The organism is Corynebacterium pollutisoli (assembly GCF_900177745.1).
Classification (GTDB): Bacteria; Actinomycetota; Actinomycetes; order Mycobacteriales; family Mycobacteriaceae; genus Corynebacterium; species Corynebacterium pollutisoli.
In genome coordinates this window covers 1-55,859 of record NZ_FXAR01000010.1, presented here as the reverse complement: position 1 = coordinate 55,859, position 55,859 = coordinate 1, and the positions used below count along the sequence as shown (strand labels likewise).

The window sequence follows — 55,859 nt, the reverse complement described above, 5'->3', positions numbered from 1 at the left end:
TACCCACGATGTCACCGTTGTCGATGAACTGGGCTGCCTCGTCGGCGGACATGACCTTGCCGCGGAGCAGGTCGTTGGCGATGCGATCGGACATGTAAGTTCCTCCTGATTACCGGGCCACACGTTCCGGTGGCGGGCCCGCAGTGTCTGTGAGAGTTGTCGTACGGCACCCGCACCGCACGCACGAGTGTCGTGTCGGTTACACAGGAGCCATTTAGTTACGGTGACCACATTAGCGGAAATGGCGTGACGCCGCCGCAAAGCACGCAACTGTGTTAATCGTACGGCACCTCCTGGGGAAACTGCGGGGAGAACCCCGGAGTTGTTTGGTTCCCGCCACCCCCGCGGGGGAGAATGGCGGTGTGACTGTGAACATCGGCTCCCTGACCCTGAACTCCCCCGTGGTCCTGGCCCCCATGGCCGGCGTGACCAACGTGGCGTTCCGCACGCTGTGCCGGGAGCAGGAGATCGAGAAGACCGGCACCGTCTCCGGCCTCTACGTCTGCGAGATGATCACCGCCCGAGCACTCGTCGAACGCAACGAGAAGACCCTCCACATGACCACCTTCGCCCCGGACGAGAACCCCCGGAGCATGCAGCTGTACACCACCGACCCGGAGTACACGTACCGGGCCGCGAAGATGATAGTCGACGAGAACATGGCCGACCACATCGACATGAACTTCGGCTGCCCCGTCCCGAAGGTCACCCGCAAGGGCGGCGGCTCGGCCATCCCCTACAAGCGGCGCCTCTTCGGCAACATCGTCGCCGCCGCCGTCCGCGCCACCGAAGGTACAGACATTCCGGTGACCGTGAAGTTCCGCGTCGGCATCGACGACGAGCACCACACGCATCTCGACGCCGGCCGCATCGCGGTCGAGGAGGGCGCGGCCGCCGTGGCGCTCCACGCCCGCACCGCCGCCCAGCGCTACTCCGGTGAGGCCGACTGGTCGCAGATCACCGCCCTCGTCGAGCACCTGCGCGGCTCCGGCATCCCCGTCCTGGGCAACGGCGACATCTTCGCCGCAGCCGACGCGCGCCGCATGATGGACGAGACCGGTTGCGACGGCGTGGTCGTCGGCCGCGGCTGCCTCGGCCGCCCGTGGCTGTTCGCCGAGCTCTCCGCCGAGCTGCGCGGGGAGCCGCTGCCGCCCACCCCCACCCTCGGGGAGGTCACACGCATCATCATGCGCCACGCCGAGCTCCTCGCCGAGCACGACGGTGAACAGCACGCCTGCCGTGACCTGCGCAAGCACATGGGCTGGTACCTGCGCGGCTTCCCCGTCGGCGGTGAGGTCCGCTCGAACCTGGCCCGCGTGTCCACACTGGCGGAGCTGCGCGAGCTGCTCGCACCGTGGGCCGACTCGGCGGCGGTCGCCGAGGATTCCGACGGTGCCCGCGGCCGCCAGGGCTCCCCCTCCAAGGTCGCGCTTCCCGACGGGTGGCTCGACGACCCGGAGGACGCGACCGTCCCGGACGGCGCGGAGATCATGCATTCCGGTGGTTGATCCGGTTAGTGATTTCCAATTTCATGTCTTTTAGGTTCGCCTGACCCGGCGGAACCGTTTCGTGCACCTTAAGATGGGTCTTATGCGTATCGCTTACCGGGAACATCTGGACAACTTCGCCCATGACCTCATCGTCATGTGCGACACGGTGCGTTCGATCATGACCAATGCCTCCGCCGCGCTTCTCGACGCCGCCCTCGAGCCCGCCGAGGACGCCATCTCCTGCGCCGAGCCGCTCGAGGAGATCCGCACGCGCTGCGAGGACCGCGCCGTCCAGCTCCTCGCCCTCGAGGGCCCGGTCGCCCGCGACCTCCGCCAGGTCGTCTCCTCCATCTACATCGTCGAGGACTTCGACCGCATGGCCGCCCTGGCCATTCACATCGCCAAGGCCGCCCGCCGCCGCCACCCGGAGCACGCCATCCCGGTGCAGCTCCTCGGCTACTTCAAGGAGATGGCCCGCCTCGTCGAGGAGATGGGCGAGAAGACCCGCGACATCCTCGTCGACCCCAACGCCGACGTCGCCCTCGTCCTCAACGAGGACGACGACGCCATCGACGACCTCAACGAGTACATGCTCACCATGCTCACCATGCGCGAGTGGGAGCACACCACCCGCGAGGCCGTCGACGTCGCCCTGCTCTCCCGCTACTACGAGCGCTACGCCGACCACTGCGTCAACGTCGCCGCCCGCATTGTCTACCTCACCTCCGGCCTCACCCCGGACGAGTACACCGAGAAGCAGGAGCGCGACCGCGCCGACGCCGACATCGCCGCCCGCTTCGCCGAGCTGGAGCGCCAGTTCTCCGACCGCGGCCACCGCCCCCCGCCCGCCGGGTAGTCAGCACCGCTCCAGGTGCACCGGCAGGCTCTCCCAGCCGCCGACCGGGTGCGTCGCCCGTGTTCCGGGGCCGGATCCCGGGCGCACGACCGCCGCCGCCAGCAGTTCGTCGAGGAACGCCCGCATCTCCACCATGGACAGCGCCCGGCCCGGGCACACATGGGGGCCGGTCCCCCACACGAGGTTCGCGGCGGCGTGGGTGTCTGGCCGGAACTCCCCCGGCTCCCCGAACGCCGCCGGATCGAGGTTCGCGGCGGTCCAGTGCAGCCGCACGCGTTGCCCCTCCGGCAGGTCCACCCCACCGATGGTCACGGGGCGGGTGGTGACCCGCCGGTTGGAGACGAACGGGCTGTCCAACCGCAGGATCTCGTCGATGATCGCCTCGAACTCCGCCTGCGGCACGCCGAATCGCAGGTGCTCCTGCAGGGCGGTGTCCGTGGACAGCCGGTGGAGGATCACGCCGATGCACAGGGCCATGGAGCTGAGGTCGCCGCCGGTCCAGTTGCGCAGGACGGAGACGATCTCCTCCCGGTGCAGCGGCCGCCCGAAGTTGGTGTCGGTGATCAGCTGCCGGGTGACGTCCCCCTCGGCGGTGGTGTCGTCCGTGAGCCGCGGTTCTACGACGGCGGTGATGATCCGGTCGAAGTCCGCGGCCACTGCGGCGGTCCGCGCGCGGTCCCCGGACCGCGTCGCGGCGGCGTTGTCCCCCACCCAGGCGACGAGCCGGCCTTCGAGTTCCCGTGGCCAGCCGAGCCAGGTGGTCATCGCGCGTACCGCGTAGCGGGTACCCAGATCAGTGACGGCATCGACCTCACCCCGAGGCCCGGGCAGGCTCTCGGCGATCACGGTGCGCGCCGCCTCCCGGAACTCCGGCCCCCGCTTATCGACGACCCCGCGTTCCAGGTACCGCTCGATGAGCGCCCGCCAGCGGGCGTGCTCCTCCCCGTCGAGTCCGTTGGGCAACTGAAGATGGGAGGACACCCGGGAACTGAACACGGCCGGATCCCCCGCCGCGGCCACGACCTCGGGATGTCCGGTGATCACCACGTCACCCTCGCCGGTGTGCACCACGGGGCAGCGCTTCGCCCCCTGCAGCACGGTGGCCAGGTCCCGGGGCGGGTGCCCTGCCAGCCTGACGGTGTCTGCTCCCTGCCCCATATTTCCTCCTATTTTACCCGGTTCAATACTTCCGGGCCCAGTGTAGGCAGAGGGAAGCCCGCAGGCCCACCGTGCGTGCTGCACGGCGGGCCTGCGGGTTGACTGTGGGTTGCTCGGACCAGGAGCGGGGTGGGGCGTGGGCTGCTTATCCGAAGCGGCCGGCGATGTAGTCCTCGGTCTCCTTCTGGTCCGGGTTCTCGAAGATCTTCTTCGTGTCACCGAACTCGACGAGGCGGCCCGGCTTGCCGGTGGCCTCGAGGGAGTAGAAGGCGGTCTTGTCGGACACACGGGCAGCCTGCTGCATGTTGTGGGTCACGATGACGATGGTGAACTCTTCCTTGAGCTCGTGGATGAGGTCCTCCACGGCGAGGGTCGAGATCGGGTCGAGAGCGGAGCAGGGCTCATCCATGAGGAGCACCTCCGGCTCGACGGCGATGGCGCGGGCGATGCACAGACGCTGCTGCTGACCACCGGAGAGGCCGCCACCCGGCTTGTCGAGGCGGTCCTTGACCTCCTCCCACAGGTTGGCGCCGCGCAGGGACTTCTCCGCGACCTCCTTGAGCTTCTTCTTGTTCTTCTCGCCGGAGAGCTTGAGTCCGGCGACGACGTTGTCCTCGATGGACATGGTCGGGAACGGGTTGGCCTTCTGGAACACCATGCCGATGGTGTTGCGCACGGAGACCGGGTCGACCTTGGAACCGTAGATGTCCTCACCGTCGAGGAGGATCTCACCCTTGACGTAGGCGCCCGGGATGACCTCGTGCATGCGGTTGAGGGTACGGAGAACGGTGGACTTACCGCAGCCGGACGGGCCGATGAATGCGGTGACGGCCTGGGCCGGGATCTGCAGGTTGACGTTCTGCACGGCGTGGAAGTCGCCGTAGTAGATGTTGACGTCGTTGAGTTCGAGCTTGGACATCAGTAACTCCTTGTTTCTTGCTTATCGACGGGCCGAAGCTACTGCTTGACCGAGAACTTGGCGGAGATCAGGCGCGCGCCGATGTTCAGCAGCGCGATGATGAGGACCAGGGTGAGGGCGGCGCCCCACAGCTTGTCGAGGACCGCCGGCGAGGTACCGGCCTTGTACATGTCGAGCATCATCAGCGGCAGGGAGGACTGCGGGCCGGTCATGGCGTCGAGGTTCATCGCCTGGGTGGAACCCACGAGGATGAGGACCGGGGCGGACTCGCCCATGACGCGGGCGATGGACAGCATGATGCCGGTGACGATGCCGGACAGTGCCGTCGGGAGGACGATCTTGGCGATCGTCTTCCACTTGGGCACACCCAGCGCGTAGGAGGCCTCGCGCAGGTCCATCGGGACCACGCGGAGCATCTCCTCGGTGTTACGGACGACGACGGGCACCATGAGCAGCACCAGCGACAGAGCGACGGCCATGCCGGAACGCTGGAACCCGAAGAGGGTGATCCAGGTGGTGAAGATGAACAGTGCGGCGACGATCGACGGGACACCGGTGAGGATGTCGACCATGAAGGTGGTCATGCGGCCGAGGCGGTTGCCGTTGGCGTACTCGACCAGGTAGATCGCGGTGAAGATGCCGATCGGGACGGACAGGGCCGAGGCGATCGCGGTCTGCATGAGCGTACCGACGATGGCGTGGGCCGCACCACCACCGGCGGTGTGGTACAGCACGGAGGCCTGGGACTCGGTCCACCAGGCGGCGTTGAGGATCGGGGAGATACCGCGGGCGATGACGGTCCACAGCACCCACACCAGCGGGACCATGGCCAGGGCCATGGTGGCGTACACCAGGACGGTGGCCACGGTGTTGGTGGTCTTGCGGGACTGGGAGATGTGGGTGAAGGAGCTGCCGGAGCCCAGTGCGGTGGCAGTCGGGGTGACGGTGTTGACGTTGTCGGTCATTGTTTTCCTCCGTCTACTTCTTGGCCACGAGGGCACGGGCGATGGAGTTCACGACGAAGGTCAGGAGGAACAGCACCAGACCGGCGGCGATGTAGGCACCCGCCTGAATGTCGTTGTTGAACTCGGGGGCGGCGTTCGCGATGGCGGTGGCGAAGGTGGTGCCACCGTCGAACAGCGAGAAGCGGAAGGCCGAGGACGGCGAGACGACCATGTACAGAGCCATGGTCTCACCGAGCGCACGACCCAGGCCCAGCATGGAGCCGGAGATGTAACCGGAGAGACCGAACGGCAGCACGGTCATGCGGACGACCTCCCAGCGGGTGGCGCCGAGGGCCAGGGCGGCCTCGATCTGGCCGCGCGGGGTCTGGACGAAGACCTCGCGGGCGGTGGCGGCGATGACCGGGAGGATCATCACGGCCAGGACGATGCCGCCGGTGAGGATGTTGCGGCCGGTGGCGAACGACGGGGAGTTGGCGTAGGTGGCGAACAGGAAGAAGTTGCCGCCCCAGCCGTGGACCCACTCGTAGAAGCCGGACAGTGCCGGGCCGAGCACCTGCCAACCCCACAGACCGTAGACGATCGACGGGACCGCGGCGAGCATGTCGACGAGGTAACCGAGCGGCTTGACGGCGCGCTTCGGGGCGTAGTTCGACAGGAAGATCGCGATACCGAGGGCGACCGGCATGGCGATGAGCAGTGCGACAACGGAGATGAGGACGGTGACCGCGAACAGGTTCGGGATACCGAAAAGCATCGCCTCGGTGTTGGAGGTGTTCCACGGGCCGGTGTAGGTGAAGAAACCCATCCAGCCTTCGGCGTTGCGGTTGAGGGACGGGACCGCACGCCAGATCAGGAAGAGGCCGATCGCCGCGATGAGGACGGTGATCAGGGTCGCGGAGGCGGTGGAGAGGAACTCGAAGATGCGGTCACCGGGACGCTTGACGCCACCGGAGGCCTTGATGTCCGAGTGATCCGGGGCATCAGGCTGCTGCGTGGTGCCGATGGTGCCCACGGAGTTGGTGATCGGCTGGTCGGCCGCGGTCACCTGCTCATCCGTGGTCGGTCGGTTGCTTGCCATAAGGCGTAGATCCTTCGAAAGAAAGGGATATGACGGTTAGTGTGTCGCGCCCCGAAACAAGTGCTCAGGACGTGACAGCGCCCCCGATGGCAGATCGCTCACGGGGGCTGCTTTCATGTTTGACCGCAGCCACATTGGGGCGGTCCGGACGCCCTCCCGGGTGATGAACATCACCCGGTCAGGCCCCAGGGTTGTTACTGGATTGCGTCGACGGCCTCAGCCAGGCGCTCAGCGTGGGCACCGGTAACCGGGATGTAGCCCAGCTCCTGGAGCTGCTCGTCCTGGGAGTCCAGAGCAACCTTGAGGAAGTCCTTGACCATGGCGGAGGTCGACTCGTCGTAGCCGGCCGAGCAGACGATCTCGTAGGTGGTCAGGATGAGCGGGTAGGCGCCCTCGGCGTCGGAGCCGAAGAGAGCCTCGGTGTCGACGACCATGTCGTGGCCCTCGGAAGCGAACTGCAGGTTGTCCAGGGCGACGCCCACGGACTCCTTGTTGAGCTCGACCGGGCCGGCACCGAAGTCCAGGTTGGCGATGCCCAGGCCCTGCTGCTCGGCAAAGCCGGACTCGACGTAGGTGATGCCGCCGTCGATGGCGGTGACCTGGGAGGCGACACCGTTGGAGCCGTTGGCGCCCTCGCCGACCTCGGACGGGAAGACCTGACCCTCGGTCTCCCAGATGTCGGTGGCGGCACCGAGGAACTTCTGGAAGTTGTCGGTGGTGCCGGACTCGTCGGAGCGGTAGACGACCGAGATGTCGGTGTCCGGAAGCTCGACGCCCTCGTTCTCGGCGGCGATGGCCTCGTCGTTCCACTTGGTGATCTCGCCCTTGAAGATCTTGGCGACGGTGTCGACGCTGAGGTTGAGGTCCTCGACACCCTCGAGGTTGTAGGCGATGGCGACCGGGCCGATGACGAACGGCAGGTGCCATGCCTCGTTGCCACCGCAACGCTCTGCGGCCGGCTCGACCTGATCGTCGGACAGCGGGGAGTCGGAACCGGCGAACATGACCTGGCCGCCGATGAAGTTGGTGCGGCCTGCACCGGAACCGGTGGCGTTGTAGGCCAGGGAGGCGCCGGAGACGGCCTCCTGGTACTTCTGGCCGAAGTAGTTCATGGCGTTCTGCTGGGAGGAAGCACCCTCAGCGACCAGCTGACCGGAGGTGCCGGAGAGGCCGTCGGTGGTGCCCTCCGCGCCCTCGCCGCCCTCAGCAGCGGTGGTGGCGGTGGTGTCGGTGTCGGCAGAGCCGTTGTCGGAGTCGCCACAGGCGACGAGAGCGGCGGAGCCGGCGGCGACGACGCCGAGGATGGCAGCGGTGCGCTTGAAGTTACGGATCACGGGAGAACCTTTCCGGTACAGATCAGTCAGTGTGGTGGTCCGAGCAACACATGGAACCAGTCAGGTGTCCCATTAATCCAGCCTGCTCTCAGTGTCTACACACCGGGAGCAGGCAGCGTTGTTGCTCACGTCCACTAAAGCTAGGGCCCCCTGGTTAACCGGAGTGGTCAGGTTTCGTGAACAACGAGTTAACAGTTGTCGAGCATTACGAGAACTTTTCGCTCTGACCGGGTATTTTGTAAGTCCTGTCACCCGAAAGTGGGCTATGGATCACACTTCCCAGGTGATTGTTAACTATCCCAGGCTCCACACGACGTGTTCCTCAGAAACGTGGAATCCGAGATCCTCGTACACCTTCACGGCCGGGGCGTTGTCCGCCTCCACGTAGAGGATCACCTTCCCGGCCCCCTTGGACACCATGTGCTCCAGCCCCAGCTGCAGCAGCGGTCCTCCCAGACCCCGGCCCCGGTAGCCGGACGCCAGGCCCACGACGTAGACCTCACCGAACGCGGGGTCCTCCTCGGTGTGCCACTTCGTCCAGTGGAATCCAGCCAGTTCAGGCTCCCCCTCCGCCCACAGGAAGAGGACGTCCTCCGCCGCGAACCAGTCGACCTCCTGCGCCCGGGTCAGCCGCTCACGGTCCCATCCACCCTGCTCCGGGTGCCAGGAGAAGGCGTCGTTGTTGGCCTCCAGCCACGCCTCCTCGACCACGTCACGGCCGTGGCGTTCCACCGCGGTGGGCAGATCCAGCGCCTCGACGCCCTCCGGTGCCGTGAACCCGGCGGCCGCCCGCAGCGCGTCCCCCTCCACCGCCATGACCAGCAGACGGCGGGTCATCTCCCGGCCCTGCCCCTGCGCCAGCGCCCGGGCGGCCGGCAGATTCCCGTGGGCCCACACATCATCCCCTCCGACGGCCTCCAGCAGGGCGGTGCCGATGCCCCGGCGTCGATGGGCAGGGGCCACGGTCAGCTCCCACGAGGAACCGTCGCCGGCGGCGATGCCCTGCACCTCGTCACCGTCGAGGGCGACGAGATGCCGGTGCCCGCGACGCGCATCGTCAAGACCGAGGAGGAACTGCTCGGAGAAGGGATCGACACCGTCGACGCGGGCGGCGTCGGCAAGCAACGTCCGGACGGCGGCGGCACGTACCGGGTCAGCGGTCAGGTCAATCGGCTGGATCGTCATGGACCCCAGCGTAACGCTGGTACATATATAAAGGTGTACGTTCCTCGTCTGCCGCTGATCATCGTCACCGTCCTCGCCGTCCTGGTCGGCGCCGGATGGCTCGTCGACAGCATCGCGGCCTCCCGGGTGGAACGCGCCATCTCCCGGGACGTCGAGGAGGCGGCCCGCCTGGACGTCAGCCCCCGTGTCAACGTCGACGGCGTCCCGTATCTCGCGGCGCTGGCCACGGGTGAGATCCCCTCGATCAGCGTCCACGCCCTGGACGTCGACGTCGCCGAGCTCGGCATGGTCAACGCGCAGACCCGCCTCACCGAGGTGCAGGTCACCCGCGACCAGGTGCTCACCGGCGACATCTCCGGTGCCCCCGCCCGCTCCTTCACCCGCACCATCCGCCTCGACGGGGTGGCGCTCGGCAGGCTGCTCGACATGACCGACCTCGACATCTCCCACCCCTACGACATCTCCCCCGCCGGCGGTGTCGCCGCCGAGGCCCAGCTCACCGGCACCCCCTTCCACCAGCGTGAACCCTCCACCGTCATCGTCGACCTGCGGCTGGTGGGCGACGAATTCCGCATGACCCCCCGCGAGCTCGTCGACGCCCCCGCCGACCAGACCGATGAGGAGGCACAGGCCGTCCGCGACGCCTTCACGCTCACCCTCGACACCCGTAAGCTCCCGCTCGCCGGCCGCGCCAGCACCGTCAACATGTCCGGCGGCTCCATCTTCTTCGAGGCGCAGCGCTTCAACGTCTCCGTCGCGATGTCCGCGCTCTCCCCCGTCGAGGTGACCGGGGACTAGTGGATCCGGAACACGTCGCGGACCACCTGCCGCCACGTGCGTGAGGCCACCGGGTAGGCCTGCCGCGGGGCATACACCTCGACGACATCCCGGCGGCTGCCCAGGTGCGCGCGGGCGAACTCGCCCTCGTACTCGCCGTCCGCCTGGAAGGGCTGCGGCTCCGGGCACTCGAGGAGCACCTCGGAGGCGTCGTCGAACTGGACGGTACGGCCCCGGATCCAGTCCTCGATGACCGTCCGGTGGCCGAAACCGATGAGGTGGAGCATGCTCGCCGCTCCCCGCAGACCCTGCAGACTGGTGAGACCGAACAGCCCCAGGCCGCGATCGAAGGAGTTGCGCGGGTTGGTCACCACCGGCAGAGGCCCGAGGAAGGTCCACGGGTTGGTGTTCGAGGCGACGAACAGGGGCACACGCTGCAGGGAGAGCGTCCGGCTGTCGGGGGCGGTGGCGGTGACGTCGATCCGCGGGGGACGCAGCTGCGCACGGGTCCACACCAGCAGGCACACGGCCAGGTAGCGCAGGGGTGTGGCCGCAAACCCCAGGGTGCGGGCCTCGTCGACGCGGGCGACCACATCGGCGTCCATCCCGAAGCCGGCGTTGACCGCGAACCACCGCTCGTTCCACGTCCCCAGGCAGATGGTGCGGCGCAGGTCCGCGCGGATGAGGGAGGCGAGCATCGCCGTGGCGGCCACCGGGTCGGGCGGGAAGCCCAGGGCGCGGGTGAACACGTTGGCCGAGCCGGTGGGGATGACCGCCAGGGCCGGCAGGTCGGCGGCCTCCGGGGTGTCCTCCCCCACCGGTCCGAGCATCCCGTTGAGGGCCTCGTTGACGGTGCCGTCCCCGCCGACGACCACGACCAGATCCACATCATCCCTGGTCAGGCCGGTGCAGATCTCCTCCGCGTGACCGGGGTGATGGGTGAAGCGACCGGTGAGGCGCAACCCCTCCACCGAGCGCAGGAGCGGGATGATCCGGCGGAACAGGCCGGCGCTCTGGCTGGTGGAGTTCGGGTTCGCTATCAACAGGACGCGCACGGAAGTTCAGCCTAGCCGGGGCACCGCTGTCTCCGCTGGACGGCGCCCGCGTTGTGGCGTACCCGTTTGTGGAGACGGCCCGGGGAAAAGCCCAGGTCGCCGGAGGGCGCCGGAACACAAAGGGGTACGTGCGCACGCGCCACCGCCCCGTCTAGGCTGTATCCCATGACTGAGCAGCCGAAGAACACCCCGTCCGACACCCCCGGCGACGCCGCCGCGGCCGCCGACTCCCCCGCCCAGCACCCCGAGCAGACCCCCGGCCTGAGCGGCAGCGACGCCGTCAACCTGGCCGCCGAGCAGGCGAAGAACACCGCGCACCGCAACATTCCGCCGCTCGACCTCGGTGAGATCCCGCTGCCCGACGACACCGCCAACCTCCGCCACGGCCCGAACATCCACGACGGACTCCTGGCGCTGCTGCCGCTGGTCGGCGTGTGGCGCGGTGAGGGCCAGGCCGACATGCCGGGCGAGGGCCAGTACACCTTCGGCCAGCAGCTCATCTTCGCCCACGACGGCGAGAACTACCTCACCTACGAGTCCCGCGTGTGGAAGATCGACACCGAGGGCAACCCGGTCGGCCCCGACCACCGCGAGTCCGGTTTCTGGCGCATTTCCCTGCAGGACGAGATCGAGGTCGTATGCACCCACTCGACCGGTGTCGCGGAGATCTTCTACGGCGAGCCGGTCAACGAGCGCGCCTGGCAGATCGAGACCGCCTCGACGATGGTGACGTCGAGCTGCTCCGCCACGCTCGGCCCGGGCAAGCGCCTCTACGGCCTCATGCCGAACAACGATCTCGGCTGGGTCGACGAGCGCCTCGTCGACGGTGAGATGCGCCCGCGCATGTCGGCGCAGCTCACCCGCATCGCAGGCTAGGCCTGCGGATCGTAGCGGCGGATGCTGTGGGAGGCGTGCCCCAGCTGCAGCAGCGCCACGAGCAGCCGCGAATGGCGGTAGGTCCCGACGGCGACGCGCATCGCCAGGCGGTCGAGGTCACCCGGCCCGTCGCCGGCACCCGGCGGGACGGTGGTTCCGAGGTCGAGGGCGCTGAGCTCGTCGATGATCCGGGTGAGGTCCTCCAGGTAGTCGACGGCGGGCAGGTAGCCCTCGGCGGCCATCTCGGTGAGGAGCTTCTCCACACCCCGCCGCGCTGCTGACGCGCGATCCGGCCAGCCCCGGTCGCGCAGCAGATGAGCAACGAGTTCCTGCGCGGGCTGACCCGTTTCATCATCATCGCCGGGGAACACGGCCGCCGCACCCAGCGCCTGGGCGGCGCTCATGATGTCGATGACCGGGGCGGGGGTGTCGATGAGTGTGATCAGTCGGCGGATCTCACCGACCGGCGTGCCGACGATCTGCCGCAGCGCCTGGATGAGATCGAGTCGGGCGCGGTGGGTGTCGTCGTAGACGGCAGTCGTCGCGTTCTTCTTCACCCCGGGGTGCAGCAGGCCCTCGCGCAAGTAGTACTTGATGCTCGGCACCGTGACACCGGTGGTGGCGGACAGCGCCTGCAGTTTCACGCGGCCTTCTCGGATAGTGACCATGACCTGATCCGGTGCTGTTCTGGCTGGTCGTGGGCCTGCTGCTCCTGGTGGCCGCCGCCTGGGTCCAGCTGCAGCGGGTGCTTATTCGGCGCCCAGCGCGGAGTTGATGAGGTCGCGGACCTCGTCCTCGTTGTCGGGGGCGGGCAGCGGTACACCGTCGATCTCGGTGACGCGCACCGCGACGCGGACGGAGGAGACGAGCCAGACGGACTCGGCGTCGAGAAGCCGCTCGACGGTCATGTCCTTGGCCTTGCAGCGCCAACCCTCCTCCTCGGCATACTCGAACAGGGCGGCCTGGGTGGTGCCGGGGAGAATGTCACCGCCGGGGACCGGGGTGCGCAGTTTGCCGCCGGAGCGGACGGTGATGACGGTCGAGGTCGCCCCCTCGAGCACTCGCCCGGTGCCGGGGTCGACGTAGATGACGTCGTCGAAGCCGCGGCTGCGAGCGTAGCGGAGGGCCGCCATGTTCGCCGCGTAGTTGAGGGTCTTGGCGCCGACGGTGAGCCAGGGGGCGGGCTTGGGGTCACCGCCCTCGGTGGCCTCGTCGACGCCGGGGAGCGAGGTGTCGATGCTGAAGCCGCGGGGGCTGGTCATCACCTTGACGCCCTTCTTCCGCTGCTTGAGCACGGAATCCGCGACAGGTGTCAGGGTGAGCCAGGCGCTGGGATGGCCGGTGGTCTCGCGGCCGCGGGTGTAGGTCCAGACGCATTTCGCGTCCTCCTCGGAGCGCTGCGACCACTCGGTGACGGCCTCCCGGGTGGCGGCGATCCAGTCTTCCCCGTTGGGCTCGGGCAGTTCCAAGAGGCGTGCCGACGCCCGGAAACGATCCAGATGACGCTGCAGGTTGGCGGGGTGGCCGTCGCGGATGAGCAGGGTCTCAAAGACACCGTCACCGCGGGTCACGGCGGCGTCGTCCCAGTAGATGAGCGGCAGCGCCGAATTGTGGCGCCGGATCGACCCGCCGTAGGGCTCGACGACGTAGATGATGGGCGAGGAGGAGTCCATATCCTTGCATTATGCCCCGTAACGCGGGCTACCATCGGGTGTGTGACCTCCACTACGTACGCTTCCCCCCTGCTCGATCGACCCGGTGCCGCTGCCCTGCAGGACACCGACACGCTTCTCAACGCCACCGGCGTCGCCTGGCACTACGGGGATCCGCTCGGGGAACAGCGCCATGCGCAGTCCGGCACGATCACCGTCGACCGCTCCCACCGCCGGGTGGCGCAGGTGACGGGCCCGGACGCGGCCGAGTTCCTCAACAATCTGCTGTCCCAGAAGCTTCTCGACGTCCCCGTCGGTTACGCCGCCTCCGCCCTCGACCTCGACATCCAGGGCCATATCCTCCACCACGCCGATGTCCTGCGCACGGAGGAGGGCTTCCTCCTCGACCTGCCGGCCGGGCAGTTCGAGTCCTTCCTGTCGTTCCTGCAGAAGATGATCTTCTGGTCCCAGGTGGAGATCGCGGAGGCGGATCTGGCGGTGCTCACCCTGCTGGGCGCGCCGGTCGAGGTGCCGGAGGGGGTGCTGGTGCGGGAGGGATCGTGGACCACCATGCAGCGCCGTGACCTGCTGGTTCCGCGCGCGGACCTGGTGGCGGTGGTCGAGGCCCTCTTGGCGGAGGGCGTCCGGCTGGCGGGGCTCATGGCCTTCACCGCCGAACGCGTGCGCGCCCTTGAACCGGAGCGGGGCATCGACCTCGACGACAAGTCCATCCCCCACGAGGTGCCCGCCTGGATCGGCCGGGAGGAGCGCCCGGGGGCGGTGCATCTGGATAAGGGTTGTTACCGCGGCCAGGAGACGGTCGCCCGGGTGGAGAACCTGGGCCGCTCTCCGCGCGTGCTCGTCATGCTGCAGCTCGACGGTTCCGCACCGGAGGCCCCCACCCCCGGATCGGACATCGTCGGCCCCGCCGGCGGCCGGGCCCTGGGGCGGTTGGGCACCGTCGTCCACGACTGCGACTTCGGCCCCGTCGCGCTCGCCGTGATCAAGCGTTCGGCCCTGGAGCAGGAGCTGCAGGTCGGGGACGTGTCCGTCATGGTCGATCCGACGTCACTGCCGGAGGAGCGCGGTGAGCAGGCGGGCCGGGCGGCGGTGGAGAGGCTGCGGGGGCGTCGCTAAGCACCCGCTAACGGTCGGCGACCTTTCTTCGCCAACTTCGCAGACGCCACCCCCGGCCACCCCCGGATTCGTCACAGTGATCTTGTGTTTTTCTCTATCTGTCCCTCAATTGCCATGCTCAGCGACCCGGTGAGGCATTTTCCAACCATTCACGCTATTGTGTTCTTCAGGAATACACACAGACGTAAAGCCGATGGGGCATCCGAATTCCCTGGATCGCCCTCACATACCTCAAGGGGGTCAGGCCATGGGACGCGGTCGCGCAAAGGCAAAGCAGACCAAGGTTGCACGCCAGCTCAAGTACAACACGCCCGAAATGGATCTGGACTCACTCCAGCGCGAACTCGCTTCGCAGAGTCCTCGCCGTTCCTACGATGACGCTGGAGTCGATGACGACCAGGACGATCAGTACGCCGAGTACGCGGACTGGTCCGATGAGGATGAGGACGACCCGCAGGGTGCGTCCTACTCCGGCCGCTGACACCGGTCAGACAAAAGGCGCGGTCACCGTCACAGGTGCCGCGCCTTTGTCGTGCCGGGGGCCATGTTCCCCCGGCGAAACGTGCGCCGGTCAGTAGCCGGGGTGCTCGCCCCCGAGGATGGCGCGCTGGGTCTCGCCGACGGTGGCGGCGCGGACGGTGCCGAGCTCCCAGGCGTCGATGTGACGGGCGGTGAGCATGGCCAGGGCGCGGTCGCGGTCCTCCGGGGACACGATGGCGACCATACCGACACCCATGTTGAAGGTCTTCTCCATCTCCTCGCGCGGGACCTTGCCCAGGTCGGCGATGGTGCGGAAGATCTGGCCCGGGGTCCAGGTGGCGCGGTTCATCTCGGCGACCAGGCCCTCGGGGATGATGCGCTCCATGTTGCCGGCCAGGCCACCGCCGGTGACGTGGCAGAAGGTACGGACGTGGCACTCGGCGGCCAGGGCCAGGCAGTCCTTGGCGTAGATGCGGGTCGGCTCGAGCAGCTCCTCACCGAGGGTGCGGCCCAGCTCCTCGACGTAGCCGTCGAGCGGCAGGCCGGCCTTCTCCAGGAGGACGTGGCGGGCGAGGGAGTAGCCGTTGGAGTGCAGGCCGGAGGAGGCCATGCCGATGATGATGTCGCCGGAGCGCACCAGGTGGGGGCCGAGCAGCTCGTCGGCCTCAACGACGCCGACGGCGGTGGCGGAGACGTCGTAGTGGCCCGGCTCCATGACGCCGGGGTGCTCGGCGGTCTCGCCACCGAGGAGGGCGCAACCGGCCTGGACGCAACCCTCGGCGATGCCGGCGACGATCTGCGCGACATGCTCGGGGACGACCTTGCCGATGGCGATGTAGTCCTGCAGGAACAGCGGCTCGGCACCGCAGACGACGAGGTCGTCGACGCACATGGCGACGAGGTCGATGCCGATGGTGTCGTGCTTGTCCATGGCCTGGGCGACGGCGAGCTTGGTGCCCACGCCGTCGGAGCCGGCGGCCAGGAGCGGCTCCTTGTACTTGCCGAGCGCGAAGAGGCCGGCGAAGCCACCGAGTCCGCCGCGGACCTCCGGCCGGGTGGCACGCTTGGCCAGCGGGGCGAAAAGCTCGACGGCGCGGTCGCCGGCCTCGATGTCGACTCCGGCGGCGGCGTAGGAGGCACCCTGGTTGTCGGTCATGGGTTCTTCACGTCTCTTTCTGTCAGGAGGTACTAGTTGGCCTGCATCGTGGCCACGAGCTCGGCGTTCTTGTTGCCCGTGGGCAGGCCGAGCGGGTATTTGCCGTCGAAGCAGGCCACGCACAGTTCGTCGCGGGACTGCTCGGTGGCCTCCACCATCTCGTCGATGGTGACGAAGCCGAGGGAGTCGGCGCCGATGGCGGTGCAGATCGACTCGGTGAGCGCGGCGGTGCCGTTGGCGGCGTCGCCGGCGATCGCGTTGGCGATGAGCTCACCCGGGCTGGCGAAGTCGATGCCGTAGAAGCACGGCCACTTCACCGGCGGGGAGGCGATCCGGACGTGCACCTCGGCGGCGCCGGCCTCACGCAGCATGCGGATGAGCGCGCGCTGGGTGTTGCCGCGGACGATGGAGTCGTCCACCACGATGAGCTTCTTCCCGGCGATGACCTGCTTCAGCGGGTTGAGCTTGAGGCGGATGCCCAGCTGGCGCAGGGTCTGGGACGGCTGGATGAAGGTGCGGCCGACGTAGGCGTTCTTCACCAGGCCCTGGCCGAAGGGGATGCCCGATTCGCGGGCGTAGCCGACGGCGGCCGGGGTGCCGGAGTCGGGCACCGGGATGACGAGGTCACCCTCGGCGGGGTGCTCGCGCGCCAGACGGCGGCCGATCTCGATGCGGGTCGCGTTGACGGAGCGCTTGCGGATCACCGTGTCGGGGCGCGCCAGGTAGACGTACTCGAAGATGCAGCCCTTGTGGGTGGTCTCCGCGAAGCGCTCGCTGCGCACACCGGCGGCGTCGACGGCCACGAGCTCACCGGGCTCGATCTCGCGGACGAAGGCGGCGCCGACGATGTCGAGGGCACACGTCTCGGAGGCGATGACCCAGCCGCGGTCGAGGCGGCCGAGGACGAGCGGGCGCACGCCGTGCGGGTCACGGGCGGCGTAGAGGGTCTTGCCGTCGGTGAAGGTGAGGCAGAAGGCACCCTTGACCTTGGGCAGGAGCTCCTGCGCGGACTCGAAGACGGTCTTGCCGTCGCGGACGGAGTCGGCGAGCAGGGCGGTGATGACGGCGGTGTCGGAGCACGCCTCCTCGGTGTCGCCCGCGAACTCGCCGAGACCGCGGTCGACGGCCTCCCGGCGCAGCTCGATGGGGTTGACCAGGTTGCCGTTGTGTCCGAGAGCGACGTCGGTGCCGTCGGGGGAGGTGCGGAACATCGGCTGGACGTTCTCCCACTTCTTGCCACCGGCGGTGGAGTAGCGGGTGTGTCCGAGGGCGATGTCGCCGTGCAGGGAGCTCAGGATGGATTCGTCGAAGACCTGGGACACCAGTCCCATGTCCTTGAACACGACGATGCGCTCGCCGTCGCCGACTGCGATGCCGGCGGCCTCCTGGCCGCGGTGCTGCAGGGCGAACAGGCCGAAGTAGGTCAGCTTGGCGACTTCCTCGCCAGGGGCCCAGACGCCGAAAACTCCGCACTCCTCGCGCGGTTCGGTCTCGCCGCGGTCATCCAACGGGGCGAGAGGGGCAGAATCGGTCCGGGAACGGTCCTTAATTACCACGCCCACCACTGTAGTCTCTCAAGTCCTCACACACTAATGACCGGCAGGAGCCCCGCCACCTCCCCCACCCGGGGTCCGGAGGCGTCGACGAGGCCGCGGGCGAGGGCGTCGTCGAGAAGCATCTGTCCGGTGGCCAGCTGCAGCCAGGTGAGCGGATCGGTCTCGAAGACGTTGGGCGGGGTGCCGCGCGTGTGCGCGGGGCCGTCGATGCACTGGACGGCGACGAACGGCGGGACGCGCAGTTCGACGGATTTCCCGGGCGCTTTCTTCGCCAGGGTGCGGGCGGTGGTGCGGACGGCGTCGGCGAGTGCGGCACGCGGGGGCTTGTCGACGCCCACCGGGTCCTTCACCCACTCCAGAACTTCGCAAGGCAGCATAGATCGAGTCTAGTAAGGTAACACCGAACACCACCAGAGTTCGTTCAGAGAAAGCCTGTCCGCATGCCGAACAACCACAAGTCCCCGAGGGTCACCCTCCGTTTCCTCGCCGCGCCCACCGACGTACTCATGGCAGGCAACCAGGGTGTCAGCGGCGGACGCGTCCTGGAGTGGATCGACAAGGCCGCCTACGCCTGTGCCGTCCAGTGGTCGGGCACCTACTGTGTCACCGCCTACGTCGGCCACATCCACTTCAACCGCCCCATCCCCTCCGGACACATGGTGGAGGTGCGGTCCCGCATCGCGATGACCGGCCGGTCCTCCATGCACATCGTCAACGAGGTCTTCTCCGCAGACCCGCGCGAGGGCAAGTTCACCCGCGCCTGCGACTGCCTCGTCATCTTCGTCGCCAAGGACACCGCCACGGGCAAGACCCAGGCCGTGCCGGAGTTCGTCCCCGAGACCGACGAGGAGCGCCGCGTCCTCGACGCCGCCCTGTCCCGCATCGACCTGCGCAAGGCCATCGAGACCGAGATGGAGCAGCAGACCTACAACGGCCCGAGTGAGGCCCCGCGGCTCATCCACCGCTTCCTGGCCAAGCCGACCGACATCAACTGGGGCGGCAAGGTCCACGGCGGCACCGCCATGGAGTGGATCGACGAGGCCGGCGCCGCCTGCACCATGGAATGGTCCGGCGAGCACACCGTCGCCGTCTACGCCGGCGGCATCCGCTTCTACCGCCCCATCGCCATCGGTGACCTCATCGAGGTCGACGCCCGCATGATGCGTACCGACGCCCGCTCCATGCAGATGTCCGTCCACGTCCGCTCCGGCAACCCGCGCGGCGGCCGCGAGAACCTGCAGACCGCCATCCACGCCACCGTCACCTACCTGGCGATGGACACCGACGGCAACGCGCTGCCCGCCCGCCAGTTCACCCCCCGCACCACGGAGGACGTCCGACTGGCCGAGCACGCCCAGAAGCTGCGCGAGCTGCGTTCCGAGTACGCCCCGATGCCGCTCGTCCCGCAGAGCACCCCGCTGCACATCGACTAGCCACCTCTGCAGGGGAGTTCCTGCAGCGCTAGAGGAAGTGCTGCACCGCCATCCCGGCGGCGACGCACATCATGGCGACGCCGGCCACCCCGGTGAGGATGCGCGAGGCCCGCTCCGAGCCCGCCAGCACCTTCCCGGCGAAAACGCCCAGCAACGCGTAGACGGCCAATGCCGAGGCGATGAACACCAGGCCGAGGACGAACATCTGCGTCCACACCGGCCAGCCGCCGTCGCCGACGAACTGCGGCAGCAGCGCGATGAAGAGCATGAGACCCTTCGGGTTGAGCCCGCTGACCGCGGCGCCGGTGGCCAGCACCTTCGTGCGTTTCTCGACGCCCGTCTCCGCCCGCACCCGGGTGAGCGTGGCCACTCCCCCGCCGCCCGACGCGGCCTCGGGGTCGGCGGTGTCAACCTCCACGGACACGGGGCCGTCGAGGGCCGCGCGGAGCATCTGCCAGCCGATCCGCAGCAGGACCACGATGCCGGCGAGGGTGACCACGGTGAGCAGGGCCGGGTGGCGGGCCACCAACGCCCCGAGACCACCCGCGACGACGGTGGTCAGGCCCAGGTAGCCGAGCCCGATGCCGAGGAGCGGCCAGAGCAGGGGGCGACGTCGGAAAGCATGGCCGAGGACGAACGCCCAGTCGGGGCCCGGCGTGACGATCAGCAGGAGGCTGACCGCGAAGAAGCTCATGAGGTCCGTGGTGTCCATGCCGGATATCGTGCCTGTCCGGCGGCCTGCGCGATACTTCCGGCCTTTTCATTTACCCGCAGACTCAATCACGGAGTTTATGACAGAATCGGCCACATGGATGAGGTTGACCGCAAGATTCTGTCACTGGTGCAGTCGAATGCGCGGATCACCGCCGCGGAGCTGGCGCACCAGACGGGGGCGTCGTCAAGCACGTGTCTGCGGCGGCTGCGCGGCCTGGAACGGGACAAGGTGATCACGGGATTCCACACCCGGCTCGATCCGGCGGCGGTGGGCTACGGGACGCAGGTGATCGCATTCATCACCCTCGACCGGGAGGACCGGGCGACCGTGGCCGCCCTCGAGGACAGGCTCGCCGCGCTGCCACAGGTGCTCTCGGCGGAGCGGCTGTTCGGCGACCCGGACTTCCTCGTGCGGGTGGTCGCCCGCGATCTGGCCGACTACCAGCGGCTGCGCGATGAACACCTCAGTGAGCTGCCGGGGGTCGCGCGGATCACGTCGACGCTGGTGATGCGGGAGATCGTCAGGGACGGGCCGATCCCGCTCTAGCTAGACCACCACCATCCACACGGCCACCTGGTGAACGGCCGCGGCGATGATGGTCGCGGTGTGGAAGTGCTCGTGATAGCCGTAGATCCGCGCCCGCCGCCCGGGCCAGCGGAAGCCGTAGACCAGGGCGCCGAGGGAGTAGATGACCCCGCCGGCGAACAGCAGCCACACCACTGCCGGCCCCGCGGTCGCCCACAGGGAGGGGATGAGGGGGACGATGAGCCAGCCGAGCACCAGGTAGACGACGACGTCCAGCCAGCGGGGGTGAGTGATCCACACGAGGTTGAGCGCGATACCCAGCGCCGCCCCGGCCCAGGCGACGGCGAGCATCGTCAGCGCCTGGGCCGCCGGAAGGGTGAGCAGGCACAGGGGCGTGTACGTGGCGGCGATGAAGAAGGCGATGGTGGCGTGATCGGCCCGCCGCCACCACGCGACCGTGCGCGCCGAGCGCCAGTGTCCGAGGTGGTAGGCGGCGGAGACACCGAAGAGGATGACGACGCCGACGGCGTAGACCGTGACCCCGAGGGCATTGCCCCAGGCCAGGGTCATCCACGCGTAGGTGGACAGGACGGAACCGCCGATGACGGAGGCCAGCGCCGCGAAGAAGTGGAACCAGCCGCGCGTCACGGGCCGGGGTCCCCGGTTGAACACCTCCCGGGTGAGGGTGATCGTCTCTGACACCATGGACCTTCCCTACCGTAAGTTACGGTTGCGTAGGCCACGTTACTCCCGGACCCCGGAATCGGCAACGCCCTGCCCCGGACCAGGGCCGGGACAGGGCGTCTACAAGCGGGCTACTCGACGACCGAGTTGGCACCCACGGCGTGACCGAAGAGGTCCGGCAGGGTGGCCTTCCAGGCGTCCTTGAGCTCGTCGATGTTGACGGTGGTGCCGCCGAAGGTCAGCTCGCGCCCCTCGGTGGTCTCACCGATGCGGACGGCCGGGACACCGAACTCCGCGGCGCGCTCGAGCACCCCGTCGACGCGGTCGGCGGTGGTGGCCACCAGCACGCGGGACGCGGACTCGGAGAACAGCGCCACGAACTCGTCCTCGTGGACACCGGCGAGGTCGAGGGAGACGCCGCCGTCGTAACGGAACGCCATCTCGGCGACAGCCTGTGCCAGGCCACCCTCGGAGAGGTCGTGCGCGGCGGTGACCAGGTTGTTGCCCACGAAGAAGTCGGCCAGGCGCTCCTCGTCGGCGAGGTCGACCTGCGGGGGCAGGCCGCTGAGGCCGCCGCCGGTGATCTGCTGCCAGATGGAACCGCCGAACTCGTCACGGGTCTCGCCCAGGAGGACGAGCACCTCCGGCTCGGAGACAGAACCGAGGTCGTGGCCGATGGCGTCGTGGACGTCCTCGATGACGCCGAGTACACCGACGACCGGGGTCGGCAGGATCGGGGTGTCACCGGTCTGGTTGTAGAAGGAGACGTTGCCGCCGGAGACCGGGATACCCAGCTCCTTGGCACCGTCGGCCAGGCCGTGGACGGCCTCGCGGAACTGCCACATGACGTCCGAATTCTCCGGGGAACCGAAGTTGAGGCAGTTGGTCACGGCCACCGGGCGGGCGCCGGTGACGGCGACGTTGCGGTAGGCCTCGGCCAGGGCCAGGCGGGCGCCGGTGCGCGGGTCCAGCTTGGTGTAGCGGCCGGAGGCGTCGGCGGAGATGGCGACGCCGCGGTTGTTCTCCTCGTTGATGCGCAGGACACCGGCGTCGGAGTACTTCGCCTTGACGGTGTTGCCGCGGACGTAGCGGTCGTACTGCTCGGTGATGAAGTCACGGGAGCACAGCGCCGGGGAGGACACCATGTCGAACAGGGCCTGCTTCAGGTCCGCCGGCCGCTCGACCGGGGTGTACTCCTGCAGCTCGTCCTGCCACTCGGGGCGGGCGAAGGGGCGCTCGTAGACCGGGCCCTCATCGATGGTGGACGGCGGGGCGTCGATGACGGTCTCGCCGTTGTGGACGACGACGTAGCGGTCCTTCTCGTCGGTGACCTCGCCGATCTCGGCGCAGATGACGTCCCACTTGGCGCAGATGGCCTCGAACTTCTCGACGTTCTCCGGGGTCACCACAGCGCACATGCGCTCCTGGGACTCGGAGGCGAGGATCTCGGCGGCGGTCATGTTCTCGGCGCGCAGCGGCACGGTGTCGAGGTTGACGCGCATGCCACCGTCACCGGCGGCCGCCAGCTCGGAGGTGGCGCAGGCGAGGCCGCCGCCACCCAGGTCCTGGATACCGACGACGACGCCGGCCTGGTACAGCTCGAGGCAGCACTCGATGAGGACCTTCTCGGCGAAGGGGTCACCGACCTGCACGGCCGGGAGCTTGCGCTCCGCACCCTCCTCGAAGGACTCGGAGCCGAGGACGGAGACGCCGCCGATGCCGTCGAGACCCGTGCGGGAACCGAAGAGCATCACCTTGTTGCCGGTACCCGAGGCGAAGGCCAGCTTGAGGTCCTCCACCTTGAGGGTGCCCACGCACAGGGCGTTGACCAGCGGGTTACCGGCGTAGGCCTCGTCGAAGACGGTCTCGCCGCCGATGTTCGGCAGACCGAGGGAGTTGCCGTAGCCGCCGATGCCGTGGACGACACCCGGCAGGACGCGACCGGTGTCCGGGGCGTCGGCCGGGCCGAAGCGCAGCTGGTCCATCACGGCGATCGGGCGGGCGCCCATGGCCATGATGTCGCGGACGATGCCGCCGACGCCGGTGGCCGCACCCTGGTACGGCTCGACGAAGGACGGGTGGTTGTGGGACTCGACGCGGAAGGTGACGGCGTCGCCGCCGCCGATGTCGACCACGCCGGCGTTCTCGCCGATGCCGGCGAGGATCTTGGAGGCCATCTCCTCGGTGGTGGTCTCACCGAAGTAGCGCAGGTGGACCTTGGAGGACTTGTAGGAACAGTGCTCCGACCACATCACGGAGTAGACGGTGAGCTCCGCGTCGGTGGGGCGACGGCCGAGGATGCTCTTGATCTTGGCGTACTCGTCGTCCTTGAGACCCAGCTCGGCGTAGGGCTGCTCGGTGTCGGGGTGGGCCTGTGCGGCCTCGACGGTGTCGTTCTTGACGGTCATGTAATCAAGCCCTCCTAGGCTGCGATCGTGCCGATGGCGGACAGGAACATTCCCAGGCCGTCGACGGACGGACCGGTGAGCACCTCGACGGCGTGCTCCGGGTGCGGCATGAGGCCGACGACGCGGCCGGTCTCGTTGGTGATGCCGGCGATGGCGTTGAGGGAGCCGTTGTAGTTGTCGGTGTAGCGGAAGACGACGCGGCCCTCCCCCTCGAGCATCTCGATGGTGTCCGGGGTGGCCTGGAAGCGGCCCTCACCGTGCTTGGCGGGGATGAGGATCTTCTGGCCGGCCTCGTAGTTCGAGGTCCACGCGGTGTCGGCGTTGACCACCTCGAGGTAGGTGTCGGTGCAGTGGAAGTGCAGACCCTGGTTGCGGGTCAGGGCACCCGGCAGCAGGCGGGCCTCGGTGAGGACCTGGAAGCCGTTGCAGATGCCCAGGACGGGCATGCCCTTGCCGGCGGCCTCGACGACGGAGGTCATGACCGGGGCGATGGCGGAGATGGCGCCGGAGCGCAGGTAGTCGCCGTAGGAGAAGCCGCCGGGGACGACGACGGCGTCGACGCCCTTGAGGTTGGCGTCGGCGTGCCAGAGGTTGACGACCTCGGCGCCGGCGATGCGCACGGCGCGGGCGGCGTCGACGTCGTCGAGCGTGCCGGGGAAGGTGATGACTCCGATCTTCGCGGTCACTGAGCGACCTCCACACCGACGACCTCGAAGTCCTCGATCACGGTGTTGGCGAGCAGAGTTTCGGCGAGCTTCTCGAGGTCAGCGGTGGTGACGGAGTCGTCCACCTCGAGCTCGAAACGCTTGCCCTGACGTACATCGCTCACGCCGGTGACGCCGATGCGTCCCAGCGCGCGGTGGACAGCCTGTCCCTGGGGGTCGAGGATCTCCGCCTTCGGCATGACATTCACAACAACACGGGCCACAGTTTTCCCTTATCTTCGCCGGAATTGGTCGGTCTCAGCATAGCGCGTCCACGCGTTTCCTAATACTCCGCGAACGCTTTTCCGTTGACGTCACAACCACACCGTCAGTGAACCTCGTGTCACCGTCAGATGACCCGGGGATGAATTCTCCGGCAACGTCAGGTCAAACCTCAAGGATCGGACATCAGACAGCTGAAATCCGCGACTTCTCATCCTGCACACAGGTGAGATCGACGGTCAAGTGTTCGCGGGCACGCTTGTGCACCTGCACATCACGTGCAACCACTTTCCGTCGTTTTCATTCCCCCGAAGGTCTGCCCCACATGTTCCGTCGCACCGCCGGGCTGGCCGCTGCTGAGCTGCCCATCACCTGGGAGGACACCCGCGCCGCCGAGATCGGCGCCATGGCGTCCGTCGAGGGCGAGTACTCCATCGCCTCCTTCAACGTGCTCAACTACTTCACCTCCCTCGGCAAGGATGAGGAGGGCTGCCGCGCCTACAACGACATGTACGGCAACCCCGTCGCCACCAACTACTGCGACGTCCGCGGCGCTTACTCCGTGTCTGCGTTCCAGGACCAGCAGAACAAGATCGTCGCCGCCATCAACGAGCTCGACGTCGACGTCCTGGGCCTCGAGGAGATCGAGAACACCTACGCCCTGACCGGCGACATCGAACGTCGCGACGAGGCCCTGTCCAAGCTCGTCGACGCCCTCAACGCCGCCGCCGGCACCGGGCGCTGGGCCTACGCCGCCTCCCCGGCGACCGTCGGCACCGACGAGGACGTCATCCGCGTCGGCTTCATCTACAACCCGGCCACCGTCGAGACCGTCGGTGAGTCCCGCATCTTCGACGACGCCCGCTTCACCGGCACCGCCCGCCAGCCGCTGGCCCAGGAGTTCCGCGCCGTCGGCGGCGAGGAGACCTTCGTCGCGGTGGTCAACCACTTCAAGTCCAAGGGTTCCGTCGCTCAGGGAGACCAGGACACCGGCGACGGCCAGGGCAACAACGCCACCGTCCGCGCCAACCAGTCCCAGGCCCTCATCGAGCACCTCGGCGACCAGAAGGACTGGACCGAGCTGCCGACCTTCATCCTCGGTGACATCAACGCCTACTCCCGCGAGACCGCGGTGACCGTCCTCGAGACCGCCGGCTACACCAACATCGCCGCCGAGTACGACGCCGCCCACACCACCTATCAGTTCGACGGCAAGCTCGGTTCCCTCGACCACGCCCTCGGCAACGACGCCGCCATGGCTCTGGTGCAGGATGCCCGGATCTGGAACATCAACGCCGATGAGCCGATCGTCTACGAGTACTCCCGCCGCAACTACAACGTGGTCGACTTCCACGAGGACAACTACTTCCGCTCCTCGGACCACGACCCGGTCAAGGTCGGTTTCTCCTTCGGTGGCCGCACCACCCCTGATCCGGTGGACCCGGGCCAGGGCGGCAGCCTCCGCAGCAGCTCCCTGGGTGCGCTGAGCTCCCGCTAGGGGCGAATGCCAGCTAAACCCAAGGTGGGACTCCTAGGTTGGTACGCACGTATCGACCTGAAGGAGTCCCACATGTCTTTCCGCACCTCCGCCGCTGTCGCCACCGCCGTCGGTGCCGCCGGCCTCGCGTTCGTGCCGGTCGCGACCGCGACCCCGGACGGCAACCAGATCGTCATCAACGAGGTCTACTCCAACGGTGCCGGGCTGTCCGGCCCGTATCTCAACGACTTCATCGAGCTGTACAACCCGAGCGACGACCCGATCATTCTCGACGGCATGAGAGTCATCGTCCTGGGTGGTGTCGACGACACGAACTACGGCACCGTGGAACTCGAGGGTGAGCTCGCCGCCGGTGATCACCACCTGCTGAAGCTTAAGAACTCCGCAGCACGCCCCGCTGAGGGCGCGGTGGAGCTGGAGGAGTTCGACGCCGAGGATGCCGATGTGCGTGTCCCGGCCCACAACGCCTCGATTCTGCTCACCTTCGGCGAGTCCACCCTCGATCTCGTCGGCTTCGGCGTGACCGAGCGCTTCGAGGGCGAGGCCGCCCGGGCCGCCGCCCTCGACGAGTCCCTGGCGCGGACCGACGGCGTGGACACCGACGACAACGCCGCCGACTTCACCTCCCAGGAGCCGACCCCGCAGCACTCCACCGGGGAGGCGGAGGACCAGGACGACACGGGCGAGCTGTCCTAGCGGCTGTCCTCCGGGGTCTCCCGCTAGCGCCGCCGGAACGGCCTAATCCGCGAAGTCGCGGTAGTCGCCGGGGTCCGCCCCGGCACCCACGGCGGCGACAGCCGCCTTGAGGAAGTCATTCGCCACCTTCTTGTCCTGCAGGTTACGGCCCGACACCGACAGGCGGATGGTGTTGCCCCGTGCCGCGCCACGTTCAGCGGCGCGGATGACGTTACGACGCCACCACTTCGCCGCACCGAAACCCTCACCGACGGAGAGGTTGCGGCACTGGACGAAGGTGCCGTCGACAAGATTGTGCAGGCCGCGGGTACTGGCCGCCAGGGCGAAACCGAACTCCGGGAGCACCTCGAGGGTGCCGGGCGACATCCGCCACCGGGGCGGGGCGAACATGTCGGTCTCGAAGCCGATCTTCCGCATCTGCCGGGTCGCGCCGGCCACCCGTAGGCGGGCTTCATGGGCCTCGAGGGTGGCGAACTCCGAGCGGCGCCCCTGCACCGCCTGATCGAAGCCGTTGAGGATGAGAGGGCGACCGTCCTCCTGCTGCGCGAGCAGCCAGTCGCGCGTCTTGGCGTCCTTGGCCAGGTGCCAGTTGCCGTCGATGTGCGGCGCCACCAGCAGCGACACCGGAATCCCCTCGGCGTCGAGCGACTTGACCATGCCCGCCACTGCTCCCCTGGTGTCAGAGAAGATACTGGAGATGGATACCAGGAGCCGGCCGCGCATAGGGGCGATTATCGCACGTCCGGCTGGCCCTGTCCTGCCGAGTCACCGTCAGCCACGGACACCGCCCCCGACGTCCGCAGGGTCCACGCGTACTCGAACGCGGTCTGACGCCAGCGGGCGTAGCGGCCGGAGACACCGCCGTGACCGGCACTCATCTCGGTCTTGAGCAGGAACTCGCCGCCGGTGGCGGTGGCCCGCAGCTTCGCGATCCACTTGGCGGGCTCGACGTAGAGCACGCGGGTGTCATGCAGCGACGTGATGGCGATGATGTCCGGGTAGTCCTTCGCCTCGACGTTCTCGTAGGGGGCGTAGGAGGCCATGTAGTCGTAGACCTCGGCGTCGGAGTACGGGTTGCCCCACTCGTCCCACTCGGTGACGGTGAGCGGCAGTTCCGGCTTGAGCATCGAGGTCAGCGGGTCGACGAAGGGCACCACAGCCTGGATGCCGGCGAAACGGTCGGGGGCCATGTTGGCGATGGCACCCATGAGCATGCCGCCAGCCGAGCCGCCCTCGGCGACGAGACGGTCGGGCGCGGTGAGCCCCTTGGCGATGAGCGCGTCGGCCACCGCGATGTAGTCGGTGAACGTGTTCTTCTTGCTCAGCTGCTTGCCGTTGTCGTACCAGCCGCGGCCCATCTCACCACCGCCGCGGACATGAGCGACGGCGAAGATCATGCCGCGGTCCATGAGGGACAGGCGGGAGACGGAGAACCCGGGGTCGATGCTCGACTCGTAGGAGCCGTAGGCGTAGAGCAGCGTCGGGCACGGCTGCGAGCGGTCGAGGTCGGCGCGGTGGACGATGGAGACGGGGATCTCCGCCCCATCCTCCGCGGGCACCCACAGGCGGTAGGCGGTGTAGTCCTCCGGGTTGTAGCCGCCGCGCACCTCCTGCTCCTTGAGCAGGGTGAACTCGCCCGTCGCGACCCGGTAGTCGTACAGCCGGGCCGGGGTGGTGAAGGACCCGTAGGAGATGCGGATGACGGGGGCGTCCCACTCCGGGTTACCCAGGGAACCGGCGGTGTAGAGCTCCTCGTCGAACTCCATCTCGGAGAAATGGCCGTAGCCGGTCTCCGGCAGAACCATGATGGACAGGCGGCCGATGGCGCCGCGTCGATAAGCGGCCACGATGAAGTCGCGGAACGTGTCGACGCCCTCGATGCGCCAGTCGTCGCGGTGCGGGATGAGCACGTTGAGGTCCCGCAGGTGCGGGAGCTCGTCGATGCCGCACTCGCCGACCTCGAAGTTCGCGCCCGAGGCGTTGTGGGTGACGATCCAGCGGCTCTGACCGCCGATCACCGCGTGGTCGACGGCATACTCGATGCCCTTCTGACGCGGCCACAGCACGCGGAACTCGCCCTCCGGGTCGTCCAGCTCCAGGACGCGGGTCTCGGAGGTGATCTTCGAGGCGGCCTCGATGACCAGCCACTTCTCGCAGCGGGTGGTGCCCACGCCGGTGAAGAACTGCTCGTCGTCCTCGCGGTAGACGCACACATCCTCGGCCGGGTCGGTGCCGATGCGGTGCCGCCACACGGAATCCGGGCGCCAGGCGGCGTCGACACGCTGGTAGAACAGGTGCTCCTCCCCCGCCCACGTCGCGCCGTAGTAGATGCCCTCGAGGACATCGGGGAGCAGCTCACCGGTCTGCAGGTCCTTGATGCGCAGGGTGAAACGCTCGTCGCCGGTGGTGTCGACGGAGTACGCCAGGAACCGGCCTGACGTGGTCACCGAGGAGGCACCGAGGGAGAAGAACTCGTGCCCCTCCGCCAGCTCGTTGAGGTCGAGGAGGATCTGCTCCCCCTCCGGGCGGCCCTCCTCCGGGATGACCGGGGCCACCCAGGGATCCTGCCCCTCGGAGACCGGGATGCGGCAGCTCAGGCCGTAATCCTTGCCCTCGATGGTGCGACCGTAGTACCACCAGTCGCCGGCGCGCTGCGGGACGGACATGTCCGTCTCCTTGATGCGCGACCTGATCTCGGAGTAGACCTCCTCGGTGAGATCCTCGAGGTCGGCGGTCTGCTGCTTCGTGTACGCGTTCTCCGCCTCGAGGTGGGCGAGGGTCTCCGGGGACTCCTTGTCGCGCATCCACTCGTAGTCGTCGGTGAACGTCCTGCCGTGGAACTCACGGGTGACGGGGTGGCGCGGGGCGGTCGGCGGCATGAGAGTCATGCCCACCGATCCTAGTCAGCCGCGTTCTACACGCACTCTCCGACCCAGGTGCAGAACTTCTCCCCCGAGAGGCGCTCGTAGGCCTCGATGTAGCGCTCGCGGGTGGCCTCCACGACGGAGCCCGGCAGCGCCGGCGGCGGGGTGTCGTCGGACTGGTTCCAACCGGACTTCGGGGAGGTCAGCCAGTTGCGCACGTACTGCTTGTCGAAGCTCGGCTGCACCTTCCCCTCCTCGTAGCTGTCGGCCGGCCAGTAGCGGGAGGAGTCCGGCGTGAGCACCTCGTCGGCCAGCACGAGGGTGCCGTCCTCGTCGAGGCCGAACTCGAACTTCGTGTCCGCCAGGATGATGCCCTTGGACTCCGCCAGCGCGGCGGCCTCGGAGTAGATGCGCAGGGTCGCGTCGCGGAGTTCCTCCGCGCGCTTCTCACCGAGCTTCTCGACGACCGCGTCAAAGCTCACGTTCTCATCGTGGTCACCGAGCTCCGCCTTGGTGGCCGGGGTGAAGATCGGCTCCGGCAGCTTCGAGGCCTCCACGAGGCCCTCCGGCAGCTCGATGCCGCAGACGGCGCCGTCGGCCTGGTACTCCTTGAGGCCCGAACCCGTGAGGTAACCGCGGGCGACGCACTCGAACGGCAGCATCTTCAGCTTCTTGACGATGAGCGCCCGACCCAGCACCTCCTCCGGGATCCGCGGATCGTCGATCGGCCCGGCCAGGTGGTTCGGGAAATCGATCGCGTTGAAGAAGAACACGCTCATCGCGGTGAGCACGCGACCCTTGTCCGGGATCTCGGGATCCAGGATGTGGTCGTAGGCCGAGATGCGGTCGGAGACCACCATCAGCAGGGTGTTGTCATCAACCTCGTAGATCTCGCGGACCTTGCCGGCGGAGATGTGGTTGTAGTCGGACAGCTCAGGACGCATGACTGGGGAGTCTATTACAGAATCTCGCCGGGCTTGTACTGGGCGGCCTCCGGGTGGGCGTCGACAAGCACCTGGACGCGGCGCAGGACGTGATCCACCTGGGACTCCGCGGCGCCGATGAAGGCGTGCTTGTCAGCCAGGGCGGCGTCGAGATCCGCCTGCGACATCGGCAGACGATCGTCCGCGGCGAGACGCTCGATGAGATCCTGCTCGCCGCCGTTCTCCCGCATGTTCAGCGCCACGGCGACGGCGTTCTCCTTGATGACCTCGTGCGCGGTCTCCCGGCCAACGCCCGCGCGGACCGCCGCCATGAGGATGCGGGTGGTCGCCAGGAACGGCAGGTAGCGCTCCAGCTCGCGGTTGATCATCGCCGGGAAGGCACCGAACTCGTCGAGGACGGTGAGGAAGGTCTCGAACATGCCGTCAATGGCGAAGAACGCATCGGGCAGCGCTACGCGCCGGATGACCGAGCAGAACACGTCACCCTCGTTCCACTGCTGGCCCGACAGGTCGGCGAGCATGGTGAGGTAGCCACGGAGGATGACCTGCAGGCCGCCGACGCGCTCGCAGGAGCGGGCGTTCATCTTGTGCGGCATCGCGGAGGAACCGACCTGGCCCTCCTTGAAACCCTCGGTGACGGTCTCGGTGCCGGCCATGAGGCGGATGGTGTGCGACAGGGAGGACGGGCCCGCGCCCAGCTGCACCAGGGCGGAGACGGCGTCGAAGTCGAGGGAACGCGGGTAGACCTGCCCCACGGAGTCGAAGATGCGCGCGAAACCGAGGTGGTCGGCGATGGCGGTCTCCAGGGCGGTGAGCTTGTTCTCGTCGCCGCCCATGAGGTCGAGCATGTCCTGGGAGGTGCCCATCGGGCCCTTGATGCCGCGCAGCGGGTAGCGGCCGAGGAGGTTCTCGGTGCGCTCGATGGCCACGAGCATCTCGTCGGCGGCGGTGGCGAAGCGCTTGCCCAGGGTCGTGGCCTGCGCCGCGACGTTGTGGGAGCGGCCGGCCATGACGAGGGACTTGTACTGGGCGGCGCGGTCCGCGATGCGGGCCACCACGGCGACGGACTTGTCGCGGATGAACTCCAGGGAGCGGAAGATCTGCAGCTGCTCGACGTTCTCCGTCAGGTCGCGGCTGGTCATGCCCTTGTGGATGTGCTCGTGACCCGCGAGGGCGTTGAACTCCTCGATGCGGGCCTTGACGTCGTGGCGGGTGACCCGCTCACGATCGGCGATCGACGCGAGGTCCACCCGGTCGATGACGGCCTCGTAGGCGTCGATCGCCTCGTTCGGGATGTCCACGCCCAGACCCTGCTGCGCCTTCATCACGGCGATCCAGAGCTGACGCTCCAGGATGATCTTGTATTCCGGGCTCCACAGCTCGGTCAGCTCTGCGGAGGCGTAGCGGTTGGACAGGACGTTCGCGATCTTCTTCTTATCAGCCACGCCCCCGATTATCGCATGAGCGGTGCCGGGGGTGGTCACGCCGCCTTCCTCCGCTCAGCACGCAGCGCCTCACGCACCATACCGATGAACTCGGACTCAACCCCCTGCTTCCTCACCAGATGGCGATACCCCGCGTGCAGCATGTGATACCCCTCGTTCTGCAGCACTCGCTCCCGCTCCCGGTCCTTCTTCATCTGCGTCACCGCATCAGTCCCCGTGGTGGCACCGTCATACTTCACATCGCCGTGCAGTTCATTGGCTATCGACCCGTTGAGAACCTGATCAATCCGATGTTTCCCACCCAACACCGGGACCTGCACATCCAAGGAGATCAACTCCGGCAGATCCGCCGTCACAATCTGCGCCCGCCCCCACGACTCCAGCGGGCTCTCCGACCGCGGATCCGCCAACTCCAGCGCCTCCCTCGCCAGCGCGATCCCCGGTACCGGGCCGACATCATCAAAACGCTTGGCCAGCATCTGCTTCGTGGCGCCCTTCAACGAGAGGGCAGCATCACAAGTGACAATCGCCTCCTCCACCCCGTGCCGCCTGGCAATGTCCACCAACGTCCGCGGAATATCCGTCACGCGCAGCCCATTGCGCTCCACCACGTTCTCCTCCCCCAGGTGCGCCGACCAGTACCGCACCCCCGTCGGCCACTGCTTCTTCGGGGGCCGCCTGTTCCGCCCGGGAAGATTGAGTTCGACGTACGCATCCCCGTGCGGCACCGGAAGGCCATGGACCCGTGCCGCGGATCTACCCACCAACACCGCCTTATCCACGCTCATGCCCACGGCCTGGATGCGGACCTCATCCTTCTCCCACGGTTTCAACCCGTTCCATATGTGCGTCGGCACAACGACCTCGGGGCAGAGCCTGAGGTAGCCCCCGGCATCGATCGCCTTTCGGATGGTGCTGTCGCCGAGCCGTACCGCGGGGAGATAGATGAGGTGGGCGGCTGTCTTCCAGTCACGCATCGGCTTGATGAACTCACGGAGTTTCTCACTCATGCCGCCAGTATGAGCGCGCCCGGGCCCGCGCAACAGGGGTAACGGCTACCTGTGGATAGCTCGCGGTCAGGCGGGTGAAAGGTATCCACAGGGGCGCGCCGAAAGGCATATCAGGTGAGGTATATCACGGCAGCTATAGGCCGAGAGCGAGAGCGCCTGGGCGGGCCCAGCTCTCGATCTATCCATGGAGGGCTATAGATGCCGTGATATGCCTCAGCCGGAACGGGCGGTCCCGGCCCCCTGTCAGCGCCGCACGTACTCCGCCAGGCGGCGGCATGCCTCGCGGGTCTCCTCCTCCGGGGCGCACAGCGTGAGGCGCACCCAGTGGTGGCCGTCGATGGGGTCGAAGTCGACGCCCGGCGCGAAGGCCACGCCGATCTCCTCGACGAGCTCGTGGCACCAGGCCTCGGAGTCGTCGGTGACGTGGGCGACGTTCAACCACAGGTACAACCCACCATCGGGGTCCGCCATGGTGGGGAACCCGGCCTTGGGCAGCTCCTCGAGCAGCACGGCACGCGCGGCACGGTAGCGCTCGACATGGGCGTCGAGTTCGGCCCGCGCCTCCGTCGAGAAGGCGGCGCGACCACCGACCTGCGACACCGCCGGGGCGCACAGCGCGAGAGAGGCCTGCAGGTTCTCGATCGGGGTGACCAGCTCGTCGGGCACGATGAGCCAGCCGACGCGCCACCCGGTCATGGAGAAGTACTTCGACAGGGTGCCCACGACGATGGCGCGGTCGGAGAACTGGCGGGCGGTCGCCAGGGGCCGGCCGAAGCTCATGCCGTGGTAGTCCTCGTCGGAGATGAGCACGGCGTCGTTCTCCTCGCACCAGCGCGCGATCCGCTCGAGCTCCTCCGGGTCGATGATCGTGCCGGAAGGGTTACCCGGGGAGGTGACGATGACCGCCCGCGGCCGGTCCTCCGCCGGCAGGGCCTCGAGCATCGCGGCCGTCGGCTGGAAGCGGGTCGACTCGTCGCACACGAGGTTGACCACGCGGGCCCCGAGGGACTCGAGGATGTTGCGGTACGCCGGGTAGCCGGGGCACGACAGGGCGACGTTGTCCCCGTGGTCGAGCACCGCCAGGAAAGAGGCGACGAAGCCTCCGGAGGAGCCGGTGGTGATGATGACGTTGTCGGCGGACGTCGATACGCCGTAGGTCTCGGAGTGCCACGCGGCGATGGTCTCGCGCAGGTCGCGGTCACCGATGACCTCGGTGTAGCCGAGGGCGGAGGCGTGCAGCGACTCCTCCACGGCGCCGAGGACCGGCTCCGGGGCTCCCGTGGTGGGCTGCCCGGCGCACAGCATGATGGTGTGTTTGCCGTCGCGGGCGCGCCGGTGCACGAGGTCGAGCATCTGCATGACGCGGAAAGGCTGGACCTGTCCGCGCCGGCTGATCAGGGGGCTCACAGGGAGATCCGTCCCTCCACGGCCGGCAGGGCGATGTCCCGGCGGTAGAAGGAACCGTCGAGGGTGATCTGCTCGATGGTGGCGTACGCGTCGTCGCGCGCCTCCTCGAGGGTCGCGCCGACGCCGACGATGTTGAGCACGCGGCCACCGGCGGAGACGAGCTCGCCGGCGTCGTTACGCGCGGTACCGGCGTGGAGGACCTTGGACGGGTCGGCGACGACGTCGCCGGAGATGACGCCGCCGGTGACCGGGGACGCCGGGTAGTTCTCGGCGGCGAGCACAACGGTGAGGGCGTAGGCGTCCTCCCACTCCAGCTCCGGATGGGAGGCGAGGGTGCCCGAGGCGACGGCGTCGAGAAGCCCGGCCAGCGGGGTCTTCAGCAGGGCGAGGATCGGCTGGGTCTCCGGGTCACCGAAACGGGCGTTGAACTCGACGACCCACGGGCCGTCCGCGCCCCAGGCCAGGCCGGCGTAGAGCAGGCCGGAGTACGGGGTGCCGCGGCGTACCATCTCCTTGGCCACCGGCACGCACACCTCGTCGACGATGCGCTGGACACCGTCGGCCGGGAGCCACGGCAGCGGGGTGTAGGCACCCATGCCGCCGGTGTTGGGGCCCTCGTCATTGTCGTAGGCGCGCTTGTGGTCCTGGGCGGGGATGAGCGGGACGACGGTCTCGCCGTCGACGAGGCAGAACAGGGAGACCTCGGGGCCGTTGAGGAAGGACTCCAGCAGCACCGGGTTACCCAGCTCGTGGACGGCGCGGACGTGCTCGCGGGCGGCCTCCCGATCGGGGGTGACCACGACGCCCTTGCCGCCGGCCAGGCCGTCGTCCTTGACCACCCAGGTCGGGCCGAAACGGTCGAGGGCGGCGTCGATGTCCGCGTCGGAGGTGCCCGGGGTGAGCTGCTCGGCGCGGGCGGTCTTCACACCGGCGTCGGCCATGACGTCCTTGGCGAACTGCTTGGAGCCCTCGATCTGTGCGGCGGCACCGGAGGGCCCGAAGACGCGGAAGCCGGCCTCGCGCAGCGCGTCGGCCACGCCCGCGACCAGCGGAATCTCCGGGCCGATGACGACGAGCTCGGCGTCGATGTCGCGGGCGAGGGCGACCATGGCGGCCGGATCGTCGACCTTGCCGGCGTCGGCGTGGACGGTGGCGAGGCCCGCCATCCCGGCGTTGCCCGGGGTGACGTGGAGGTCAGTGGTGGCGGGGTCGGCGGCCAGGCCCTGGAGGAGGGCGTGTTCGCGGCCGCCCGAACCGATCACGAGAATGCGCATGTCCACCAATTCTAGGAGACACACCCGCAGGTCGGGGATCCCGGTGGGAGGTCCGCGCTCTGCGAGGGGTCTCCGCCGCGGCCGGCCCGCACGCCAGCCGGTAGCCTGGGCGGCATGAGTAGCGTGTTCACCAAGATCATCAACGGCGAGCTCCCGGGCCGCTTCGTCTACCGCGACGATCTGGTCGTCGCCTTCCTCACCATCGAGCCGCTGCGTTACGGCCACGTGCTCGTCGTCCCCGTCGAGGAGGTTGACCGCTGGACGGACCTCTCCCCCACCGTGTGGGGCCAGCTCAACGAGGTTGCGCAGAATGTGGGCCGCGCCGTCCGTGAGGCCTTCGACGCCGCCCGCGCCGGTTACATCATCGCCGGGTTCGACGTCCCGCACACCCACATCCACGTCTTCCCCACGGACAGGATGTCGGAGTACGACTTCTCGCGGGCCATGGCGATGGACGCGACCGATCCCGAGCTCATGGACGACGCCGCCGAGCGGATCCGCGCCCTGCTGGACACCGACGAGAACGGCCACCCGCGGTAGATGTCCCTGCTGCGCTGGGTGCCGCACCGCGGGACCCTGCCGCCGCTGCCGCCCCTGTCGCAGCGCCCCGGCACCCCGGTGCTGCTCCTCCACGGTCTCATGGGCTCGCCGGGCAATTTCGAGCGCACCGTCACCGCACTCCTGGAGCTCGGCGCGCCGGTGGTCGCCCCGTTGTACGGCGACCGCGGCACGGTCGCCGTGGAGCGCTCGTTCACGGAGCTTGTCGACGCCGCCTCCGACCTCCCCACCCCCTTCGACATCGTCGGCCATTCCCTGGGCGGGTATCTCGGCCTGCGCCTGGCGCACGAGTTCCCCGTCCGGACCCTCGTCGGGGTGGGGGCCTGCTTCCGGGGATTACCCCTGCCGCCGCGGCGCGCCGTCCGGGCCGCGATCCCGCTGGTCATGGGCCGCGGGGCCGGGGATCTCATGACCGCCGAGCCCTTCGCCGCGGAGCTTCCCGCCCGCACCCGCGTCGTCTCGCTCGTCTCCGACGCGGACACCATCGTCCCCGCGGCCTCCTCCGACCTGGGGGAGGTCCGCCATCTCACCGGCGTGCGCCACGAGCATCTGCCCGCGCAGGCCGACGCCATCCTCGACGCCCTGGAGTGGACACCATGAAGCACATCGCCGACATCGACGGCACCGAGTACGCCTTCGACTGGCCGGAGGACAGGACCCTCCTGGAGTCGATGCTCGCCGAGGCGATCCCCGCCTGGTACTCCTGCACCGACGGCGACTGCGGCACGTGCCAGTGCACCCTGACGGGCGGGCCGTCGCACATGCGGCAGAACCAGGTGCTCTCCTCCTACGAGGTGGAGCAGGAGGAACAGACCCTCGCCTGCCAGACCATCCGCGACGGGGAGGGCCCGTACCGGGTTTCCTACGAATAGGGGGTGCCCGCCACCCCGTCCGCCTACAGTTACATTCATGAACCTCACCCCGCGCCTGCATGACAATCCCGAGATCCCCGAGGGCGAAGCCCGCGAGACGATCCTGCCCGCCTACTTCGGCAAGTTCGGTGGCCAGTTCGTGCCGCCGATGCTCTACCCCGTCCTCGACGAGCTGGAGCGCGCCTACGCCGAGGCGCTGGAGGATCCGGAGTTCATCGCGGACCTGGACAAGCTCTACCGCTCCTACCTGGGCCGCCCCACCCCGGTGACCGAGTGCGTCAACCTCCCCCGGGAGGGCAAGGGCAAGGGGCACGCCCGGATCTTCCTCAAGCGGGAGGATCTGGTCCACGGTGGTGCCCACAAGGGCAACCAGGTGATGGCGCAGGCGCTGCTGGCGAAGAAGCTGGGCAAGACCCGCCTCATCGCCGAGACCGGCGCGGGCCAGCACGGCACCGCCACCGCCATGGCCGCCGCGCGTTTCGGCATGTCCTGCACCATCTACATGGGGGCCCGTGACATCGCCCGCCAGCAGGCCAACGTCTACCGCATGCGCCTCATGGGCGCCGAGGTCATTCCCGTCGACGAGGACGGCGGCAACGGACTGCAGAACGCCGTCGACGTCGCCCTGCTCGACTGGGTCGAGTCCTACGAGACCACCCACTACCTGCTCGGCACCGCCGCCGGCCCGCACCCCTTCCCGTCCCTGGTCAAGGAGTACCACCGGATCATCTCCAAGGAGTCCCGCGAGCAGATGATGGAGGAGGTCGGCCGGCTTCCCGACGCCGTCATCGCCGCCGTCGGCGGCGGGTCCAACGCCATCGGGGCCTTCGCCGAGTACTACGACGACACCGACGTGCAGCTCATCGGCGTCGAGCCTGCGGGCGAGGGCCTGGATTCCGGCAGGCACGGTGCCCCGCTGGAGCGCGGCCGCGTGGGTATCCTCCACGGTTCCCGCTCGTACGTCATGCTCGGCGAGGGCGACGAGGACGTGCTCAACTCCCACTCCATCTCCGCCGGCCTGGACTACCCGGGTGTCGGCCCGGAGCACGCCTGGCTCATGGAGACCGGCCGTGCCACCTACGTCGGCGCCACCGACGCCGAGGCGCTGCAGGCCTTCCGCATGCTCACCCGCTACGAGGGCATCATCCCGGCCCTCGAGTCCTCCCACGCCCTGGCCCACGCCCTCAAGCTGGCCGAGCAGGACGAGGCCGCGGGCCGCACCGACCGCGTCTACCTCGTCAACCTCTCCGGCCGCGGCGACAAGGACGTCAACTACGTGCGCCGCCTGCTCGGGGACGCGGCGGACCTGGACCCGGACACCCACGGCGTCGAGAAGCTCGACGTCGCGGGTGCCATCGCCGCCCTGGAGGCGGAGGCCGACTAGAGTCGGCCGAGGTCATCGGCTTCTACGAAACCCTCGGGTACGAGACCGAGGACGTCGTCGTCATGGCCAGACACCACCCCGCGGACTAGCTCTCCTGCTCGTCCTGGCGCGGCAGCCGGACGGTGAACACGGAGCCGGCGCCCTCCTCGGAAGTGACGGTGATCGTGCCGCCGTGCTTCTCGACGAGCGACTTCGTGATCGCCAGCCCCAGCCCCGAGCCGCCCGACGCGCGGGAGCGGGAGGCGTCCTCGCGGTAGAACCGCTCGAAGACCTTCTCGGCGACCTCGGGCGGCATGCCGCGGCCGTCGTCGGAGACGTCGACGACGACGTCGGGGCCGTCGAGATGCAGTTCCACGGTGACGGTCGCTTCGGGCCCGCCGTGGGTGAGGCCGTTGGAGATGAGGTTGAGCAGCACCTGGTGGAGGCGGGAGGCGTCGCCCCGGACCACGGGGACGGAGGAGGTCTCGTTCTTCACGCTCACCTCGCGGCCGGGGAACGCGGCCCGCGCCGAGGACGCCACCGACAGCGACAGCTCCAGCAGGTCGACGATCTTGAGCTCCAGGCGCGAGCCCTCCGCCCGGGTGAGGGCGAGGAGGTCCTCGACGAGGAGGGACATGCGGCGGGACTCGTCGTCGATACGCGTGAGCACCAGCTCGACGTCGTCGGTGGCCCCGGAACGGTAGAGCTCGGTGTAACCGCGGACGGAGGTGAGCGGGGTGCGCAGCTCGTGGGAGGCGTCGCCGACGAAGCGGCGCATCTGCTCCTCCTTGCTCTGCGCGGACTCGACGGAGGTCTGCAGCTGGCCGATCATCGTGTTGAGCGCGTGCGCCAGCTGACCGACCTCGGTGGTGCGCGGCCAGGCCGGGACACGGCGGTCGAGGTCACCCGCGGCGATGGCGCCGGCGGTGCGCTCGACGTCACGCAGCGGGGCCATCGCCTGCCGCACCACGTAGTAGCTGAGCAGGGCCAGGACCGCCAGGACCAGCAGGGAGATGATGAGCTGGACCATCGCCAGGCCGTAGAGCAGGGTGCGCTCGCGGGCCAGATCCTTCGCGACGACGGTGGTCACGCCGGCCTCGCGGTGGGCGATGACGCGCCAGTGGGTGTTGAACTCCGAACCCGGCGCGGAGTCGACGGTCTGGGGTGGGCCGCCGACCGCGACCGTCGATAAGCGGGGCAGTTCGCCCGGACCGTTGAACACGATCGACGACCCGTCCTCGAAGAGCTTGATCACCACGTAATCCGACGGCGGGCGCGAGGAGGAGTCGGAGTTGAAGATCTCCGAACTCCGCGCCCAGCCGCCGAGGGAGTTGACCAGGTCCTCGTCGACACGCGAGTACATCACCTCCCGCATGATCGACGACACCGCCACCGAACTCGCCGCCAGGCCCAGCCCGGACAACAGCACGATGATGACCACCAACCACGTGCGCAGCGGCCACGCCCGCTCGGGGACCTGGGTCTCCACGGGCGGGTAGAGGGCGTCGCGCGGCTCCGGCGGCGGCTCCGGCGAGGCCGGGTAGGAGGGGTAGGGAGGCAACGTCACTGGCGCGGGGTGCGGAGGACGTAACCGACGCCACGGACCGTGTGGATGAGCGGGACATCGCCGGTGTCGATCTTGCGGCGCAGGTACGAGATGTACGACTCGACGACATTGCCGTCCCCGCCGAAGTCGTAGTGCCACACGTTGTCGAGGATCTTCGACTTGCTCAGCACCACCTCCGCGTTGAGCATGAGGTAGCGCAGCAGGTTGAACTCCGTCGGCGAGAGTTCGACGATCCGGCCGTCCTTGGTCACCTCGTGCGTCTCGTCGTTGAGCGTGAGATCCGCGTACGTGATCGCCGCATCCGAGGTGTCCTGCTCCTTGATGTGCCCGCGGCGCAGGATGACGCGCAGCCGGGTGATCACCTCCTCGAGGGAGAAGGGCTTGGTCACGTAGTCGTCGGCGCCGATCGTCAGGCCGTGGATGCGGTTCTCCACCGCGTCCTTCGCCGTGAGGTAGAGCACCGGTCCGTCGAGGCCCTCGCTGCGCAGCTTGGTGAGCAGCTCGAAGCCGTCCATGCCCGGCATCATCACATCGAGGATGTACGCGTCCGGGTTGAACTCGCGCGCGATCCGCAGCGCCTCAGTTCCGGAGGCCGCGGTACGCACGTCAAAGCCCTGGAACTTCAGGCTGACGTTGAGCAGCTCGACGATATTGGGCTCGTCATCGACGACGAGCACCTTGACCGGGGTCTGGGAGGGGTCTGTCATGCGGTCCATTGTCCCCCATGACCCGACCCCGCCGCTGAACGATCTCTGGGAACTTACTTGGAGACCGTCACTCCCAGGCGACGTTCCCCAGGTCCACACCCTCCGCCGCGGCCTGCGCCTCGACGAGCGTGAGCAGATAGGCGGCATGCCCCTGGTAGGTGGCGTTGAAACGCTCGTCCTCGACGTACATCCGTGCCAGCAGCACCTGCTTCGCCGCGGAGACGTCGTAGAACTGGCCGATGCTCGCCCGATGCTTATCGACGATCACCTCCGCCTCCGCAGAGCCCGGTTCCACACCGCGCGCCGCGGCGTCCGCCAACAGGGACACGAACTCGTCCTGCTGCTTCTTGACGTCCACCCAGTCGGCGTCCGTCATCCTCGCCTGGGCGGCCCGGGACTGCTCCCACTCCGGGGTGTCACCCCACCGCTCCTCGGCCTCGTCCTGGTACTCCGGCTTCCACTGATCGCCGAACAGCTTCATACGGTCCTCGATGGACATGGGTTGTGGCTCCTTCAGCAGGTCATCGACTGCCCGGACCATCCGGTGCAGGTGACCGATCCGCTCGGTGAGCACATCGCGCTGCCGGGTGAGGGCCTGACGCGCCGTCGCCGGCTCCGCGAGGATCTCCGCGATCTCCTTCAGCGGCACCCCCGCCTCCCGGTAGACGAGGATCTGCAGAGCGGTGTCCATGTCCTCGTCCGTGTAGAGACGGTGGTCCGCGTACGTGCGCCACCCCGGGCTGAGCAGCCCGATGTGGTCCCAGTGCCGCAGGGTGCGGGTGGTCACGCGGAGGATGTCGGCGGCCTCGCCGATGGTGTACTCGGTCACGGTTCCCAGTGTGCCGGTTGACGCGGCGTCAAGCGCAAGGGGTGCACGTCAGTTCATCCCGCGTGCCGCCACCTGCCACCGGTCGACCACGCGGCCGCCGGAGACCACCTCCACCTCATCGACGAGGTTGAGCACCAGGCACACGTGGTTGGGCACCACGGCCAGCTCCTCCCCGATCGCCGGCAGCCGCTCCCCCGCCGGCCAGGCCACGGTGCCGTGATGTTCGGACAGGGCGGTGATGCGGGCGTCGGAGGCGCCCCTGATCCGCCCGAACCCGGTGGCCCAGGCGGGACGGTCGGACCCGAGGATCTTGGAGCCGGCGTCGACGATGATCTGGTGCCGGTCCTCCCGGCGGGAGACCACCCGGGCCGCGACCGTCAGGGCGATGCCAGACCAGTCGCAGGTGCCCAGCTCAAGCTGCTGGGCGTCATTGAAGACGTAGACCCCGGGGCGGCGCTCCGTGGCCACCCGCGAGTACCGGGCCGAGGGGGTCGATCCGCCGGACAGCACCGGGTCCGCCACCCCGCGGGCGCGGAGGATGTCCCCGGCGGCGCGGAGCGCCTGGTCCTCGTCCCGCGCCGCCTGCGCCTGGGCGCCCGGGGCGTAGGAGTGGCCGGGGAAGGTGAACGCGCCCCGCAGGTCGAGGCCGAGATCGAACACCCCGCGCGCCAGGGCCTCCAGCGCGGTGACCGGCACGCCCGAGCGGTGGTGGCCGGAGTCCAGCTCGATGAGCACACCGGCGGGGATCCCGACCAGCCGCTCGGCCGCTTCCAGTGAGTCGCAGCCCACGGACAACCGGACCCGTTCGGCCAGGGCGCGCAGCCGCTTGTCGGCCCAGACGGGGTAGGCGATGAAGATGTCGTCGCTGACCTCGGCGAAGACCTCGGCCTCCCCCACCGTGGCGACCGTGAGTCCGTGCGCCCCGGCGGCGATCTGACGACGGGCGATCTCGGGGATCTTGTGCGTCTTCACGTGCGGGCGCAGGGGCCCGGGCTGCGCGGCGATGTTGGTGTCGAGGCGGGCGAGGTCGATCCGGACGGTCGGGGTCATGGTGCCAGGGTAGTCCGCCCTCCCCCTCCACGTTCCCACGCATATATGGGCGGGCCCTTTTCTGCGACCAGGGACAACGCCCGGACCCCCGGAAATCCACGTGGGAACCCTGAGGGAGGGGGGACGGCGGCCTACACCGCGCCGGCGGCCCCGATGTTGCGCAGGTTGGCGCGCGCCAGGTGCACCATGTCACCGACGCCGCCGCCGAAGACGGAGCGGGTCGCCGCGCGAGAGAAGCCGATGAGCATCTCCCAGGTGATGGACGGCGGGATGGACAGGGCGTCGGGGTCGGTGCGGACGTCGATGAGCACGGGCCCCGGGTGGGCCAGGGCCGCGGCGAGCTGCTCGCGGAGGGTGGCGGGGTCGTCGATGAGCACGGAGTGGATGCCGGCGGCGGCCGCGATGGCCGCGAAGTCGACCTCCTCGTGGTCGGTGCCGTGCTGGCGCATGCCCTCGACGAGCATCTCCAGCTTAACCATGCCGAGGGAGGAGTTGTTGAACACCACCATCTTCAGCGGCAGGTCGTGGAGTTTCACGGTGAGCAGCTCGCCGAGGAGCATGCCCAGGCCGCCGTCGCCGTTGAGGCTGATGACCTGGCGGTCGCGGTCGACGAACTGGGCGCCGATGGCGTGCGGCAGGGCGTTGGCCATGGTGCCGTGGCGGAAGGAGCCGATCTCGGCGCGGCGGCCGTTGGGGGTGAGGTAGCGGGCGGCCCAGACGTTGCACATGCCGGTGTCGACGGTGAAGACGGCGTCGTCGTCGGCAAGCTCGTCGAGGACGTGGGCGAGGAACTCCGGGTGGATGGGGACATGCTTGTCGACGTCCTTCGTGTACGCGTCGACGACCTTCTCCAGGGTGTCGGCGTGCTTGGTGAGCATCGCGTCGAGGAAGGAGCGGTCGGTCTTCTCCGTGAGGTGCGGGAGGATGTTGTCGATCGTCGCGCCGACGTCGCCGACGACCGGGTGTTTCACCGTCGTGCGCTTGCCGATGTTCGCCGCCCTGATGTCGACCTGCGCGACGTTGGCGGTGGGCAGGAACTCGGTGTACGGGAAGTCGGTGCCGAGGAGGATGAGCAGGTCGGCCTCGTGCAGGGCGTCGTGGCAGGCGCCATAGCCTAGGAGGCCGGACATGCCGACGTCGAAGGGGTTGTCGTACTGGATGTGCATCTTGCCGCCGAAGGCGTGGCCGACGGGGGCCTTGATCTTCTCCGCCAGGGCGAGGACCTGCTCACGGGCGTCCCTGACACCCTCGCCGCAGAAGAGGGTGACCTTCTCGGCGGCGTTGATCGCCGCGACGAGCTCGGCGGCCTCGCGGGCATCCGGGTAGAGCACGGGGCGGCCCGTCGCGATGGTCGAGTCGAGGAACATGCCGTCCCCGGCGTCCTGCTTCGCGACGTCGCCCGGGATCACCAGCACCGACACCCCCTCCCCGGCCGTCGTCGACTGGATGGCGTGGTGGAGGATGCGCGCCCCGTGGTCGGCGGAGTTGACCATCTCGCAGTAGCCGGAGCACTCGGAGAACAGCACCTCGGGGTGGGTCTCCTGGAAGAAGTTCGAGCCGATCTGCGTGCTGGGGATGTGGGAGGCCAGGGCGAGGACCTGCGCGCCGTTGCGGTGGGCGTCGTACAGGCCCTGCAGGAGGTGGAGGTTGCCGGGGCCGCAGGAGCCGGCGCACACGGCGAGGCGGCCGGTGAGCAGCGATTCGGCACCGGCGGCGAAGGCGGCGGCCTCCTCGTTGCGGACATGGATCCACTCGATGGAGGAGGAGTGGATCGCGTCGACGATGGGGTTGAGGCTGTCCCCGACGACGCCGTAGATGCGTTCGACGCCCCGGGACTCCAGGGTGTCGACGAGCTGCTGAGCGAAGTTACGTGCCATGTCCCCGAGCGTACGCGCGGATTCATGCCCCAAGCTGTAACTGTAACGAACGGTCGGTACAGTTACGCGACGTGAAACACCTGGACAACGTCGACTCCACCCCCGCCCAACGGTGGACCTTCCTGCTGGTCATCTCCCTGGGCCTGCTCATGGTGGGGCTCGACAACTCGATCCTCTACACCGCCCTGCCCGAACTCCGCTCACAGCTCGGCGCCTCGGAGACCCAGGCGCTGTGGATCATCAACGCCTACGCCCTGGTCATCTCCGGCCTCATGCTGGGCACCGGCACCCTCGGCGACCGCATCGGCCACCGCCTCATGTTCCTCATCGGCCTGGCCATCTTCGGCGTGGCCTCCCTCGCCGCCGCCTTCGCCCCCGGCGCGTGGTTCCTCGTGGCGGCCCGCGGCCTCCTCGGCCTCGGCGCCGCGACGATGATGCCCGCCACCCTGGCGCTCATCCGCATCACCTTCTCCGACGAACGGGAACGCAACACCGCCATCGGCGTGTGGGCGTCGGTCGCCGTCGTCGGCGCGGCCCTCGGCCCGGTCGTGGGCGGTGTGCTGCTGGAGTTCTTCTGGTGGGGGTCCGTGTTCCTCATCAACGTGCCGGTGGTGGTCGCGGCGATCATCCTCACCATCGCCGTCGCTCCACCGAACATGCCCAACCCGACCAAGCACTGGGACGCCCCGAGCTCCCTCTACGCGCTGGTCACGCTGGCGTCGCTGGTCTCCGCGATCAAGGAGCTGGCGAACCCGGCGCGCACGTGGTGGCTGCTGCTCGCGGCCGTCGTACTGACGGTGGTGGGGGCCATTCTGTTCACCCGCCGCCAGCAGCGTCTCGACGACCCCCTCCTCACCTTCGACGTCTTCCGGTCCCGCATCTTCACCGGCGGCGTCCTCGCGGCGGCCGGTGCGATGTTCGCCGTCTCCGGCCTGGAACTCATGACCACCCAGCGTTTCCAGCTGGTGCTCGGCTACTCCCCGCTGGAGGCCGGCCTGCTGGTCATCGCGGTGACCCTGGCCGCGTTCCCCTTCTCCCTGCTGGGTGGGGCGGTGCTGCACCGGGTGGGGTTCATCCCGCTCATCGCGGGCGGGTTCGCGGTGGTGGCGGCGGGCGTGGGCCTGGCCACGTGGGCGGGGAACGACCATGTGCTGCCGCTGTTCGTGGTGGGGCTGGCGCTGGTCGGCGCGGGCGCCGGGTCGATCATGTCGGTGTCGTCGACGGCGATCATCGGCTCCGCCCCCGTGCGCCGTGCCGGCATGGCCGCGGGTGTGGAGTCCGTCTCCTACGAGTTCGGCACCCTGCTGGCAGTGTCCGTCCTGGGTTCCCTGCTGCCGGTGCTCTACGCCCTGCGCGCCCGCCCCGGCACGGAGCTCGACGGCGCCGCCTACGACACCGCCTACCTGACCATCCTGCTCGTCATCGCCGTCATCGCGGCCGCCTTCGCGCTCCTCAGCGCGTGGTGCTTCCGCGGCAACCCGAGGAGCCCCGGTGCGACCCAGTAAACGCGACCTCATCCTCGCCGCCGCCGTCCGCGTCATCGCCGCGGACGGCATCGAGGGGCTGAGCTTCGAGACCCTCGCCGACGCCGCCGGCCTGTCCAAGTCCGGCATCATCTACCACTTCCCCTCCCGCCACGACCTCCTCCTCGGCGTGCACACCCACCTCGCCACCCTGTGGGAACGCGAGCTGGAGGACATCGCCGGGGCACCCGCCGCCGAGCTGACCCCCACCGGGCGACTGCGGGCCGTCGTCACCTCCATGGGCCGCACCGCGGACCTGCCGGAACTGCTCATGATCCTCGACTCCCGCCACCATCCGGAGTTCCGGGAGGCGTGGGCGGGCGTCGATAAGCGGTGGATGCCGGAACCCGACTCCACCGACGCCTACCTGGTGCAGCTCATCGCCTACGGCCTGTGGGCGCACGACCACGTCCACCACGCCCCCCTCGACGCGCGCGCGAGGGAGAGGCTCATTGCCGCTGCGCTAGAGCGGATTCCGTCTTAGACTCCCGACATGAGCACGATGCGCACGGACCGGGTCACCGTCACCTCCTGGGCCCTGTGGGACTGGGGGTCGGCGGCCTTCAACGCCGTCCTGGTGACGTTCATCTTCTCCGTCTACCTCACGGATTCGGTGGGGGCGACGCTGGACACGGCGTACACGCCGGCGACGCTCTACGGCTGGGTGATGGCGGTGGCGGGTGTCCTCATCGCGGTGGTGGCGCCGATCATCGGGCAGCGCTCGGATCTGCGGGGCACGCGCCGCCGCTCGCTGGCGGTGTGGACGTTCATCACGGTGGGGCTCATGTTCGCCCTGTTCGTGGTGCGTAACGACGCCCCCGTCTACTTCTGGATCGGCGCCGTCATCATGGCCGTCGCGTCCGTCCTCTTCGAGTTCGCGGAGGTCAACTACTACGCGCAGCTCAACCAGATCTCCACGGAGGACAACGTCGGCCGCGTCTCCGGCTACGGGTGGGGCATGGGGTACGCGGGCGGCATCATCCTGCTGCTCATCTGCTACTTCGGTTTCGTCGCCGGCGACGGCGGCATCTTCGGCCTGCCCACCGAGGGCGGCCTCAACATCCGCCTCGTGGCCGTCTTCGCGGCCGTGTGGTTCGGTGTCTTCGCCCTGCCGGTGCTCTTCCGCGTCCCCGAGATCCGCCCCAGCGGCGCCGCCGAGACCGAGGGCGTCATCGACGCTTACCGACGCCTCATCGGCACCATCCGCGAGTTGTGGCACCGCGACCGCAACGCCGTCTACTTCCTCGTCTCCTCCGCCGTCTTCCGTGACGGCCTGGCCGGCGTGTTCACCTTCGGCGCCATCCTCGCCGTCACCGTCTACGGGCTCAGCGCCGGCGACGTCCTCATCTTCGGCGTCGCCGCCAATGTCGCCGCCGCCGCGGGCGCCATGATCGGCGGGCTTCTCGACGACCGCCTCGGGCCCAAGCCCATCATCATCGCCTCACTGGTCCTGATGATCGCCTCCGCCGGCGTCCTCTACTTCGTCGAGGGGCCGCAGATGTTCTGGATCTTCGGCCTGGTGCTCTGCCTGTTCGTCGGCCCCGCCCAGTCCGCCGCCCGCTCCTTCCTCTCCCGCGTCGCCCCCGAGGGCACGGAGGGGCAGCTCTTCGGCCTCTACGTGACCACCGGCCGCGCCGTCTCCTGGCTGTCGCCGGTGTTCTTCGGCCTCTTCGTCACGGTGGGGGGTGCCGACCGCTTCGGCATCCTCGGCATCGGCCTGGTGCTGGCGGTCGGCGCCCTCCTGCTCATCCCCGTGACGGACCCGACTACACGTCGCGTGCGATGAGCTCCTCGAGCGGGGTCGGGGAGATGAGGTACGGGGCGACCTCGAGCACCGTGTAGGCGCCGGCCTCGCCGGCCTCGCGCAGACGGTGGGCCGCGCGCGCGTAGGCCAGGGCGCAGGCACCGGTGAAGTCGGGGTTGCGCTCCAGCTCGAGGGTGTACTCGATGGACTGCACGTAGCCGCCGGTGTCACCCGCGGTGATGACGTGGCCGCCGTGCGGCATGCCGGTGTGCTCGGCGTCGAAGGTGGCCTCGTCGATGAAGTTCACCTCGACCTCGTAGCCGACGAAGTAGTCGGGCATGGTGCGGATCTCGTTCTCGATGCGCTCCTGATCGGCCTCGTCGGCGACGATGAAGCAGCGGCGCAGGTGGGCCTGCTTGCCGGTCAGCCCCTCCTCACCCTGGCGGGCGGCATCGAGGGCCTCCGGGGACGGGATCGTGTACTGCACGCCCTTCTTCACCCCCTCCACGCGGCGCACCGCGTCGGAGTGGCCCTGCGACAGGCCCGGGCCCCAGAAGGTCTGCTGCTGCCCACCCGGCAGGAGCGCCTGGCCGATGGTGCGGTTGAGGGAGAACATGCCCGGATCCCAGCCGGTGGACACGACGGCGACGGTGCCGTTCTCCTTGGCCACCTTGTCCATCGCGGCGCGGTGGCGGGGGACGTCTCGGTGGTTGTCGTAGGTGTCGACGGTGTTGGCGTGGCGGATGAACTCCGGCGCCTGCTCCGGGATGTCGGTGGCGGAGCCGAGGCAGAGGACGGCGACGTCGAACTGGTCCGTGTAGGAGGCGAACTCGGCGACCGGCCACACGGGGGCGTCGGTGTCGAGGCTGTCGCGGCGGGAGAAGATGCCCGCCAGCTCCATGTCCGGCTGCTGTGCGGTGAGCTTCTCGACGGACCTGCCCAAGTTGCCGTACCCGACGATCGCGATCCTGATGGGGGCCATGCGTTTCTTCTCCTCGAAGTGGGGGATGGTGAACGCCGACCATTCTACGAGCTGGAGACGAGACTTGAACTCGCAACCTACGGTTTACAAGACCGTTGCGCTACCGATTGCGCCACTCCAGCACCGGCGGATGAACCTCCGCCTGGAAGCAGATGCTACCGCAGGCCCCGCTGCTGATAGAAACCGGTGGAACCGCTAGGGTGGCGCCCGTGTCCACACTGTTCTCCCGCCTCGGATCCTGGGGTTCACTGCTCTCGGGATCCGGTCGCATCGCCACCATTGATGCGGCCAAGGCCGCCCCGCCGCCGTCCCCGCTGGCGCCCGTCGACCTCACCGACCAGGCGCAGGTCGCCGCCGTCATGGACCTCGCCGTCCGCATCGGTGACGTCCTGTTGTCCTCCGGCACGTCCAACTCGGACACGAAGGCGCAGATCCATGCCGTCACCAGTGCGTACGGCCTGCACTACTGTCACGTGGACATCACGATGAACACCATCACGGCGTTCACCCAGATCGGCACCACCCGGAAGACGCCGGTCACGGTGTTCCGCGTGGTGCGGTCGATGACGACGGACTTCTCCCGCCTCTCCGAGGTGGACCGCCTCATCCGTTCCATCCAGGCCGGTGCCACCCCGCCGGAGACGGCGGAGAAGATCCTCGACGAGATCACCCGCCGCCCCGCCTCCTACGGCACGCTCACCTCGATCATGGGGTGGGGCCTGCTGGGTGGGTCGGTGGCCGGTCTGCTCGGCGGCGGGCCGGTCGTGGTGGGGACTGCGTTCCTCACGGCGGTGCTCATCATGCTGGTCAACACCTTCCTGGCCCGGCACCAGCTGCCGTACTTCTTCCAGAACGTCTTCGGCGGGATCATCGCCACCGTCCCGGCGGCGGTCATCTACTCCCTTGCCGCGGACCGGGGCCTGCAGATCTCCCCCAGCCAGGTCATCGCCTCGGGCATCATCGTGCTGCTCGCCGGCCTGACGCTGGTGCAGTCGCTGCAGGACGGCATCACGGGTGCCCCGGTGACGGCGTCGGCACGCTTCTTCGAGACGATGCTGTTCACCGGCGCCATCGTCGCCGGTGTCGGTATCGGCATCCAGCTGGTCGCCATGCTGGGGATCGCCCTGCCGCCGTTGCAGACGTACGCGCCGCCCAACTTCACGTCGATAGGCGTGCGCGTGCTGTGCGGTGGACTGGCGGCTGCCGGGTTCGCGATCGCCAGCTACGCGGAGTGGTCGTCGGTGTTCATCTCGGCGGTGACGGCGACGGCCGGATCGGCCTTCTACTACCTGGTGCTCATCCCGGCGGGGACGGGCCCGGTCATCGCGTCGTCGATGGCGGCGGTCGTCGTCGGCCTGGCCGGTGGCCTCCTGGCGCGTCGATTCCTCATCCCGCCGCTCATCACCGCCGTCGCCGGCATCACCCCCTTCCTGCCCGGCCTGGCCGTGTACCGCGGCATGTACGCCTCCCTCCACGAGCAGACGCTGGCCGGTTTCACCAACATCGCCCTCGCCCTGGCCATCGCCTCCGGCCTGGCGGCGGGTGTGGTCCTCGGCGAGTGGGTCGCCGCCCGCCTGCGCCGCCCGCCGACACTTCGCCCCTACCGCTACTTCCGCCGCGCCCGCCGCGTCACGTTCCAGCAGCTGGCGGAACGTCCCACCAGGCGAGTGCGGAAAAACCCGCGGGCATAGCGTAGAATGGCTAATCTACTGTGCCCTGACCACCACTTTTACAGGAGGATCCGTGCCGCCCAAGGTCACTGACACCCGCCCGACTCCCGAGGCCCTGCACGCCGTGGAGGAGGAGACCGCCGCCTCCGCCAGGCGGATCGTCGCCACCTACGCGCAGGATTTCCTGGACGGTGTCACCCTGATGTGCATGCTCGGTGTGGAGCCGAAGGGCCTCGTCTACTCCAAGGTCGCCGCCGAGCTGGAGGAGCCGGAGCCGGCCCCCGCCAAGCGCACCCGCAAGAAGACCACCAAGAAGGCCGCGAAGAAGACGACGAAGAAGACCACCAAGAAGGCGACCAAGAAGACCACGAAGAAGACGGTCAAGAAGGCCTGACACCAGCCATGAGCGGCGACAACAGCTTCGTGGTCGTGGCCAACCGCCTGCCGGTTGACCTGCACGGCACCACCTGGACGCCCAGCCCCGGCGGGCTGGTCGCCGCACTCTCCCCTGTCCTGGAACGCCAGCAGGGATGCTGGGTGGGCTGGCCGGGAATGCCCGACGAGGCCCCCGAGCCCTTCCGCACCGACGCCGGGCTGCTCCTCCACCCCGTGCGCCTCTCCCAGGCGGATTTCGAGGGCTTCTACGAGGGGTTCTCCAACGCGTCCCTGTGGCCGCTGTACCACGACCTCATCGTCACGCCGGAGTACCACCGGCAGTGGTGGGCGGCGTACCGCGACGTCAACCTGCGGTTCGCCCAGGAGGTCGCCGAGGTCGCCGCGGAGGGGGCCACGGTGTGGGTGCAGGACTACCAGCTGCAGCTCGTCCCGGGCATCCTCCGCCAGCTGCGCCCCGACCTGCGGATCGGGTTCTTCCTGCACATCCCCTTCCCCTGCCCGGACCTGTTCCGCCAGCTGCCGTGGCGCGACGAGATCATCCGCGGCCTGCTCGGTGCCGACCTCATCGGCTTCCACCTCGAGTCCAGTGCCCGCAACTTCCTCGACCTGTGCTCCGGCACCGGTCAGCCGGCGACCCGGCGTATCGACGCCCACGTCACCACCGGCGACGGCCGCCGCGTCGGCGTCGGCGCGTTCCCCATCTCCATCGACATGAACTCGCTCGGCGAGGGGGAGGACGGGGGCGTCGATAAGCTGCGTCGCGAGCTGGGTGACCCCACCACCGTCATCCTCGGCGTCGACCGCCTCGACTACACCAAGGGCATCCTCCAACGGCTGCTCGCCTTCGAGGAGCTGCTGGAGGCGGGGGCCCTGGAGGGGGCCGTGCTGCTGCAGATCGCCACCCCCTCCCGGGAGCGCATCGACCAGTACCAGGTGGCGCGCTCACGCGTTGAGGAGGCGGTGGGGCGCATCAACGGCCGCTTCGGGTCGATGGGCCACCCCGTCGTGCACTACCTGCACCAGTCCCTGCCGAAGAATGAGCTGCGCACCTACTATGAGGCGGCGGACGTCATGCTCGTCACCCCATTCAAGGACGGCATGAACCTGGTGGCCAAGGAGTACGTCGCCTGCCACCCGGAGGGGGACGGGGCGCTGGTGCTCTCCGAGTTCGCCGGCGCCGCCGTCGAGCTGCACCAGGCGAACCTATGCAATCCCTTCGACCTGGAGTCCATCAAGCGGGCCCTGCTCACCGCCGTTCAGGGCCTGGAGACCACCCCGGAGCTCATGGCCGAGCGGATGACGGCGATGCATGCGCAGGTGCGTGACCACGACGTCGACCGGTGGGCTAGCAACTTCCTGAGTGCCCTGGAGAAGAGCCGATGACACGCCGCCTTTTCGTGCTCGGGACTGCCGTGCTGCTGCTCACCGCCTGCACCCCGGAACCTCAGGCCGACCTCGCCGACACCTCCTGGCAGGTCACCGACATCTGGACCACCCCCGGCGAGCCCTCCACCCTGCCTCCGCAGGACGCGGGCCGCGCGTGGATGGCCTTCGGCCAGCAGTCCCTGTCCGGTCACACCGGCTGCTCCCGCCTGCAGGGAACCGTCGCCTTCACCACCGGGGGGCACTCCGCCAGCGCCGAGGAGGCCGACACCCTCCGCATCGACCACCTCGAGGTGGAGCCCGCGGCCGCCGACTGCCCCGCCACCCGGACGCACGGGCAGCTCACCGGGCTGCTCCAGCCCGGCACGGAGTTCGACGTCCACCACGCGGCGCGTTACCTCACCCTCACCCTGCGTTCCGATGCCCTCGATCCCCCCGCCATCGGTCTCGCCGCACTCTAGCTAAAGTGGGGCCATGAGCCTTGATCCCACCATTGTGCGCCGCCTCGCACAGGCAGAGTCGCTGCTGCTCGTCACCGACTTCGACGGCACCCTCGCCGACCTCACCACCGAGATCTACGGGGTGCCCGTCAACGTCGACTCGCTGGCCGCCCTCACCCACCTGGCCGGATTGCCCGCCACGCACGTGGCCGTGCTCACCGGCCGCCACCTCGCCGGTCTGGCACGCCTGTGCCCCCTGCGCGCGCCCATAATCTTCGCCGGTTCCCACGGGGCAGAGTCCGCCGAGCACGGTGACTGCCTCACCGAGGAGCAGGCCGCCCGCCTCGCGGAGGTAGACGCCGCACTCGATGCCGCGCTCGGTGCCGCGCTCCACGGCGACCACCCGGACGTCCACATCGAGCGCAAGCCCTTCCAGCGCGTCGTACACACCGCCCGCCTGGCAGCCACAGACCAGGCCGCTGCCGACGCCCACCTCGACCGGGCCCAGCAGGTCGGGATGCCGGGCGTGCGGGTCTCGCGCGGCAAGAACATCGTCGAGTTCTCCGTCTCCGACCGGACGAAGGGCACGTGGCTGGCCGCCGAGATCGAACGCGTCAACCCGGCGGTGGCGGTGTTCATCGGCGATGACACCACCGACGAGGACGGTTTCCGCGCGCTGCGCCCCGGGGACGTCGGCGTCAAGGTCGGCCCCGGTGAGACCGCCGCGGGGGAACGCGTCGCCGACATCCCGGCCGTGGCGGACCTGCTCACCCAGGTGGCGGCGGCCCGTGCCGCGCACGTGGGCATTCCCCGGGAGCTGCCCGCCCGCTTCGAGGCGCTGGCCGCGGGTTTTTCCGCCGAGGTGCTGCGCGTTAACGACTGGTCGGCCGCCACGCCGTGCGCCGGGTGGTCCGCCCGGGACATCGTCGACCACCTGCTGACCTGGTACCCGGCGAACCTCCGCGACGCTGGCATCGATCTCGAGCTGGAGACCGACATCCAGGCCGACCCCGCCGGTGCCTGGTTCTCCTTCGTCGACGCCGTCCGCGCCCTGCTTCTCGACGCCCGCGTCAACACCACCTTCCACTCCGGCCCCGATGAGGGCCGTACCATCGGGCAGGCGACCGCCGCCTTCCTCCTGCCGGACATCTTCATGCACACGTGGGACCTGGCCCGCTCCCAGGGCCACGACGTGGAACTCGACCCCGCCTACGCGGCCCGCAACCTGGCGGGACTGCAGTCGATGGGTGCGGCGCTGCAGGAAAGCGGCCAGTTCGGCCCGCCCGCCCCCGCCCCGACGGGCGCCACCCCGGGTCAGCAGCTCATGGCGTACGTGGGTCGCGCGGTCGACTGACCGTCGACCCGGAGTGGAAGGTGGTCCCGAGGATGACCCGGGGAGCGGTGGTGGGCGCGGCGTCGGTGTCGTCGGCGAGGTGGGCGTCGATGAGCTCCTGCAACATGCGACCCGCAACCCGGCCCTTGTCCTGGTTCGGCTGGATGACGGTGCTCAACCCCCGCAGCAGGGCGGTGCGGATGCCGTCGAAGCCGGTCACCGAGAGGTCCCCCGGCACCGCGATGCCGCGGCGGCGGGCGTAGTCGAGCACCCCGAGCGCCATGGAGTCGGTGGTGCAGAGCACAGCCGTGAGCTCCGGGTGCGTGGTGAGCAGCTCCTCCGCGGCCGACAGGCACGTGGCGTGGTCGTTGATGTGGCGGGTGATCACCGGCACCCCGGTGACGCCGGCCGCAGAGAACTCCTCGCACGCCCCGCGCACCCGGTCGCGCTGCACGTGCAGATCGGCGGTCTCCACGTCGGCGGGGCCGTCATGACGCGCGCGGTGCAGGCGGATCGACAGGATACCGATGCGGGTGTGGCCGGCGTCGAGAAGCGCGCGGGCGGCGGGGCGGATCGCCTCGCGGTCATCGATGCCGACGAAAGGCAGGTCCAGCCCCTTCGGCTGATCACACACCACCAGCGGCACGCCCCGCGCCTGCGCCGCCGCCAGATGCGGGTCCCCCTCCGCCACCGAGTAAACGACAATCCCGTCGACGGCAGCGCGCCCCACCAGCGCCGAGGCGTCCTTCTCGGACGGTCCCGCGGGAATGAGAGTGAGGGCCGTCTCCGTGCCCTCCGACGCCTGCGCCAGCCCAGCGAGGAAATCCACTGAGGCGGCGTCCTCGAAGGCGTACGTGAGATGCTCGGTGAGCAGCACCCCGAGGGAGCCGACCCGGCGGGTGCGCAGGGAACGCGCCATGGGGTCGGGCCCCGGGTAGCCGCGCTCCCCGGCCGCCTGCAGGATACGGCGACGCAACTCGGGTGAGAGCTGGTCGGGGTGGTTGTAGGCGTTGGACACCGTCGTCCGTGAGACGCCGAGTTCCGCCGCGAGCGCCGCCAGTGTCCGGGCACGTTTGACCATGCCCCAAACCTATCCGGTTACACTGTGCGGCGTGAGAAACCCGGATCAGTACAACTCCGAACGCGTCACCCTCCGCCACGGCGGCCGGGACCGGACCTTCGTCGTGGTCACCCCCGACGGCGTGGGTGCCGACGCCCCCGTGCTGCTCTACTTCCACGGCTCCCTGCAGAACGGCAACGTCGCCCGCAACTTCACCGGCCGCACCTTCGACGACATGGCCGCCACCCGCGGGGTCCGCCTCGTCTACCCCGACGGCGTCGACCGCCACTTCAACGACACCCGCCTGCAGCTCCGCGAGAAGACCCGCCAGCTCGGCGTCGACGATGTCGGGTTCACGCGCGCGATCGTCGACTGGCTCGGCGTCTCCTCCGTCCACGCGTGCGGCTACTCCAACGGTGGGCAGATGGTCATGCGCCTGCTTCACGACGCCCCCGGCCTCCTCACCGGCGCCGCCACCTTCGCCGCCACCATGCCGGCGGACAACAACCGCGTGGAGGGGCTCGGGACCGACCCCGTGCCGACCCCCTACCTGGCGATCCACGGCACCGCCGACCACATCGTGCGTTACGACGGCGGCGTCGCCGGCCTCGACCCCGCCCACACCCGCGGCGAACTCATCTCCGCGCACGCGTCGGCGGAGTACTTCGCCGGGGTGAACGGCCTGGGCCCGGACGACCACACGCGGCACTCCCCCGTCGACGGGGTGACCGTCGACCGGTGGGGCGGTGACGCCCCCGTCGAACTGTGGAGCATCGAGGGCATGGGGCACCTCGTCCCCACACCGAAGCAGCTGCCCTCCAGCGTCGGACCCGGCACCTCTGCCCTGGTGGCCGCGGAGGTCGTCGCGGACTTCTTCCGCTTCTAGGGGTCGCTGCGGGGCCCTCGGGCGGACAGGTCGCGGAGGGGGTGGGTGTTGCTGCGGGGTGGCCCACCATCCGGTGGGATGTGCACCACCCCGCCGGGATGACGTTCCAGGCGCCC

The 55,859-nt window shown here is 68.9% G+C and carries 54 protein-coding genes, 1 tRNA gene and 1 pseudogene (1 of these 56 running past the window's edge); 23 read left to right on the top strand and 33 right to left on the bottom strand.

Annotation, left to right across the window (positions count from 1 at the left end):
* Positions 1–94, bottom strand: partial view of an acetyl-CoA hydrolase/transferase family protein gene (locus B9Y70_RS11765; protein ID WP_085550460.1) — the start only. Its footprint begins 1,415 nt before the window's first position; only the first 94 of its 1,509 coding nucleotides appear in the window; its start codon is at positions 92–94; its stop codon lies beyond the left edge, outside the window.
* A 268-nt stretch (positions 95–362) separates the two neighbouring features.
* On the opposite strand from B9Y70_RS11765, the gene dusB reads away from it, so the two are divergent.
* A complete protein-coding gene (gene dusB / locus B9Y70_RS11760) occupies positions 363–1,508 on the top strand; it encodes a tRNA dihydrouridine synthase DusB (protein ID WP_085550459.1) in 1,146 nt (381 codons plus the stop codon).
* A gap of 82 nt (positions 1,509–1,590) precedes the next feature.
* Positions 1,591–2,346, top strand: a complete 756-nt coding sequence (phoU, locus tag B9Y70_RS11755) for a phosphate signaling complex protein PhoU (RefSeq protein ID WP_085550458.1) — start codon at positions 1,591–1,593, stop codon at positions 2,344–2,346.
* On the opposite strand, the gene B9Y70_RS11750 is transcribed toward phoU, so the two are convergent.
* The 6 genes from B9Y70_RS11750 to mshD form a co-directional block, all read right to left on the bottom strand.
* Positions 2,347–3,504 (bottom strand): cytochrome P450, encoded by a 1,158-nt coding sequence (locus tag B9Y70_RS11750; RefSeq protein ID WP_085550457.1) that lies wholly within the window; start codon positions 3,502–3,504, stop codon positions 2,347–2,349.
* A gap of 145 nt (positions 3,505–3,649) precedes the next feature.
* Positions 3,650–4,423: a phosphate ABC transporter ATP-binding protein PstB gene (gene pstB, locus B9Y70_RS11745; protein ID WP_085550456.1), complete on the bottom strand. Its 774-nt coding sequence runs from the start codon at positions 4,421–4,423 to the stop codon at positions 3,650–3,652.
* 38 nt (positions 4,424–4,461) lie between these two features.
* The gene (gene pstA / locus B9Y70_RS11740) at positions 4,462–5,388 is read right to left on the bottom strand and encodes a phosphate ABC transporter permease PstA (RefSeq protein WP_085550455.1); all 927 of its coding nucleotides are present in this window, start codon (positions 5,386–5,388) and stop codon (positions 4,462–4,464) included.
* 13 nt (positions 5,389–5,401) lie between these two features.
* A complete protein-coding gene (gene pstC, locus B9Y70_RS11735) occupies positions 5,402–6,466 on the bottom strand; it encodes a phosphate ABC transporter permease subunit PstC (RefSeq protein ID WP_085550454.1) in 1,065 nt (354 codons plus the stop codon).
* A gap of 194 nt (positions 6,467–6,660) precedes the next feature.
* Positions 6,661–7,800 carry a phosphate ABC transporter substrate-binding protein PstS gene (gene pstS, locus B9Y70_RS11730; RefSeq protein ID WP_085550453.1) on the bottom strand — a complete coding sequence of 380 codons (1,140 nt, stop codon included), beginning with the start codon at positions 7,798–7,800 and terminating at the stop codon, positions 6,661–6,663.
* 294 nt (positions 7,801–8,094) lie between these two features.
* Positions 8,095–8,985 (bottom strand): mycothiol synthase, encoded by an 891-nt coding sequence (mshD, locus tag B9Y70_RS11725; RefSeq protein WP_085550452.1) that lies wholly within the window; start codon positions 8,983–8,985, stop codon positions 8,095–8,097.
* Positions 8,986–9,018: 33 nt separating this feature from the next.
* Here mshD and B9Y70_RS11720 point away from each other — a divergent pair, with 33 nt between their 5' ends.
* Positions 9,019–9,783: an LmeA family phospholipid-binding protein gene (locus B9Y70_RS11720; protein ID WP_085550451.1), complete on the top strand. Its 765-nt coding sequence runs from the start codon at positions 9,019–9,021 to the stop codon at positions 9,781–9,783.
* Here the strand turns inward: B9Y70_RS11720 and B9Y70_RS11715 are convergent.
* The gene (locus B9Y70_RS11715; protein ID WP_085550450.1) at positions 9,780–10,817 is read right to left on the bottom strand and encodes a diacylglycerol/lipid kinase family protein; all 1,038 of its coding nucleotides are present in this window, start codon (positions 10,815–10,817) and stop codon (positions 9,780–9,782) included. The genes B9Y70_RS11720 and B9Y70_RS11715 overlap by 4 nt on opposite strands.
* A gap of 165 nt (positions 10,818–10,982) precedes the next feature.
* Here B9Y70_RS11715 and B9Y70_RS11710 point away from each other — a divergent pair, with 165 nt between their 5' ends.
* Positions 10,983–11,693: a heme-binding beta-barrel domain-containing protein gene (locus tag B9Y70_RS11710; protein WP_085550449.1), complete on the top strand. Its 711-nt coding sequence runs from the start codon at positions 10,983–10,985 to the stop codon at positions 11,691–11,693.
* Here the strand turns inward: B9Y70_RS11710 and B9Y70_RS11705 are convergent.
* Together B9Y70_RS11705 and B9Y70_RS11700 are read right to left on the bottom strand one after the other, a co-directional pair.
* Positions 11,690–12,361, bottom strand: coding sequence for a MerR family transcriptional regulator (locus B9Y70_RS11705; RefSeq protein ID WP_085550448.1), 672 nt, complete (start codon positions 12,359–12,361; stop codon positions 11,690–11,692). The two genes, B9Y70_RS11710 and B9Y70_RS11705, sit on opposite strands and share 4 nt — an antisense overlap.
* 81 nt (positions 12,362–12,442) lie before the next feature.
* Positions 12,443–13,366, bottom strand: a complete 924-nt coding sequence (locus B9Y70_RS11700) for an aminodeoxychorismate lyase (protein ID WP_085550447.1) — start codon at positions 13,364–13,366, stop codon at positions 12,443–12,445.
* A 42-nt stretch (positions 13,367–13,408) separates the two neighbouring features.
* Here B9Y70_RS11700 and ygfZ point away from each other — a divergent pair, with 42 nt between their 5' ends.
* Together ygfZ and B9Y70_RS11690 are read left to right on the top strand one after the other, a co-directional pair.
* Entirely contained in the window at positions 13,409–14,482 is a 1,074-nt protein-coding gene (ygfZ, locus tag B9Y70_RS11695) for a CAF17-like 4Fe-4S cluster assembly/insertion protein YgfZ (protein WP_085550446.1), read from the top strand.
* Between the two features lie 247 nt (positions 14,483–14,729).
* Positions 14,730–14,963: a DUF3073 domain-containing protein gene (locus B9Y70_RS11690; RefSeq protein ID WP_085550445.1), complete on the top strand. Its 234-nt coding sequence runs from the start codon at positions 14,730–14,732 to the stop codon at positions 14,961–14,963.
* Positions 14,964–15,053: 90 nt separating this feature from the next.
* Here B9Y70_RS11690 and purM read toward each other — a convergent pair whose 3' ends face one another.
* Genes purM through B9Y70_RS11675 form a run of 3 tightly spaced genes read right to left on the bottom strand, consistent with a single transcriptional unit; the run spans position 15,054 to position 18,051 of the window.
* A complete protein-coding gene (gene purM, locus B9Y70_RS11685; RefSeq protein WP_085550444.1) occupies positions 15,054–16,118 on the bottom strand; it encodes a phosphoribosylformylglycinamidine cyclo-ligase in 1,065 nt (354 codons plus the stop codon).
* A gap of 32 nt (positions 16,119–16,150) precedes the next feature.
* Positions 16,151–17,674 (bottom strand): amidophosphoribosyltransferase, encoded by a 1,524-nt coding sequence (gene purF / locus B9Y70_RS11680; protein ID WP_085550478.1) that lies wholly within the window; start codon positions 17,672–17,674, stop codon positions 16,151–16,153.
* A gap of 26 nt (positions 17,675–17,700) precedes the next feature.
* Entirely contained in the window at positions 17,701–18,051 is a 351-nt protein-coding gene (locus B9Y70_RS11675) for a sterol carrier family protein (RefSeq protein ID WP_085550443.1), read from the bottom strand.
* Between the two features lie 63 nt (positions 18,052–18,114).
* Between B9Y70_RS11675 and B9Y70_RS11670 the strand changes: the two genes are divergently transcribed.
* Positions 18,115–19,107: an acyl-CoA thioesterase gene (locus B9Y70_RS11670; RefSeq protein ID WP_085550442.1), complete on the top strand. Its 993-nt coding sequence runs from the start codon at positions 18,115–18,117 to the stop codon at positions 19,105–19,107.
* Between the two features lie 28 nt (positions 19,108–19,135).
* Here B9Y70_RS11670 and B9Y70_RS11665 read toward each other — a convergent pair whose 3' ends face one another.
* Positions 19,136–19,819 (bottom strand): LysE family translocator, encoded by a 684-nt coding sequence (locus B9Y70_RS11665; protein ID WP_085550441.1) that lies wholly within the window; start codon positions 19,817–19,819, stop codon positions 19,136–19,138.
* Positions 19,820–19,915: 96 nt separating this feature from the next.
* Between B9Y70_RS11665 and B9Y70_RS11660 the strand changes: the two genes are divergently transcribed.
* Entirely contained in the window at positions 19,916–20,368 is a 453-nt protein-coding gene (locus B9Y70_RS11660) for an Lrp/AsnC family transcriptional regulator (protein WP_085550440.1), read from the top strand.
* Here the strand turns inward: B9Y70_RS11660 and trhA are convergent, their stop codons facing one another.
* The 4 genes from trhA to purS all read right to left on the bottom strand — a co-directional run bounded on the left by trhA (position 20,369) and on the right by purS (position 24,367).
* A complete protein-coding gene (gene trhA, locus B9Y70_RS11655) occupies positions 20,369–21,052 on the bottom strand; it encodes a PAQR family membrane homeostasis protein TrhA (RefSeq protein ID WP_085550439.1) in 684 nt (227 codons plus the stop codon).
* 110 nt (positions 21,053–21,162) lie between these two features.
* Complete coding sequence (gene purL / locus B9Y70_RS11650; RefSeq protein WP_085550438.1) at positions 21,163–23,439, bottom strand: phosphoribosylformylglycinamidine synthase subunit PurL; 2,277 nt, start codon at positions 23,437–23,439, stop codon at positions 21,163–21,165.
* 14 nt (positions 23,440–23,453) lie between these two features.
* Positions 23,454–24,125 carry a phosphoribosylformylglycinamidine synthase subunit PurQ gene (gene purQ, locus B9Y70_RS11645; RefSeq protein ID WP_085550437.1) on the bottom strand — a complete coding sequence of 224 codons (672 nt, stop codon included), beginning with the start codon at positions 24,123–24,125 and terminating at the stop codon, positions 23,454–23,456.
* Positions 24,122–24,367, bottom strand: coding sequence for a phosphoribosylformylglycinamidine synthase subunit PurS (purS, locus tag B9Y70_RS11640; protein ID WP_085550436.1), 246 nt, complete (start codon positions 24,365–24,367; stop codon positions 24,122–24,124). Before purS ends, purQ begins: the two co-directional genes overlap by 4 nt.
* A gap of 335 nt (positions 24,368–24,702) precedes the next feature.
* Between purS and B9Y70_RS11635 the strand changes: the two are divergent.
* Together B9Y70_RS11635 and B9Y70_RS11630 are read left to right on the top strand one after the other, a co-directional pair.
* Positions 24,703–25,863: pseudogene (locus B9Y70_RS11635) on the top strand (ExeM/NucH family extracellular endonuclease); the annotation flags it as partial.
* Positions 25,864–25,935: 72 nt separating this feature from the next.
* The gene (locus B9Y70_RS11630) at positions 25,936–26,559 is read left to right on the top strand and encodes a hypothetical protein (RefSeq protein WP_085550435.1); all 624 of its coding nucleotides are present in this window, start codon (positions 25,936–25,938) and stop codon (positions 26,557–26,559) included.
* A gap of 42 nt (positions 26,560–26,601) precedes the next feature.
* Here the strand turns inward: B9Y70_RS11630 and B9Y70_RS11625 are convergent, their stop codons facing one another.
* The 7 genes from B9Y70_RS11625 to purD form a co-directional block, all read right to left on the bottom strand.
* On the bottom strand, positions 26,602–27,282 hold the full coding sequence (locus B9Y70_RS11625; RefSeq protein ID WP_085550434.1) for a DUF2334 domain-containing protein: 681 nt from the start codon (positions 27,280–27,282) through the stop codon (positions 26,602–26,604).
* Positions 27,283–27,290: 8 nt separating this feature from the next.
* Complete coding sequence (locus tag B9Y70_RS11620) at positions 27,291–29,447, bottom strand: S9 family peptidase (protein WP_085550433.1); 2,157 nt, start codon at positions 29,445–29,447, stop codon at positions 27,291–27,293.
* A 26-nt stretch (positions 29,448–29,473) separates the two neighbouring features.
* The gene (locus tag B9Y70_RS11615) at positions 29,474–30,367 is read right to left on the bottom strand and encodes a phosphoribosylaminoimidazolesuccinocarboxamide synthase (protein WP_085550432.1); all 894 of its coding nucleotides are present in this window, start codon (positions 30,365–30,367) and stop codon (positions 29,474–29,476) included.
* 14 nt (positions 30,368–30,381) lie between these two features.
* The gene (gene purB / locus B9Y70_RS11610) at positions 30,382–31,821 is read right to left on the bottom strand and encodes an adenylosuccinate lyase (protein WP_205410449.1); all 1,440 of its coding nucleotides are present in this window, start codon (positions 31,819–31,821) and stop codon (positions 30,382–30,384) included.
* A 26-nt stretch (positions 31,822–31,847) separates the two neighbouring features.
* Entirely contained in the window at positions 31,848–32,822 is a 975-nt protein-coding gene (locus B9Y70_RS11605) for a hypothetical protein (protein WP_143337633.1), read from the bottom strand.
* A 243-nt stretch (positions 32,823–33,065) separates the two neighbouring features.
* Positions 33,066–34,181 (bottom strand): pyridoxal phosphate-dependent aminotransferase, encoded by a 1,116-nt coding sequence (locus B9Y70_RS11600; protein WP_085550430.1) that lies wholly within the window; start codon positions 34,179–34,181, stop codon positions 33,066–33,068.
* A gap of 44 nt (positions 34,182–34,225) precedes the next feature.
* Positions 34,226–35,503, bottom strand: a complete 1,278-nt coding sequence (gene purD, locus B9Y70_RS11595) for a phosphoribosylamine--glycine ligase (protein ID WP_085550476.1) — start codon at positions 35,501–35,503, stop codon at positions 34,226–34,228.
* 114 nt (positions 35,504–35,617) lie between these two features.
* Between purD and B9Y70_RS11590 the strand changes: the two genes are divergently transcribed.
* From B9Y70_RS11590 to trpB, 4 genes are read left to right on the top strand one after another with little or no spacing between them, the layout of a single operon-like run.
* Entirely contained in the window at positions 35,618–36,043 is a 426-nt protein-coding gene (locus tag B9Y70_RS11590; protein WP_085550429.1) for an HIT family protein, read from the top strand.
* Entirely contained in the window at positions 36,044–36,661 is a 618-nt protein-coding gene (locus tag B9Y70_RS11585) for an alpha/beta fold hydrolase (protein ID WP_085550428.1), read from the top strand.
* The gene (locus B9Y70_RS11580) at positions 36,658–36,933 is read left to right on the top strand and encodes a 2Fe-2S iron-sulfur cluster-binding protein (protein ID WP_085550427.1); all 276 of its coding nucleotides are present in this window, start codon (positions 36,658–36,660) and stop codon (positions 36,931–36,933) included. The genes B9Y70_RS11585 and B9Y70_RS11580 overlap by 4 nt, the downstream gene beginning before the upstream one ends.
* 37 nt (positions 36,934–36,970) lie before the next feature.
* Positions 36,971–38,317 (top strand): tryptophan synthase subunit beta, encoded by a 1,347-nt coding sequence (gene trpB / locus B9Y70_RS11575; protein WP_085550426.1) that lies wholly within the window; start codon positions 36,971–36,973, stop codon positions 38,315–38,317.
* Between the two features lie 85 nt (positions 38,318–38,402).
* Here the strand turns inward: trpB and B9Y70_RS11570 are convergent, their stop codons facing one another.
* The 5 genes from B9Y70_RS11570 to B9Y70_RS11550 all read right to left on the bottom strand — a co-directional run bounded on the left by B9Y70_RS11570 (position 38,403) and on the right by B9Y70_RS11550 (position 44,326).
* Positions 38,403–39,785: a sensor histidine kinase gene (locus tag B9Y70_RS11570; RefSeq protein ID WP_240309256.1), complete on the bottom strand. Its 1,383-nt coding sequence runs from the start codon at positions 39,783–39,785 to the stop codon at positions 38,403–38,405.
* Positions 39,786–39,859: 74 nt separating this feature from the next.
* The gene (locus tag B9Y70_RS11565; protein WP_085550474.1) at positions 39,860–40,570 is read right to left on the bottom strand and encodes a response regulator transcription factor; all 711 of its coding nucleotides are present in this window, start codon (positions 40,568–40,570) and stop codon (positions 39,860–39,862) included.
* 67 nt (positions 40,571–40,637) lie between these two features.
* Entirely contained in the window at positions 40,638–41,399 is a 762-nt protein-coding gene (locus B9Y70_RS11560; protein ID WP_085550425.1) for a MerR family transcriptional regulator, read from the bottom strand.
* 48 nt (positions 41,400–41,447) lie between these two features.
* Positions 41,448–42,449, bottom strand: coding sequence for an alanine racemase (locus B9Y70_RS11555; RefSeq protein WP_085550424.1), 1,002 nt, complete (start codon positions 42,447–42,449; stop codon positions 41,448–41,450).
* Between the two features lie 131 nt (positions 42,450–42,580).
* Entirely contained in the window at positions 42,581–44,326 is a 1,746-nt protein-coding gene (locus B9Y70_RS11550; protein WP_085550423.1) for a pyruvate dehydrogenase, read from the bottom strand.
* Positions 44,327–44,397: 71 nt separating this feature from the next.
* Between B9Y70_RS11550 and B9Y70_RS11545 the strand changes: the two genes are divergently transcribed.
* From B9Y70_RS11545 to B9Y70_RS11535, 3 genes are read left to right on the top strand one after another with little or no spacing between them, the layout of a single operon-like run.
* Positions 44,398–45,831 carry an MFS transporter gene (locus tag B9Y70_RS11545; protein WP_275886745.1) on the top strand — a complete coding sequence of 478 codons (1,434 nt, stop codon included), beginning with the start codon at positions 44,398–44,400 and terminating at the stop codon, positions 45,829–45,831.
* Positions 45,818–46,333: a TetR/AcrR family transcriptional regulator gene (locus B9Y70_RS11540; RefSeq protein ID WP_085550422.1), complete on the top strand. Its 516-nt coding sequence runs from the start codon at positions 45,818–45,820 to the stop codon at positions 46,331–46,333. The genes B9Y70_RS11545 and B9Y70_RS11540 overlap by 14 nt, the downstream gene beginning before the upstream one ends.
* Positions 46,334–46,342: 9 nt before the next feature.
* Positions 46,343–47,635: an MFS transporter gene (locus tag B9Y70_RS11535; RefSeq protein WP_085550421.1), complete on the top strand. Its 1,293-nt coding sequence runs from the start codon at positions 46,343–46,345 to the stop codon at positions 47,633–47,635.
* Here B9Y70_RS11535 and B9Y70_RS11530 read toward each other — a convergent pair.
* A complete protein-coding gene (locus tag B9Y70_RS11530; protein ID WP_085550420.1) occupies positions 47,616–48,575 on the bottom strand; it encodes a diaminopimelate dehydrogenase in 960 nt (319 codons plus the stop codon). The genes B9Y70_RS11535 and B9Y70_RS11530 overlap by 20 nt on opposite strands.
* Positions 48,576–48,624: 49 nt before the next feature.
* Positions 48,625–48,697, bottom strand: a tRNA-Thr gene (locus B9Y70_RS11525).
* Positions 48,698–48,784: 87 nt separating this feature from the next.
* On the opposite strand from B9Y70_RS11525, the gene thrE reads away from it, so the two are divergent.
* The 5 genes from thrE to otsB are packed head-to-tail and all read left to right on the top strand — an operon-like array spanning position 48,785 to position 53,818.
* Complete coding sequence (thrE, locus tag B9Y70_RS11520) at positions 48,785–50,266, top strand: threonine/serine exporter ThrE (protein ID WP_420838460.1); 1,482 nt, start codon at positions 48,785–48,787, stop codon at positions 50,264–50,266.
* Between the two features lie 52 nt (positions 50,267–50,318).
* Positions 50,319–50,639, top strand: coding sequence for a hypothetical protein (locus B9Y70_RS11515; protein ID WP_085550418.1), 321 nt, complete (start codon positions 50,319–50,321; stop codon positions 50,637–50,639).
* An 8-nt stretch (positions 50,640–50,647) separates the two neighbouring features.
* On the top strand, positions 50,648–52,024 hold the full coding sequence (locus tag B9Y70_RS11510; protein ID WP_085550417.1) for an alpha,alpha-trehalose-phosphate synthase (UDP-forming): 1,377 nt from the start codon (positions 50,648–50,650) through the stop codon (positions 52,022–52,024).
* Complete coding sequence (locus B9Y70_RS11505) at positions 52,021–52,485, top strand: META domain-containing protein (RefSeq protein ID WP_085550416.1); 465 nt, start codon at positions 52,021–52,023, stop codon at positions 52,483–52,485. Before B9Y70_RS11510 ends, B9Y70_RS11505 begins: the two co-directional genes overlap by 4 nt.
* Positions 52,486–52,498: 13 nt before the next feature.
* Positions 52,499–53,818: a trehalose-phosphatase gene (gene otsB, locus B9Y70_RS11500; RefSeq protein WP_085550415.1), complete on the top strand. Its 1,320-nt coding sequence runs from the start codon at positions 52,499–52,501 to the stop codon at positions 53,816–53,818.
* Here otsB and B9Y70_RS11495 read toward each other — a convergent pair.
* Positions 53,787–54,878 (bottom strand): LacI family DNA-binding transcriptional regulator, encoded by a 1,092-nt coding sequence (locus B9Y70_RS11495; RefSeq protein WP_085550414.1) that lies wholly within the window; start codon positions 54,876–54,878, stop codon positions 53,787–53,789. The two genes, otsB and B9Y70_RS11495, sit on opposite strands and share 32 nt — an antisense overlap.
* 31 nt (positions 54,879–54,909) lie before the next feature.
* On the opposite strand from B9Y70_RS11495, the gene B9Y70_RS11490 reads away from it, so the two are divergent.
* Positions 54,910–55,743 (top strand): CE1 family esterase, encoded by an 834-nt coding sequence (locus B9Y70_RS11490; RefSeq protein ID WP_085550413.1) that lies wholly within the window; start codon positions 54,910–54,912, stop codon positions 55,741–55,743.
* Positions 55,744–55,859 lie beyond the last annotated feature (116 nt).

What these genes read in the sequence shown, in the direction of transcription:
- phoU (WP_085550458.1), top strand. Translation starts at nt 1,591, where the DNA reads ATGCGTATCGCTTACCGGGAACATCTGGACAACTTCGCCCATGACCTC.
- B9Y70_RS11750 (WP_085550457.1), bottom strand. Translation starts at nt 3,504, where the DNA reads ATGGGGCAGGGAGCAGACACCGTCAGGCTGGCAGGGCACCCGCCCCGG.
- pstB (WP_085550456.1), bottom strand. Translation starts at nt 4,423, where the DNA reads ATGTCCAAGCTCGAACTCAACGACGTCAACATCTACTACGGCGACTTC.
- pstA (WP_085550455.1), bottom strand. Translation starts at nt 5,388, where the DNA reads ATGACCGACAACGTCAACACCGTCACCCCGACTGCCACCGCACTGGGC.
- pstC (WP_085550454.1), bottom strand. Translation starts at nt 6,466, where the DNA reads ATGGCAAGCAACCGACCGACCACGGATGAGCAGGTGACCGCGGCCGAC.
- mshD (WP_085550452.1), bottom strand. Translation starts at nt 8,985, where the DNA reads ATGACGATCCAGCCGATTGACCTGACCGCTGACCCGGTACGTGCCGCC.
- B9Y70_RS11710 (WP_085550449.1), top strand. Translation starts at nt 10,983, where the DNA reads ATGACTGAGCAGCCGAAGAACACCCCGTCCGACACCCCCGGCGACGCC.
- B9Y70_RS11705 (WP_085550448.1), bottom strand. Translation starts at nt 12,361, where the DNA reads ATGGTCACTATCCGAGAAGGCCGCGTGAAACTGCAGGCGCTGTCCGCC.
- B9Y70_RS11700 (WP_085550447.1), bottom strand. Translation starts at nt 13,366, where the DNA reads ATGGACTCCTCCTCGCCCATCATCTACGTCGTCGAGCCCTACGGCGGG.
- B9Y70_RS11690 (WP_085550445.1), top strand. Translation starts at nt 14,730, where the DNA reads ATGGGACGCGGTCGCGCAAAGGCAAAGCAGACCAAGGTTGCACGCCAG.
- purM (WP_085550444.1), bottom strand. Translation starts at nt 16,118, where the DNA reads ATGACCGACAACCAGGGTGCCTCCTACGCCGCCGCCGGAGTCGACATC.
- B9Y70_RS11675 (WP_085550443.1), bottom strand. Translation starts at nt 18,051, where the DNA reads ATGCTGCCTTGCGAAGTTCTGGAGTGGGTGAAGGACCCGGTGGGCGTC.
- B9Y70_RS11670 (WP_085550442.1), top strand. Translation starts at nt 18,115, where the DNA reads ATGCCGAACAACCACAAGTCCCCGAGGGTCACCCTCCGTTTCCTCGCC.
- B9Y70_RS11665 (WP_085550441.1), bottom strand. Translation starts at nt 19,819, where the DNA reads ATGGACACCACGGACCTCATGAGCTTCTTCGCGGTCAGCCTCCTGCTG.
- B9Y70_RS11660 (WP_085550440.1), top strand. Translation starts at nt 19,916, where the DNA reads ATGGATGAGGTTGACCGCAAGATTCTGTCACTGGTGCAGTCGAATGCG.
- trhA (WP_085550439.1), bottom strand. Translation starts at nt 21,052, where the DNA reads ATGGTGTCAGAGACGATCACCCTCACCCGGGAGGTGTTCAACCGGGGA.
- purL (WP_085550438.1), bottom strand. Translation starts at nt 23,439, where the DNA reads ATGACCGTCAAGAACGACACCGTCGAGGCCGCACAGGCCCACCCCGAC.
- B9Y70_RS11630 (WP_085550435.1), top strand. Translation starts at nt 25,936, where the DNA reads ATGTCTTTCCGCACCTCCGCCGCTGTCGCCACCGCCGTCGGTGCCGCC.
- B9Y70_RS11625 (WP_085550434.1), bottom strand. Translation starts at nt 27,282, where the DNA reads ATGCGCGGCCGGCTCCTGGTATCCATCTCCAGTATCTTCTCTGACACC.
- B9Y70_RS11620 (WP_085550433.1), bottom strand. Translation starts at nt 29,447, where the DNA reads ATGACTCTCATGCCGCCGACCGCCCCGCGCCACCCCGTCACCCGTGAG.
- B9Y70_RS11615 (WP_085550432.1), bottom strand. Translation starts at nt 30,367, where the DNA reads ATGCGTCCTGAGCTGTCCGACTACAACCACATCTCCGCCGGCAAGGTC.
- B9Y70_RS11605 (WP_143337633.1), bottom strand. Translation starts at nt 32,822, where the DNA reads ATGAGTGAGAAACTCCGTGAGTTCATCAAGCCGATGCGTGACTGGAAG.
- B9Y70_RS11600 (WP_085550430.1), bottom strand. Translation starts at nt 34,181, where the DNA reads ATGCAGATGCTCGACCTCGTGCACCGGCGCGCCCGCGACGGCAAACAC.
- purD (WP_085550476.1), bottom strand. Translation starts at nt 35,503, where the DNA reads ATGCGCATTCTCGTGATCGGTTCGGGCGGCCGCGAACACGCCCTCCTC.
- B9Y70_RS11590 (WP_085550429.1), top strand. Translation starts at nt 35,618, where the DNA reads ATGAGTAGCGTGTTCACCAAGATCATCAACGGCGAGCTCCCGGGCCGC.
- B9Y70_RS11585 (WP_085550428.1), top strand. Translation starts at nt 36,044, where the DNA reads ATGTCCCTGCTGCGCTGGGTGCCGCACCGCGGGACCCTGCCGCCGCTG.
- B9Y70_RS11580 (WP_085550427.1), top strand. Translation starts at nt 36,658, where the DNA reads ATGAAGCACATCGCCGACATCGACGGCACCGAGTACGCCTTCGACTGG.
- trpB (WP_085550426.1), top strand. Translation starts at nt 36,971, where the DNA reads ATGAACCTCACCCCGCGCCTGCATGACAATCCCGAGATCCCCGAGGGC.
- B9Y70_RS11565 (WP_085550474.1), bottom strand. Translation starts at nt 40,570, where the DNA reads ATGACAGACCCCTCCCAGACCCCGGTCAAGGTGCTCGTCGTCGATGAC.
- B9Y70_RS11555 (WP_085550424.1), bottom strand. Translation starts at nt 42,449, where the DNA reads ATGACCCCGACCGTCCGGATCGACCTCGCCCGCCTCGACACCAACATC.
- B9Y70_RS11550 (WP_085550423.1), bottom strand. Translation starts at nt 44,326, where the DNA reads ATGGCACGTAACTTCGCTCAGCAGCTCGTCGACACCCTGGAGTCCCGG.
- B9Y70_RS11535 (WP_085550421.1), top strand. Translation starts at nt 46,343, where the DNA reads ATGAGCACGATGCGCACGGACCGGGTCACCGTCACCTCCTGGGCCCTG.
- B9Y70_RS11530 (WP_085550420.1), bottom strand. Translation starts at nt 48,575, where the DNA reads ATGGCCCCCATCAGGATCGCGATCGTCGGGTACGGCAACTTGGGCAGG.
- B9Y70_RS11510 (WP_085550417.1), top strand. Translation starts at nt 50,648, where the DNA reads ATGAGCGGCGACAACAGCTTCGTGGTCGTGGCCAACCGCCTGCCGGTT.
- B9Y70_RS11505 (WP_085550416.1), top strand. Translation starts at nt 52,021, where the DNA reads ATGACACGCCGCCTTTTCGTGCTCGGGACTGCCGTGCTGCTGCTCACC.
- otsB (WP_085550415.1), top strand. Translation starts at nt 52,499, where the DNA reads ATGAGCCTTGATCCCACCATTGTGCGCCGCCTCGCACAGGCAGAGTCG.
- B9Y70_RS11495 (WP_085550414.1), bottom strand. Translation starts at nt 54,878, where the DNA reads ATGGTCAAACGTGCCCGGACACTGGCGGCGCTCGCGGCGGAACTCGGC.